This window comes from Paenibacillus antarcticus, assembly GCF_001637225.1.
GTDB classification, from domain to species: domain Bacteria; phylum Bacillota; class Bacilli; order Paenibacillales; family Paenibacillaceae; genus Paenibacillus_AQ; species Paenibacillus_AQ antarcticus.
Genome location: NZ_LVJI01000015.1, coordinates 1 through 57,671 on the forward strand (window position 1 = coordinate 1; position 57,671 = coordinate 57,671).

A 57,671-nucleotide genomic window follows, 5' to 3' on the forward strand; every position below is an offset into this window, starting at 1 on the left:
TCAGGATTTTTTGATGTGCTATTGAGCAATCTGTTCACGTATAAGCTGAAGGATTTTCTTTTCCAATCGAGATACTTGTACTTGAGAGATTCCAAGCCTACTAGCTACCTCAGACTGTGTCTGATCGCGATAATATCGTAGATAGACAATGAGTTTCTCACGTTCTGACAATCCTTCTATCGCTTCATTTAGTGCCAATTTATCGAACCATTTATCCTGAGATTCATCCGCGATCTGATCCATCAATGTAATGGGATCTCCATCATTCTCGTAGACGGTCTCATGAATCGAAGTTGGAGGTTTGTTTGCTTCCTGTGCAAATACAACTTCTTCTGGCGTGACTCCCAAATCATCCGCTACCTCTTTAATCGTCGGCAGTCGATTTAACACCTTCGAGAGCTCATCCTTTTTCTTACGAACTTTATTGGCCATTTCTTTCAATGAACGGCTCACTTTAAGTGTTCCATCATCGCGTAAGAAACGCTGGATTTCTCCAATGATCATAGGAACGGCATAGGTAGAGAATTTCACATCATAACTCAGATCAAATTTGTCAACGGATTTCAAGAGACCGATACAGCCGATTTGAAACAAGTCCTCTGGCTCATATCCTCGGTTCATGAACCGCTGTACAACCGACCAGACGAGACGAATATTACAGTGTACTAGTGTATCCCGGGCTCCGTAATCACCCGATTGACTAAGTGCAATAAGGCGTTTGACTTCTGAATCTTCCAAGTAGGTTTGCGAAGCTTTCTTCACATCAGCATCCATACGTCCAACCCCTAATTATATAAAGCTTTCTTGGATTCAATCCTCTTCTTCATCCTAATCGACGTGCCAACTCCGGGTTCGCTTACGACTTCACATTCGTCCATGAAGTTCTCCATAATCGTGAATCCCATTCCTGATCTTTCCAACTCAGGTTTAGATGTATATAACGGTTGTTTGGCAAGATCCAAGTCTTCTATCCCATGTCCACGATCTTCCACGGTCATGGTGACCGTGTCTCCTTCGATCTCTGCTGTAATGGTGACCGTTCCTGTGGAATCAGAATCATATCCATGAATAATGCAATTGGTAACCGCCTCCGATACGACCGTCTTCAGATCACTAAGCTCATCCATTGTTGGATCCAACTGCGAGATAAAAGCAGCCACGGCGACTCGAGCAAAAGATTCATTCTCCGATTTAGCTGCAAACGTAAGCGTCATGAAATTGTGAGCTAAGGCCTGTTCTTCACTCATGACACAACCTCCAGACTTGAGAGTGCATCGCTCTCACTTTCATAAATAGGCATAATCTTGAACAATCCCGACATCTCCAGTAGACGGAAGACTGGTTTAGTTGCATCGCATACAGCCATTTTACCGCCCTTACTCTTAATAAGCTTATACCTTCCAAGAATCACGCCTATACCTGAACTATCCATGAACTGCAGATCTTTCAGACTTAGAACAATATGATCGGTCTGCCGACTATGAATAGCATCATCTAGCTTCATACGAACATGATCTGCAGTATGATGGTCAAGCTCCCCAATAAAACGGACGATGAGTACTTGACGGTGATGCTCCATTTCCATTTGAAGATTCATATTTTGCTCACTCTCCTCCTTGTCATACACAAAGAGTTCTAGAAATGAAAATCATATTCCTGCATCACGACAAAACTAGAAGAAATCTGCTATCAATCAACAAAAAATAATTTAGCTGTCGTACGTTTGAACATCGTCCACCAACCAGCCTTATCCACTTTCGATGGGGACTTCAATTCAAACTTCTTAATGACTTGATCTCCTTGATATACGACTAGATTTCCTAGAACCTGCCCCTGCTCTATCGGAGCTTTTAGTTCTGGTTCTAACTGTAGTTCGTGCCTAACCTTTGAAGTATTACCGATTTTCTTCATCAAAACACTATATTGTTGTCCAGCGACAAGTTCAATCTCTTTGCTCTTCCCCTTATTAATCTCAACTTTCCCCATTACGTCACCTTCTTTAAAGATGGTTTGTTTCGTATATTGGGAGAACATGAAATCAAACATCTTAGATACTTCATTATTACGAGTCTTCGTATTGGGTTCTCCCAAAACGACAGATATTGCTCTTAAGTCACCACGCACTGCTGTAGCAGATAAACAAAACTTAGCCTCTGAAGTATACCCAGTCTTCAAACCATCTGCACCTGTATAGAATCTTACCAATTTATTCGTATTCACTAACCAGAAAGGACTCTTCGAATCTTTTCGTAAATAGTCCTGATACGCACCCGTATATTTAGTAACTTCTTTATGCTTCAGTAATTCACGACTAATGACTGCAATGTCATGGGCTGAAGAATAATGATTCTCCGCAGGAAGTCCATTACAATTGCTGAAATGCGTATCTTTAAGACCTAACTCAGCCACACGATTATTCATCATTTCTACAAAGGCTTCTTCTGATCCTGCAATGTGCTCTGCCATTGCTACAGAAGCGTCGTTACCAGATGCCATAGCTATGCCCTTCAGCATTTCATCTACAGACATCTCCTCACCAGGCTCAAGGAATATCTGTGATCCTCCCATAGAAGCTGCATACTCACTTGTTCTTACTTTGTCATTAAGTTTAAGTTTGCCTGAATCAAGTGCCTCCATAGTCAATAACATCGTCATAATTTTAGTGATACTAGCAGGTGGAAGCTTATCATGACTATTCTTTTCATAAATAATCGTACCCGTTTCCGCATCCATCAGCACCGCAGACAAAGCGCTTGGAGCAAGCTCGGTTTGGGTATGACTAGCATCCTTCTTCTTTTCCTCAGCGGCGTACCCATTCCCTGGAAAACTAAGAGAAACAAGACATAACACCGTTACAAAGATCAGTAACATTTTTTTCAAAATAAGTCCCCTCCTGACGTGAGATTGGTTATTACAAACAAATCTATCGTTGTAATAACGTACCTTCCCTTCAGTGTCGTCAGATTAGGTATAAAATATTCCATTAACATCCTATTTGGACATGAATATTTTTAACGATAACAAAAAATCCACAGGAAACATTCCCTGTGGATCTAGATCTTCAATAATATTTATTAGAATCGTTGCACACCATCTCGCGTAACAATGGCATAAATAAGTGGCGGTACTGGAACAACCTCTTCTGAAATCTGATAAGCCTGCAATACGTTATTCTCTATTTCTTGGATCTTAGCATCATTATCCATATTCGCATGAAGAACAGCTAATGTTTCACCTACTTCTATAACATCACCAATTTTCTTAAGTAACTTGATGCCTACGGCAAGATCAATAACGGAATCTTTCGTCTCACGACCCGCTCCGAGTAGCATAGCAGCAATACCTATGGATTCCGCTTGAATCTTGGAGATATAACCCGCTTGCACAGATTTCACTTCAATCACACGTTTGGCTGTTGGTAGTGTTTCTGGATGGTCAATCTGACCGATATCCCCATGCTGAGCTTGTACAAGTTCTCTCAGCTTCGCTAAGGCTGAACCATCTTCTAAATGTCCCTTTAGAATAACACGAGCTTCCTCTTCATTCTTTGCTTTACCACCAAGTACTAACATATGAGATCCTAGAATTAGACATACTTCGTGGAGATCCTTTGGGCCTTCTCCATTCAGTATTTCAATAGCTTCTTTAACTTCGAGTGCGTTACCTATTCCAAATCCAAGCGGTTGATCCATATCACTGATGACAGCAACTGTATGCCGCCCCAAATGACTTCCGATATCAACCATTGCCTGAGCGAGCGCAATAGAATCATCCAACGTCTTCATAAAAGCCCCACTACCCGTTTTTACATCAAGCACAATCGCATCAGCACCTGCGGCAATTTTCTTACTCATGATAGAACTTGCGATGAGAGGAATGGAATCAACCGTAGCTGTCACGTCACGTAATCCATATAACTTCTTATCCGCTGGGGTAATATTTCCACTTTGACCAATAACAGCAACTCCGACTTCATTTACTTGACTGAAGAATTGATCACGCTCCAATTCAACTGAAAATCCTGTAATTGATTCAAGCTTATCGATGGTTCCACCCGTATGGCCAAGACCACGCCCTGACATTTTGGCTACAGGTACTCCCGCAGCCGCTACCAAAGGAGCTAATACGATCGTTGTCTTGTCACCTACGCCCCCAGTAGAGTGTTTATCAACCTTAATTCCCTTAATAGGGCTCAAATCTATCTGATCACCAGATTGGGCCATTTCTAGCGTTAAATCGCCTGTCTCACGAGGTGTCATACCTTTATAATAAACAGCCATAGCCCATGCTGACATCTGATAGTCAGGAATATCACCATTCACGTAACCTTTCACTAGATAGGCTATCTCTTCACTGCTTAATTCATGCCCGTCTCTTTTCTTCTGGATAATATCTACAGCTCTCATTTTCATATCCCCCTATGAATTATATTTGTGGAATAATATCCAACACTAATCCTAGGAACTTCTCTCGAACTCGTTCCGTAGTCTCCATGACCTCATCATGAGATAACGGTTGATTCAGAATGCCCGCTGCCATATTACTAATACAAGAAATACCGAGTACTTCCATTCCGCAATGGCGTGCAACAATAACCTCAGATACAGTAGACATCCCTACGGCATCAGCACCCAATGTACGTAACATGATAATTTCAGCAGGCGTCTCATAAGTTGGACCTAGTAGACCAGCATATACACCTTTCTTCACTTTGAAACCTCTTGCCTTTGCTGTCTTCTTAGCTATTGTACGAAGCCGATGACTATACGCTTCCGACATATCTGGGAAACGTACGCCCAACGCCGCATCATTTGGACCTATTAAGGGATTACTACCCGTCATATTCAAATGATCAGAGATGATCATTAAATCTCCTGGCTCGAAATCTGTATTCACGCCACCAGCTGCATTCGTCACAAGCAGACTCTTTGCACCTAACTCTTTCATTACCCTTACAGGAAAAGCGGTTACCTCAGGTCCATACCCTTCATACATATGGAATCGCCCCTTCATCATGACAACAGGGCGTCCCTGAATGGTCCCCAACAACAGTTCTCCTTCATGTCCATCTACAGTGGATACAGGAAAGTATGGAATCTCTTGATAAGGTATTGCTACGCCGTCTTCAATTAGGTCTGCCAACACACCAAGCCCAGACCCTAGAATAAGTCCTATCTCTGGTTGAACACTACTTTTACTCGCAATATATCGTGCAGCCTCTTGAATGCTTTCTTGATTTAAATGGCTCATAAATCAACACTCCTCTACTTATATTAATTCGTGTAAGAAGCATGTCCCATACTTAGGTAACTGTGCCCCGAAATTATCAGTAATCGTTGCTCCTACATTCGGAGAATGTAGCACGAACTCCTAGGCTTGATGTTGCACTCAGACACGGACTTATACACAAGCAAAGGTACGTATTCACGTGTGTGATCCGTTCCACTATGAATGGGATCATTCCCATGATCTGCAGATATTATTAATAGATCATCCAATACCCACACTATCAAATACGATGAAACACACTCTTTCAAAAGCGTCATTCTTAGGATTACCCATTGATGTCAGTCCTTATTTTTAACACAAATCACAAATAGGATGGATCGTAGAGAACGCTACAGATTCAATCACTTTACAACGGTACTATCAGCGAAGACCGAGGATGGTGATCATCATATTGTTCCTTCAGATTCTTTTTCGTAAGAGAGCTGTACACTTGTGTGGTTGAGATATCTGAATGCCCCAACATCTCCTGAACAGATCTTAGATCAGCACCATTATCCAATAAGTGTGTTGCAAAAGAATGGCGTAACGTATACGGGGTAATATCCTTCTGTATACCTGTTTCCTTAGCATATTTCTTAAGGATTTTCCAGAATCCTTGGCGTGTCAATCGACTGCCTAGCGTATTTAGGAAAAGCGCGGTTTCTCCCATATTCTTCTTCAGAAGCTTCTCGCGGCTTTCTTTCATATATATATTTAAATAATTTGCAGATACCTTGTTCATCGGAAGAATTCTTTCTTTTCCAGAAGTCCCCATGCAATGTAGGTACCTTAACTCTGTATGAATATGTTGAGTATCTAGCGATACGATTTCAGAGACCTTCATTCCTGTCGCATACAAAAGCTCTAACATCGCCTTATCTCTCATCCCTTGCGTCCCTGAGGAATCTGGAGCTGATAACAAAAGCTCAACTTCTTCAACGCTAAGCACTTGAGGTACTGTCTTAACAATCTTAGGTGTTTCCATTTGAAGAGAGGGATCTTGTCCCACCAAAGATTCTCTTTGCAAGTATTGAAAAAAAGAACGAATGGACACCGTCTTTCGTGTGACGGTTGCCGCTGTACGGCCTTCTTGTTTGACAATTCCTAAGAAAAGAATGATGTGACTTCTATTAATCTGTTCGAGAGAGGTGATGCCTCGTTCCTCAATAAAGACCAGAAATTGAGCCAAATCACTTTCATAACTTTCCAACGTATTCTTTGATAATCCTTTTTCTTCATCCATATAGCGAATATAGGGTGCTAAATGGTGCTTCATGGGTCATTGCACTCCTTTTTTAGGTACATGAAGCTGACAACTGTCTTTGCCTTCATAAATGATTACTTTGTATTCGACAAAATTCCTCAAACTCCTGCTTCGTGCTATCCCTTACCACCTTTATTCACCATACCAGTAATAGAAGCGAAGCCGCTCTCCCATACTCGTATCCATGTTTCCTTGCCCATCTACAGCCTGAAATGCTTTGACAGCATACCCTTTGGGGATTCTATATTGGTCTACAGGTGTAATCCACTCACCAAAGATACCTAAAAAATGATAGACCAAGTACGTCAATGCTATAAATACAATAACAGATCGAATAAAAGCAAGGCATCTACGTAAAGAAATAACCATCGAACCCCTCCTCTTTACCTAGAACATATGAAAAAAGATCTATCATTATGACAGGTATTAGGTACGGATTGGAATTAACATGAAGTATAAGTATACAGCAAAAAGCTCCCCCCAAACAAATCTTGTGCTGGTGAGAGCTTGGTCTAGCTATTCATATATTTAGGAATACATACATTAAGAGTCTTTATTACCCAAGTTTTTATCGTTACAACGACTACAAATGCCATGGAAGTCAAGTCTATGATCTGATACAGTGAAATTATACTCCCTGTCCAGACGCTCCTCCAAAGGACCAAGCCAATCTTCACGAATCTCATCCATACGTCCACATTGGACACAAATCAGATGATGATGATGATGCTTAGCAGTATCAGTGCGCAAGTCATATCGAGCAACACCGTCACCAAAGTTGATTTTCTCCACAACATGAAGTTCACTCAACAGTTCAAGCGTACGATACACTGTAGCTAAACCAATCTCAGGGGCAATTCCCTTTACTAACATAAACACATCTTCCGCACTAAGGTGGTCTTCTTCGTTCTCTAAGAGAATTCTGACTGTAGCTTCCCGCTGGGGTGTCAGCTTATAGCCCTGGGATTGTAGCTGTTGTTTGATTTTATCTATCCGAGCCTGCATACTCTCCCCCCTAGGAAATACTGCCTTATTAATCACTTCTTTCATTATAGGATGAGTCTATAAATAATGTCAAACTCATTTCTAATATAAAAATGAGAGTTTTGTTGGATTTACTAGCATCGGCGTTACCCATCTCATCATCGCTGGAGTGACCCATGTTTCAAAGGACGCGATCCCTAGCATTAGTGCCCCCATGACCATGCTCAGCACGACATAATTAATAAAGGGACGTGTAAGACTACCGTGACCATGCATCAATACCCTATTCTTAATTATATGTAGAGAAAAGGAAATTGCTGCCACACTACAAAGTACTAAAACCGGAATAACAAATAGGTTGTGAGGAGCAACAGATACTAGAGCAAATAGAAGCCCTTTCCAAGAAAATTGTCCCACTAAATAACCAACTGTAAAACCGATCAGTACGCCTTTTAGAAAATCAAGAATTAATATACCGGGCAGACCAATGACAGATAACCCGCAAATCCAGATTAATCCTACCCACTTCAAATGCAATAAAGCAATGTTCCAGTACGTAACTTGTTCCGTTCCAGTACTTCCTTGGTCTAATATCACAAAATAATTACCTAAATATCTCGCCAGATCTTGTTGCTGTTCTAACGAAAGTGCATTAACCATCAAGGCTCCAAAAATGACCCCGACGAGGAATAATACACCTACAAAAATAAATAGCATCGTCTGGTCTTTAAAGGAATGGCGTATGGATTGCATCTTACAAAAGTCTCCCTTCCTATCACATATGTATAGGTTATGAGAGACTCTTATAAACTATGACTTTGTCTACCAATTAGGTCCGTTTAACTTTGCCGTATGTTCCCCCGCCACCTGACACTAGGTGAAGTTCACCCTTCCTCGCCATGATGATGTGTTGTGCCATTTCTATACCTACCACTTCAGCTATCGCTTGTTCATTCGCCTGATGAAGAATGTTCATTTCCGTTCCGAAAACATTTAGCAATGCTGCCATTTTGGCCTTACCAAGTCCTGGAATGAACTCTAATGGAATCTGGTAATAATAGGGTGGACGATGATCGGGTATATAGGGATCACTTCGATCTGAAATACTTTGTATCCGATCCAACACACCTTGAACTACTTTTGTACTTCCACAATTCATACAATTCTGCCCATTCGTTGTTACTCCATGTTCATCGATGATGACATGACAGCTATTGCAGTATGTTCGATGATATTTACCCAATCGTGGATTCAATCCATAGTTGGAACTCACACGGCGTCCATCTTCTCTTACCAAAGCTTTACGCAATTCTTCAAAAGAAGGTGTAGCTAAACTAATCTTATTGTACTCACGCCCTATTTTGCCAAGGGAATGCGCATCGGAATTACTCAAGAAAGTAAAATCATCTAACTCGCTCAAGGTACCCGCCATAGTAGAATCAGCACTTAAACCCAACTCAATGCCACTGATCAGGTTAAGATCTAGGACATCTTCCATCGAGTCTGTTACATTTCCATACATACCCTTATGAGGTGTGAACACATGCGCTGGAATCATAATTCCACCTCGATTTACCACTTCTTCCTGCAACAACCGTGCAGGCACATATATCCGTTGCGTACTTAAATTGATGTTGGTCATATGATGACTCATCCAAGCGCTAAATTGTTGCATAACGTCCAAGTTGGGGAAGTAAGTTAATAGATGAGCAGCACCTTTATCTGGTTCATTAAATTCAATTTCACATCCCAGGAGAATGGTTGTTCCCCGATACTCAATCCCCCCACCGATCACTTCATTCATTTCCCCAGAATATAAACAAGATAGGATATCACTTTGTACTGAAGGGGAATGACAATCAATAATTCCTATGAGGTCTATCCCTTTACGTTCGGCCGCTTCCTTAGCGATATTGGCAAATGTAAGATTTCGACTTCCCGTTATTTTTACCGCTTGTCCATTAGTTGCTCTACCTATATGAATATGTAAATCCGCATAATAATCTTGTAGCTTATCTTGATGTTGTAATGAGCTCAAGGTCATCCTCCAAACGTCCCTGATATTGTGTATAGATGCCAAGCATACACAGCCATAATTGTCTTCGCATCACTGATCCGTCCTTCTTGGATGTAACGATACGCTTCTTCAAGCGTAATTTCTGATACTTCTAGAAATTCATCTTCATCTGGAGCCATTTCACCGATTTCCAATTGCTCCGTCACATACAAATGAATAATCTCATCAGCAAATCCAGGTGATGTATAGAACGATTGTAATCGATTGATCTCACTACAACGATATCCGGTTTCTTCTTCTAATTCGCGAATTGCTGCTTCCATTGGATCTTCGCCTGGCTCGAGTTTACCTGCTGGTATCTCTATCTCACACCGACCTAAAGCTTGCCTAAATTGATCCACAACTAACATCTTGCCATCGTGCAAAGCAAGTACTGCAACAGCTCCAGGATGTCTAACCACTTCACGTGTTGCCGTCTTCCCATCGGGTAGACGCACGGTATCAACCTGTAAAGAAATGATTCTTCCTTCGAATATAGGCTGTGATGATAATGTAACCTCATCCAATGCAGATGATGGTTTAGATTTATTTTCTTTCAAGATAATACCCCCTAATTTATGCATGAAAGGACATGCTCTTACATATGGTGTTATTATAACAAACTTCATTTGAAAGAAGGTAATCGTATGAAGAGCTATCGATCAACAGATTCATTCCATATGGTAGGACAAGCTTGGCAGATTAAAATCATGCTTCAACAATGGCAAAAACAATGGGGACCTGACATCACCGTAGAGGAACTACTCAAAAAAATGAAATAAAAATGTTTTCTAACATATTTTGTTCAAGATTCGACATATTATGAATAATAATTAATTCATCCTATAAACTAATGACTTCCTGTTGCGTTATACATATGATGGAGGCGTTTCTATGAATAGAAAAGAACTAGAAGAACAACTACTTATTGAGCCATTCCCCTCTAAGCTTCAATATAACATGGGAATGTGGTACAAAACACGTGGTTTACATACTGAGGCAATAGATAGCTTTCAGAAATCATTACATAATAATAGTCGAGAATTCAAAAATGACCTATTTGAAGAAGGATTCGATAAATCATTAGTATGGCTTGAATACGGAAAAATCAACAAATGGGACGGCCATAAATCGGAAGCTATCTATGCATTCCAACAGTGTCTTAAGTACGGTAAATATAAGTTGGATGGGTTCATTGAATGGGGCGATCTTCTTCATTCGATGGGTAAGAAAGACAGTGAAATCATGGATATATTGTACCAGAAATGTCTTGAAAATAAGCTGAGTTCTACACTATTAGCCCATGCTTTGTTAATGCTAGGATGCTATAAAGAGTCTTATAACCTATACTCTTCTATTAGCCATTTGTCTAAGTGTGATTATCTCCTATTTATTCAGTGTTGTCTTCATACAGGTGAATTCTCCCAAGCTCTTCGTTTGCTGGAGAATAGATCAGAAGAACTTATAGATTCAGAACTACGCATAGGATCATTCACAACCTCCTCAGAAACCCTTCTGAACCTCTGTCTATGGTTAACGAGTGATCGTCGCTTTCCCAAGAGTCTAACACGTAGTCAACAATTAGATTTAGCTAAGCTTGCCATTTGTCACGGACTACCGGATGAATCGTTGTCAATTGTACCTGTTCCAGATGAGACTGAATTAAGTCAGTTAATATACCTGCTATATATTGAAGGTTATGTTGATAAATCCATAGATTCCATCACTACTCTATTACCTCTTCCTTTGCATATGAAAGAACAACATAGCCAGAATCTATGTTTTATTGCAGCTGAAATGATGTATGATGAAGGGCGATTACAATCCGCAGCTGAGCATTTCGAACAAATCTATATGAATGACATTACGCATACAAAGTCACAGTTTGCGACAGCAGCATGTTTTCTACAAATAACATTGGAATCCTTATTAAGTAGGAATGAACCTATCCCACAAGAAGATGATTCCATGCAACTAGCAGAACAATATATACATAATATTACCCAGTCTTTACACATCATACATCATACAAATTGGCATACTGTTTGGGGAACCGCTCAGAGACGACGCATGTCATCTAAACCACTTGAATTCCCTCTTCCTTTCAGTAAAGCTTAAGATAAGAAACATTCTTGGCCTAGGTATAAAAAAAAGACTCTGCTGTTTTCATAGCAGAGCCATTTTTTTATACAATATATTATTTAACTTTGCTTGCTGTCTCTTTACCAGATTCCTGAATGATCGCAACGACCATTTCGGATGCTTTTAGCATATCGACTGCTTTGATTCGCTCTTTGGTCGTATGAATGTTCTCATATCCTAGTGCAAGGTTTACGGTTGGAATACCGAATCCATTAAATATGTTAGCATCGCTTCCTCCACCAGAATGGAATACACGACTCGTTAATCCGAGGTTCGAAATGGCACGCTGAGCAAGCTTCACGACAGCATCATTCTCTGAGAAGTTAAAAGCAGGATATAGAATTTCGCTAAAGAATTCACATTCGGCGTTATATTCTCTAGCTGTTGTCTCTAACGCTTCTCTCATTTGTGCAATCTGCTTATCTACCTTATCTTGAACAATACTACGAGCTTCAGCATCTAGTTGAACTCGATCGCACACGATATTGGTTGGACCACCACCTGAAAATTTACCAATATTAGCTGTCGTCTCATGATCAATTCGGCCCAACTTCATACGTGAAATCGCTTTGGAAGCAACTTGAATAGCACTAATTCCATCTTCCGGATTCACACCAGCATGTGCTGATTTACCGATAATCGTCATTGTAATTTTGGCCTGAGTTGGCGCTGCAACAGCAATAGCACCAATTTCTCCGTTGGAATCAATGGCGTACCCGAATTCAGCATCCAAATGGACAGGATCAAATGCTCGTGCTCCACGCAGTCCTGATTCCTCACCAGCTGTAATAATGAATTGTACTTGTCCATGGGGAATCTTCTGCTCCTGAATGACACGAATAGCCTCGAGAATAGCAGCTATCCCCGCCTTATCATCCGCTCCTAGAATGGTCGTACCATCACTCGTAATCCAGCCATCTTCAGTAAGTGAAGGTTTAATACCCACACCAGGAGTTACCGTATCCATATGGCATGTGAAGAAGATATGCGGTGCGTCGATGAGTTGATCCGCTTCCCATGTTATAACCAAATTACCCGCGCCATGACCTGTAACTTCTTTACTATTATCTTCAAACACGGTTAATCCAAGATCACTGAATTTTTTCTTGAGTACGATGGATATTTCCTCTTCATGCATAGTCTCACTATCTACTTGTACCAATTCTATGAATTCCTGCACAATACGCTCTTGCGATGTCATTGGACTTCCCTCTCTCTCTTGGATACGTTACAATAAGTGAATAACAACATACCTAATCTAATTATTCCAACTAAACTTAAAATCAAAGGAGTTACTTTATGCAACGAAAAAAAGTATTTCGTGTATTCATTTATCTCATGCTTATAGCGATGGTTGGCTCTACATTGCTAATGGTCGTTGAACCTTTCGTGGCCCGCTAAATTCAGCGGGCTTCTTTTAATTCAACCGATAACGAACCTTCATAATCAAATAATGAGCTGAATAAGGGTGCAATCTCACTCGCAACTTGCATGATATCAAATTCTTTTCCCGTACAATCCTCAAGCGTTGTAACTCCAAATTCCTGGATTCCACACGGTACAATGCCTTGAAATCCCTCATTCTGAATTCCGGCTGTAATATTAAAGGCGAAGCCATGACTTGTCACAAACCCTCGATGATGCCGACATTTATTAAACTTCACACCAATCGCACAAATCTTATGTTCACCTACCCATACACCCGTATACTTGGGCTTACGAATCCCTTTAACACCATAAAGAGCCAAGTAATCAATGATCACCTGTTCAAGACTTCGTAAATAGCCATGTAAATCAATTCCACCCTCTTCACTTAATAATAGCAAGGGGTATCCTACCAGTTGTCCTGGCCCATGATAAGTAATATCTCCACCACGGTCAATTTCAAACAAAGCAATGCCACGTTCCTTTAACTGCTCTTTACTAAGAAGAAGATGTTCCGGATGTTTCTGAGATCCCATGGTATACGTGGGTGGATGCTGCAAGAGCAACAGGGTTTCCTGTTGCTCTCCAAGATCTATACGACGAACGAGTTCCTTTTGCATATCCCAAGCCTCAGCATAATCAATGAAAGGTATATAAGAAATATCAAGTGTTTTGCGCAAACGTCATATCCCGCCCTTCTCTGTAAGACAAAAAAGACCTAATTATCTACAGCCAACGTTTCTTAGTACAGCTTCGTATCTAACGTATAACCCTCTAGGTTTTCCTTCACGCGCTGAAGGAATCGTCCACAGATAACACCATCCAGAATTCGATGATCTAAAGATAAACATATATTAGCCATAGAACGAACAGCGATCATATCGTTAATTACAACTGGTCTTTTGACAATGGATTCGAACGTCAGAATAGCAGCTTGTGGATAATTAATAATTGGATATGATAGTACCGAGCCAAAGGAACCCGTATTATTCACAGTAAACGTACCACCCTGCATATCATCCAGCTTTAATTTCCCTTGGCGTGTTTTCGTCGCAAGTTCTTCAACTTCCTTAGCGAGACCTGCAATATTCTTCTGATCTGCTTTCTGAATAACAGGAACCATTACAGTATCGTCTGTTCCTACGGCCAGAGAAATATTAATGTCACGTTTGACAATAATTTTATCTGTAGCCCACACAGAATTCATAATAGGGTAGTCTTTAATTGCATTTACAACAGCTTTTAAAAGAAACGCTAAATAAGTTAAGTTAACTCCTTCATTGCGTTTGAACTCATCCTTGAGCTTGTTGCGTATCAATACTAAATTCGTTACATCTACTTCAATCATCGTCCAAGCATGAGGGATTTCGGATACACTTTGTCGCATACGTGTTGCAATCGTATTACGGACAGGTGTGATATCAATCAACGTCTCAGCTCTTCCTTGTTGTCCCTCTATAACATTATTCGGAATTTGTGGGTTTTCATTTAAATGAAGACCTGAGTTCCGAGTAGCAGGTGATTTATTCTCCACATATTGAGAAGGCGTCACCGCAGGATTCGTATGTGATAATCCTTGGAATGGTGAATTTGCTCCTCCCATGTCCGCAGAAGATGGCTTAGCTTGTTGTGAATGACCCTGTTCTACGTATGCCAGAACGTCTTTGCGAGTGATCCTTCCCGCCATGCCTGTTCCAGGAATGTCTGCAAGATTCAATCCATGTTCAGCTGCTAAACTTTGTACAGCAGGTGAATAACGACTACGCATCGACTGATCCGATGATATAGTAGATGAAGCCTCAGGAGTTGCTATGTTCGCTTGTGTATTTAGAGCAACGGATTCATTCGTAGAAATCACTGAAATTCGACAGATAACTTCACCTACACCAATCGTCTGACCTTCTTCAGCGATAAGTTCTCCCATAATTCCATCTACCGTAGATGGAATTTCAGCATTCACCTTATCTGTAATAACTTCACAGATCGGTTCATATTGTTCAATTCTATCTCCAGGTTGCTTAAGCCATTTGCCAACTGTCGCTGAGACGAGAGATTCGGCAAGTTGGGGCATAAACACATCAATTAATTGTTTATTATCAGACATATCATTCACTCCTAAACTTCTAGTAGTTCGCCAAATGGATCATGGCTTCTTTCACTTTATCCTTCGTAAGCATGTAGAATTTCTCCATCGGAGGGCTAATTGGCATAGCTGGAACATCCGGACTACATAATCTCATGATAGGCGCATCTAAATCATACAAACATTCTTCCGAAATGATGGCAGATACTTCTGCACCAATACCACCTGTTTTATTATCCTCATGAACAATAAGTACTTTGCCCGTCTTACGAACTGATTCAAGGATAGCATTCCGATCGAGCGGTTGTAACGTGCGTAAATCCAATACATGAGCTGTAATTCCCATTTCCTTCTCCAACTCTTCAGCAGCCTGCATACAGAAATGAAGCGGCATACTGTAGCCAATGACTGTAATATCATCGCCCTCGCGTAATACATTAGCTACGCCAAGCGGTACAATATAATCATCCAATGGTACATCTTCTTTAATGAGCTTATAACATTTCTTGTTTTCGAAAAAGAGCACCGGATCCGGGTCACGAATAGCCGCTTTTAATAATCCTTTGGCATCATATGCCGAGTAAGGTGCGACAATTTTCAGGCCTGGTGTACCAAAGAATATCGATTCAGGACACTGAGAATGGTACAACCCGCCAAATATCCCACCTCCAATAGGTGCCCGAACGACAATAGGACAATTCCAATCATTATTTGAACGATAGCGGATTTTGGCCGCTTCACTTATAATCTGATTCGTTGCAGGTAACATAAAGTCCGAGTATTGCATTTCAGCAATCGGCTTCATGCCATACATAGCTGCTCCGATCGCCACACCGGCGATAGCTGACTCAGCCAGTGGGGTATCCATCACGCGTTCTTCTCCGAACTGATCCATTAATCCCTTGGTCGTCGTAAATACGCCGCCCTTAACCCCAACATCTTCACCGAGAATAAATACATTCTCATCGCGTTCCATTTCTTCCTTCATCGCAAGACGAATCGCGTCGATATATTCCATTACTGCCATGACTTCTCCTCCTCAGCGCTAGCATAGACATGCAGAAGCGTATCTTCTGGTTTCGGGAACGGTGCACGATCAGCATATTCCGTAGCTTCTTTAATCTCCATATTTAACTGTACAACCAAGTCAGCATCCTTATCCTCATCCCAAATCCCTAGACTAATGAGATAAGATTTCATGCGAGCTACGCCATCTTTCTTCCAATTCTCATCCACTTCTTCTTGCGTACGGTACGCTAAATCATTATCCGAAGTAGAATGAGGTGAAAGTCGATACATCATAGCTTCAATGAGTGTTGGTCCTTCTCCTCGGATCGCACGTTCCCTTGCTTCCTTAACAACCCGATATACTTCTAGTGCATCGTTTCCATCAACTCGAATACCTGGAAATCCGTATCCAAGCGCACGATCACTAATATTTCCACTAATTTGTTTATGAATTGGAACAGAAATCGCATATTGATTGTTCTCACACATTAAGATGACAGGCAACTTGTGTACACCAGCAAAGTTACATCCCTCATGGAAGTCACCTTGATTACTTGATCCTTCTCCAAAAGTAACAAAAGAAACAAAATCCTGCTTCTTCATTTTGGCTGCTAACGCAAATCCAACCGCATGAGGAACTTGCGTTGTAACCGGACTTGATCCAGTAACAATTCGTAGTCGCTTGCTACCAAAGTGTCCTGGCATTTGGCGACCACCACTATTCGGGTCTTCTGCCTTAGCAAAAGCTGAGAGCATCAATTCTCTTGGCGTCATTCCTACGGCTAAGACAAATCCATAGTCCCGATAATACGGAAGGAAGTAGTCCTTCTCACGATCAAGGGCAAACGCCGCTGCAACTTGTGCAGTCTCTTGACCCACACCAGACACGTGGAAATTTATTTTACCTGCCCGCTGTAGTAATAAATTACGTTCATCAAATTTACGTGCCAACAGCATATATCTGTACATGTCGATCACTTGACCATCACTCAGTCCAAGTTGCTCATGCTGATTTTTCACATTAATAACATCTTTATCATTCATCGAAGGTCCTCCTTGTTCATAGAGCCAAATCCTTTTATCTGATCTCTATCTGATCTGATCTTAAAACCAGGTACTAAGACTAGGCTAAACCTATTATAATCCTTTTTCCTTTAAAAAGAAAAGATGATTTATCACACCTTTACATTCCGATCGCATTTCCATCAACAGCAAGCATGGCTTCCCCTAGTACTTCAGACAAAGTCGGGTGTGGATGAATGGTCTGACTCACTTCCCAAGGTGTTGCATTTAATACCTGTGCTAATGCGGCTTCACTGATTAAATCAGTCACATGTACCCCAATCATTTGTACGCCTAGAATATCATTGGTCTTAACATCGGCAACAACTTTGACGAATCCATCCTTGCTTCCATGTACTAAGGATTTCCCAATTGCCTGAAAAGGAAACTTCCCAACCTTTACATCCAATCCTCTTTCCTTAGACTCTTTCTCTGTGTAACCGACACTTGCTACTTCTGGACGGGTATACACACAACGTGGAATGAGTTGTGATTCATAAGGATGTACTGTCTCACCATGAATATGGTTTACCGCCGCAATGCCTTCATGACTAGCCGCATGCGCCAATTGCACGCCTCCAATCACATCTCCTATAGCATAGATGTGAGCTTCACCTGTCTGCATGAACTTATTAACAGCAATAAATCCTTTTTCTGTACGAACATCCGTATTCTCAATACCAATGTTCTCAATATTGGCTTGACGTCCAATGGATACCAGCAACTTCTCAGCCATGAGACTCACTGTTTGATCCCCTTGCTGGATATTCAACGTAAAGTTACCATCGTTTGCTTGATATGTATCCACTAGCACTTTGCTTCCTGTTAGTACTTTAATACCACGACGGACAAAAATTCGTGTTAGCTCTTTCGAAACATCGCCATCTTCTTGTGGAAGCAGTTGATTAGCCGCTTCTACGATCGTTACCTGAACGCCGAAATCATTCAGCATCGAAGCCCATTCCACACCAATAGCACCACCACCGATAATGATTATAGATTGTGGTAATTGTTCCATTAAGAGTGCTTCATCACTGCTAAGAATATGAATGCCATCTGGTTCAAGACCCGGCAATATCCGAGGACGGGAACCTGTAGCTATGATTAAATGTGCTGGAACAACGGTTTCCATTTCTCCGTCTGAAAGCTCTATAGCTACAGCTCCACTCTTAGGTGAGAATATGGAAGGTCCAGTCACCCGACCTTTACCGTGTAACACTTTTATTTTATTTTTACGCATTAAATATTGAACCCCTTGATGCAATTGTTCAACAATATCAGTCTTACGCTGCTGCACATTAGGGAATACGACCTTCACTCCACTCGTCTCAATACCGTAGCTTTCGCTTTCTTTAATATCTGCATAAACTTCAGCACTTCGTAATAAAGACTTACTTGGTATACAACCTCGATGGAGACAGGTTCCGCCAAGCTTGTCTTCTTCAATAATAACGACATCTTTGCCTAATTGAGCAGCACGGATTGCGGCCACATACCCACCAGTTCCGCCTCCTAATATTGCAATATCACATGTAATAGTCATATACATCCTCCATCTATTTCGTTTTTACCTAATGGAACGTCACACCTCTAGTTACGATATTAACATTCGAATACTCTCTTATATCTTACTCCTTTTCACTCGTATTACAAAGTTTAAAGGTTCAACACAAATAGACAACCCTGCACGAACACGGTATTATACATGGAGGTAAACATTCCAAGAAATAGGAAGGATTTAGCCATGAAATTACTGATCACCCGTTTTATTGCCATTCTAATTTTAGTTATTCCAGGCTTAATGGCTATGACTGGATTTCTGATGATGAAAGATTCCATATTTGATTTCATCTCATTACATGGTGACGATACCGTTACAGATCCATCCTTCCAATGGCTTCACTTTGGAGGAGGCCTAATTCTCTTTGTTGCAGGCATGGCTTTCCTAGGTGGCTGGATTCTAACCAGAGATCGCAAAAAAAATTACGTTGGTCCACGATTCAAAGAGAAACGTAAGCCTAAAGCAACTCAAACCCCTACTCAACCATAAGTTTAACGTGAGGACTATCGGAATAACTAGAAACTTCATCAATCTTATTTGAACAAATAAAGACTCTGTTGGCATATAGCAAACGGAGTCTTTTTGTATTATCTGGGATTATTTTGATTACTTGAAATGACATCAATTGCATTTAAAATATCTGATTGCTGTTGATTTGATGGGGGACCCAGTATGGGAAGTTCCGTTAACTTATCCGTGGTCAGTAAAACCTGTAATACATTATCACGAGTATATATCACAGAATCTATATTAAAGAACCCGGCCAATAGTGCACCAATTAAAGATATCTGTTGTGGAGTTAAATTCGGGGTAGATAAGTTCGTGCCTTGCCCCTTGTTGGAAATTAGAACTTTTTTTTTCATCTTTTTTTTCTTAGAGGGAACACTCACAATCACCCCACCCTTCACCACAAATTCTCCTTCCTATAACATATAGCAAGAATCTAGAATTGGTGATATGGATAAGCACATTTTTGCATATATAAAGTGTATATTCTTTTATTCGTATAAGGCATCCCGAAGCTTACTTGACATTCTTGACTCCTTAGAACTAGATTTCAGCACTGATTTTCTTAAGGATAAGTTCAACTGAACGCATTTCTCTAAATCCTCCACAAGTTGATTCAGGAGCATTTGCGTGTTCAAATCAAGCGCCCCTTCCGTTTCCAAAGCTGCAATTCGTTCTTTATATTGTTCTACCGTGTTGTTCATTTTATTTCCTCCTATTTGGGTACTATTTATGTGTTTGAAGTTTTGTTAATATGGATAAATGACTGGGAAATTGATAATCCCCACATAATACTTTGAGGCATAATGAAAGGAAGATGTACGGTTGGCACAATTATTTTTTAAATATGGCGCTATGAATAGCGGTAAATCCATTGAAATTCTTAAAGTTGCTCATAATTATGAGGAACAGAATAAACATGTTTTGATCTTCACATCAGCGATCGATGATCGAGATGAAGTTGGTTACGTATCTTCAAGAATTGGCTTACGTAAAGAAGCAATCCCCATTTATGAGGATACTGATATTTTTCGAATCGTACAAGAGCATCATCCTAAACCTTCATGTATTCTAATCGATGAATGCCAGTTCATGGCTGAGAATGGTATTCTTCAGCTTGTCCGAATCGTCGACGAACTTCAGGTTCCCGTCATGGCATTTGGACTGAAAAATGATTTTCAAAACAACCTCTTTGAAGGCAGTAAATTCATGCTGATTTATGCTGACAAAATTGAAGAATTAAAAACAATCTGCTGGTTCTGTGAACGGAAGGCAACCATGACCTTAAGAGTAGAGAATGGGAAACCTATCTATACAGGACAACAAATCCAGATCGGTGGAAATGAGACGTATTATCCAGTATGTCGTAAATGCCATGCCAACCCATCACTATAACAATACAACACAAAAAAAGCTCTTCCACACCCCATTTTCTAAAATGACGGATTGTAAATCCAGGTGAGACAAGGCTTGACGATTCATTCTTAGAGAGGAGTTTATCTATGGAAGCAGCTATCATTGGAAGCTTTATATCAGCTATGGCTACTGTACTCGGAGCTGTTCCTTTATTCTTCGTAAAAAGTCTTTCTGAGAAGTGGAAGGATATCCTAATCGCCTTTACAGCAGGAATCATGGTATCCGCCTGTACGTTTGGATTGATGCCTCAAGCAGTTAATGAATCAGGAATCATAGCACTAACTATTGGGTTGTTACTAGGTATTATTGTTCTTGACCTCATTGAGAAGAGCATTCCACATATCGATGTTGAGAATGATTCTGGTATTAGTACGTTCGATTCTAAATCTCTGCTTGTCATTATTGCACTCTTCATCCATAACATCCCTGAAGGCCTTAGTACAGGCTTTAGCTTTGCCAGTGATAACGACATCTTAGGACCCATGGTAGCCATCTCTATTGGTGCACAGAATATGCCAGAAGGGTTAATCCTAGCCATATTCTTAATGAATTCTAACGTAACGAAACTCAATGCATTTCTACTCGTTGCAGTCACAGGCTTTATAGAAGTTATTGCTGCTATTGTAGGTTACTTTGCCGCAAGTTACATAGAATCTTTAATCGGTTACGGTCTAGCTTTCGCCGCCGGAGCCATGATGTTTATCGTGTATAAAGAACTTATTCCTGAAAGTCATGGACATGGATATGAAAGACCTTCCACATACTCTTTTATCATTGGCCTACTTGCGATGGTATACATCAGTTACATGTTTAGTTAAACCCTGAATGAACAGAGGCTATTCTTCGTCTTGAGAAAAGGTAGCCTCTCCCACCTGAAAGATGCCATTCTTATAGCTATATTCAATCTCAAGCTCTCCGATAAATTCGCCTGGCGATATCTGTACCGCAGCCGATGCCTTTAGTATATTGTTCTCGATATGATAATGAATAATATTACCAATGAAAGGCTCATCGAACCAGTGTTCTCTCTCCGTATTTAACTTGTCATTTGTAAGTAGCGTCTGATGACCGTTGATATACATATCAATTCCTTTACTTGTAACAGCACCCGTAAATTGTTTCTTCATAGCAATCAAAGCATCTTCCACCTTAATTTCATTTCCTGAATCGCCTTCTCTTAAGCGCAGTTCACTGATATATACACCCGTACCATAACCCGTAGTAAGAATAACAGCAATCTCATTCTTTCCGTCCCCATTTAGATCTACCGATATAATTTCAGGAGCATACGTCGGGTTTGTTACATTATAACCATCTAACTTTCGACTGAATTGATCTGTGATCAGTTGCAAATTTTCATAGATCCCATCTTCACTTTCCTTGCCTGTGATTTCTATATTATCCAGTTGTGAGATCACTTTTTCTTTCGGCTCATGTATTTCAACTTCTTTTGTATTCGCATTATAAGATACTATTTTATTGAACGCTTCTGTAATGGTCGTTAAAGGTACCATAACTCGTCCATTTATAATTTGTGGAGGTGTCTCAGTATAACGTTCATTACCATTTATAATTAATTTGATTGGGTTAGAAGCGAAAGCTATAACAGAAGTTCCAAGTAATACACAGACAGCAGTGGATATAACAACCCACTTCCTAGATTTCAATGATAACCCACCTTTCATGCTGTACTAAATACTTATGTCTTTATCGTATGCTCATTTTAGCAAAATTTCCAGAAAAAAGATTGTAACTATTTCATTATGAGCAATTTAACGAATAAACACCCTTTATAAGGTGCTTATTCATGTTCATTATATAGAGAATCTAATCTCTTGTGGGTGTAGCACTTAAAGTTTCAATCTCAGAACTTCCAAATATAAATAACGCAACTAGTATAACGATTACTAAACTCTCCGCGAAAAAAGCACCATCAAATTTAAGATCACTCATGGATTCAACCTCTTCCCTTGTATGAATTCATCACCCTTCTGTATTTCCCCTAATCCCTTGGATAAGCTCATCTAATGTCAAATTCCCATTATTGTTAATGAAATCAATCAAATTATTCACATTGGAATTATCCATTTTTTTCAGCGTGTTATATTGACCCACTAAACTAACAATCATTGTTGCTTGTCTAAATAACTGCACAGCATCAACGCGTAATTTACCTGTTACAAGTAGCGCAGCCACAATGATTTCTAGATTATTTCCCTGCAGAGAATCCATAATAGACGGTTCGCTTTTTTTACTATTTTTCGACGATTTATTGGTCTTACTTTTTTTCCCAATGGAAGTCATTTATTCTTCCTCCCACCATATTTTGTCCTTGCTCAGCATGCTTGGTGTGAGGCGAGGACTAGAGATGCACTTGAATCCAATCTACGATATGATCTTTGTTTAATAATATATTCAACAATAATGCTCACGTTACTACTAAATTCCTTAAACATGACCCTATTTCAAATGATGACGTCACATTCCATACTTGTACTTCACTGATGAATAGGTAACTTAGCCGACACCAGCTAGTCAAATAACTCATAAAATGCTTTAAGAGTTGAAAGGAGGCTGACTAACAAATGGAGGCATATTATAACTGCGTGTGTTGTATGAATCGAAGAGTTCGTATCCTTACCGTAGACGGGAACAGACATGAAGGTGTTATAACTGGTGTAGATAACCAATATGTTTATTTAAGAACAGACTCACCTAGAAACCAGGTACACACATCTGCCTTTTACCCAGCTAATCAAATTTTAACCTTGAGTTTATTTACTTTATTAGCAATTGCATTGATATAGTAGCAAGATACTGATGGCTTCTGAAATTTGTCAGAAGTCATCTTTATTAATTACTTGATTAACAGTTATAATGACAATATATTTCTAATAGCACATCACATCATTAATATGAAAGGGAACCATCGATGAATCTCATAAAAGATTTACTGCTTCAACTTACACTTATCGTTCTTCCCATGTTTACATACCATACCTTCTTTGCAGAGAAATTATCAAAGGAGAAGATAGAGAAGTTAGTTATGACAGCATTATGGGGATTGTCTGTCATCTTTTGTATGTCCTTTCCTGCAACTTATGGTCCAGGTTACCAATTGGATTTAGAAATTATCCCTCTGTTATTAGGGACATTATACAGTGGAATTAGAAATGGTATATTCCTAGCGGCAGTTGCCATCGTATATCGACTACTTTATTTCGGGGTTGACATAGGATTGTATGTAACGATTCTCACGATGCTATGTACTGTACCACTATTCTTATATTGCCGAAAACCGTTTAATCAAGCACCAAGAGAAAAAAAACTTAAAATTGCCGTTTTACTTTCTCTTTACTTCTCCATTGCTGGCTTTTCCATGTTTTGTTTATTATTAGGATTTTCACTAGTATATTTAAGAATACTAATTATCCATACCTCGTTTATTGTAGTGTTCATTTGGTTTTTCACCATTCTAAATGAGTACATAAGAACCATTAGCCAAATGCGATTAGAGATTCAGGAATTGGGCAAGTTACAGGTAATGAGGGATATCACAAGCGTATTTGCACATGAAATTAGGAATCCTATGCAAGTGTCTCGGGGTTTCCTTCAACTTCTAAATGATCCTGATTTATCTGATAAAAAGAAAAGATATATTGAATTATCCATCGAAGAGTTAGATCGTGCAGACGAGATAATAAGTGATTTGTTAATATTCGCCAAACCATCTAATAACAGAATGAACAGAATAGATATTGGTGCTGAATTAAACCGTGTTTTAAACATTACAAAAGCTTATTCCATTTCCCTTAATGTTGAGATGAAATATCATATTTCTAATGACTGTTGGGCTTATGCTAACCCTCAAAAATTACGACAATGTCTAATAAATATTTTGAAAAATGCTATCGAGTCCATGCCAAATGGCGGATATGTTTGGGTGACTTGTATCCGAACTGGCGATGGAAATATAGAGATTATAATTCAAGATGAAGGAATAGGCATGTCGAAAGAGCAAGTTGACCGATTAGGAACACCGTTCTATTCTCTAAAAGAAAATGGAACCGGTTTAGGTATGATGGTAAGTTATCAAATTATTAGATCTTTCAAAGGTCAAATAAAAGTAACAAGTGAAAAGGAAGAAGGTACAGCCTTTTGTATCCTTTTACCTATTGTACGCTGATACATCTCCTTAGATTAACAACTCACAATAGAAATTCACGTCATTGTTGAATTGGGTAAGCCCACACAGCTCCAATATTAATTTTACAAACACATAAGCCTGGGAGAAACTATTCAACCGTTTCTCCCAGGCTTTTATTCTTTACGTGACATAACAAAGCTATTTAAGACTAACCTTTTATAGCCCCAACCATAATGCCTTTTTCAAAATACTTGGAAACAATTGGATAAAAGATTAGTACAGGAACACTCGATACGACAACGACCGCATATTTGATCGATTGCTTAAGTGCGTTGACTTCACCTTGATTGCTGTTCATGATCGCTTGGTTCGCCGCATCCCCCATTTGGTTCTGAACGAGGATTTCTCTCAAAATCAGTTGAAGCGGGAATAATTCGCGCTCAGATAGGTAAATCATCGCATCAAAATAACCGTTCCATCTACCAACACCGTAGAACATCATCATTACAGCGATAATCGGCGTGGAGAGCGGGAGAACAACTTTGATCAGCAATTGCATGTCGGTCGCTCCGTCAATGAATGCACTTTCCTCAAGCTCCAGTGGAATGTTCTGTTGGAAATAAGTACGCATAATAATCATGTTGTATACACTGACCGCACCCGGAAGTATCATAACCCACATCGTATTAACAATCCCGAGTTGCTGGTTAACCAGATACGACGGGATCAGGCCACCGGAGAAAAACATCGTGAAGGTAAACAACATCGTAATGACGTTACGCCCTCTAAAATCTCTACGGGATAACGGATACGCTGCCAGCGTAGTCATAATCACGTTGACAGCTGTCCCCAGCACAGTGTAGATAATGGCATTCTTGAAGCCCATCCATATATCTTGGTTATCGAACACCCGCTTATAACCTTCTAACGTAAAACCTCTAGGCCAAAGCAATAATATATTATCGAAGATTTGCCGGGGGTCACTGAGTGATGCAAATACAACAAATAATAATGGATACAAAATAATCAGCGTAAAGATCCCAACTAATACAATATTTAGCCAATTAAAGATTTTGTCACTTCTAGATAATTGTAAATGCATAATTGTCCCTCCTTACCACAGGCTTGTCTCACTAAATTTCTGAGCGAATTTATTCACTACGTACAGTACAATAAAATTAATCAAATTATTAAAGAGGCCAACAGCAGCAGAGAAGCTATATTCCGCGTTCACAATACCAGATTTATACATATATGTTGATAAAACCTCGGATGTAGCAAGGTTTGCATCATTCTGCATCAACAATACCTTTTCGAATCCTACAGACATTACAGAACCCGTTGCCAAGATGGTACAAATCATTATGGTCGGCATGATCGCCGGAATAGTGATGTTAAGAATGCATTGCATCCGGGATGCACCTTCAAGATAAGCCGCTTCATATTGGTCCTGTGGAATGCCGGACATCGCAGCCGTATAGATCAAGGTCCCCCATCCGACTGCTTGCCAGATACCAGACCAGACAAAGACGTGAGGGAACAACTTGGAATTTCCGATAAAATCAATCGGCGCACCTCCGAAATACTCAATTACAGAATTGATAACTCCGTCAACCGGAGACGTAAAGAACGTCACCATACCAACAATGATAACCACCGAAATAAAATTAGGAATATAAGAAATCGTTTGTACAATAGACTTATACTTCTTATTGCGAAGTTCGTTATACATGAGTGCCAATATGATCGGAAGAGGCACTCCAACCAGAAGGCTGTATAAACTGATTCGTAGCGTGTTAATGATTACGTCCCAGAAATAAAAGGCGTTAAAGAAACGCTCGAAGTGAGAGAATCCCGCCCAAGGACTACTCATAATCCCAAATGCTGGAGAGTAATCTTTAAAAGCAATAATAATCCCATACATCGGGATGTAATTCCATATTATTAAAGAGGTTAGCGGCAGTAGCATCATGATGTATAGCCACTTTTGCTTCAGAAAAGATTTACGTTTCGACTTAAGAAGATGCTTCTTGTGAACTGAAGATTCCATGGTTTTCCCCTCTCCTTTAAAATGCGGGGAGATTCCCAAAGAATCTCCCCCACAGTACCTTTAACTTTCTTTATAACGTTTGTATTGCGCTTGTTTTATCTCTAAGTATTTATCCGAACCCATTTTTTTCAACTGAGCAATGTAGTTATCCCATTCTTTGTCGATATCCTTACTGCCTTGAACAAACTCCACACGCATCTGACCGACATAATTACCTACATCTGCAATGATAGAAGAAGATTCATTCGCTTCCTTAATCGTTGCAGGTAGATCCGGCAACATCACACTCGGCAGCGTTTCTTCGGTCAAATCACTATATACTGGTGCTTCCTGGCGTCCAGCCGTGGATCTAACTTCTGGTGAGAGCTCAATATATGGGAAGTATCCACCATACACGTTATCTACATATTGAAATGCACCAAGCCCGATTCCATCTTTGTATTTCAAGATATCATCAATGTAGACCTTCTTACCGCCCTCCATATTGTAGGTGACGCCTTCTTTGCCAAGGTAACCGAATACACTTCCCTCTTCACTGTAGAAATAGTCCACCCATTTCAAAATTGCCGCTGGATCCTTCGCATCTTTCGTAATGACAAGACTTGAACCCCCTGCTACCTGCGAACTGGTCAACGAAGCCGTATCTCCATTAGGACCAGCAAGAACGTTAATCGCTACAAAGTCACCCTTCACGCTCTCCCCGATATAATCTGGAGCAGCCCAGTTCCATGCACCAACTGTGTCTTTAGCAGCATCAGCCGTCCATTTATCATAATCTACACCGCTGAATGCCTGCTTGTTGATCGCGCCATTCTTGTACAATCGGTTCTCATACTTCAGAATTTCCTTATACTGGTCAGATGTAATCGTAAGCTGAATCTCATCGTTGTCATCCACATGGATGAAATCACCTACTGCCTTGCGGCCACCGTTACCAATGCCGAAAGATCCCATCATCATTTGTTCGAAAGTCCATCCAAGCGAGCCGCTCGGCATATACCAACCCTGCTCATCATTAACACCATTACCATTCGGGTCTTTGGTGACAAATGCTGTAAGTGCTTTTTCGAGTTCGTCTGTCGTTCTCGGGACTTCCATGCCGAGGTTGTCTAGCCACTTCTTGTTAATAAACAACCGAATTGTACGGTTTCCTTCCGGATATGGATCTATGTAAGGGCTTGCATAAATATGTCCATCAGCACTCGTCAGCCCTTTTCGCACGTCCTCGTTCTCATCTAGATATTTTTGCAGATTTGGCGCATTCTCCTTAATCAACTCTTCCAAAGGAATAAACATTCCTTGCTGTCCGTATTTCAGTAGATCACCGTTACTCCAGTCGACTTGATAGAAAGCATCCGGTAGCGTTTTTCTAGTCAATATCACATTTTTCTTCTCTCCGATATCACTAAGCTCTTCCCAGTTCACTTTCACTCCTGACATCTTTTCGTATTCTTGCCACATCCATAAATCCTTTGACGCAGGTCTAAGGTTGGTCCAGCTTGGCCTTAAGAGTGAAATTTCATTCGTATTTGCTGATTCATCAGTACCGGCCCCTTTGGACTTCCCTGATTCTCCTCCACATGCTGTAACAAGCAGAGCCGAAACCAACAATAATGACATTACTGATATTCCTTTTTTAGAACGTAACACTCCATCAGCTCCTCAATATTTGATATATCAACTATGACTATGAAATCCATTCTATGACATACCAACTATTTTGTCTAGCGCTTACATTATTTATTTTTTACGTAATTTGGAAACGAATATACCTAAAAGGCCTTGAATCATTATTCATAGAGAGTTAGCAGACTTCACTAGTAATTTGGTATGAACAATTGATACAATACCCATTTAGCGCAATTCTCTTAATGTCTTGTTAGTTATTTCTTTTCTATTGCTCAAACGTCTATCCTATCGTATATTCAACATAAGAACCTTAATTTCAAACAAGAGACTATCATAAAAATTTGACATAAGCATCATAATAATGATATATCAAATTAGGCAGGGAGATATATAAATGGGACAAATTCCACTATACCAAAATATCGTAAATGATTTAAAAGCTAAAATTGAAACAGGAAAGTTGAAAAGTGGAGATCAACTTCCAACCGAGGCTGATCTTTCGAAGAAATATAACGTAAGCCGGATCACGTCCAAGCGGGCATTGTCGGAATTGGAAAATTCGAATCTAATCTATCGTGTACAAGGAAAAGGAAGCTTCGTAAATCCTAGCTATGTCTCCACACGCTCTTCGTCCAAAGAACACAAGGATATTTTATTAATTTTACCGTTCACTCACAATCCTGGGCTTGGGGATTACGAGAAAGGCATCAACGAATATCTCGCGAATACCGACTATACGTTAAACATCCAGTCCAATACCATTGTAGAAGAACGAAAGCTATTGAAGTCAGCTCTTCATAGTACCAACTCTGGCGTAATCTTCTACCCGGTAAGCAGCATTTGCGATCTTGGTATCTTATATCAATATTATCTGTCCAACTTCCCATTGGTGACGATAGATAAATGTATTGAAGGGATCCCTTTCCTGTCCGTTACCTCTGACAACAATGACGGTGGTTATCTGGCCTGTAAGCATCTGATAGAGAATAATCATAAGAAAATTGCCTTTTTCTCGTCGTTGAAAGTAGAGAATTCCTCATCGATTCGAGGGAGATATTTCGGTTACCTAAAAGCGCTACATGACAACAACTTGATCGATTACAGTGTGAATGACTTAAATGACCAGTATTTGACCCACGATAACAATAACGGGAAAGAATACTATATCAAATTCATACAATCCGTTATCGAGGAAGGAATCACAGGAATTGTTACAGAGAATGATCTAACAGCCATTGAAATCATTCAAATCTCCAAAGAGTTGGGTCTGTCAGTGCCAGATGATTTATCCATTGTCGGATTTGATAACATTAACCTTGCCAGCTTTATCGAGCCTAAGCTGACAACGATGTCGCAGGATTTTTGCCAGATGGGGTATCTGGCTGCTCAAAGCCTTATCCGTCTAATCGAAAGTCCTCAGGAACATTTACGAGATAACATTGTAGTCTCCGTTCAGCTTATTGAACGTCAGACTGTAAAGAAACTTTAGCACTTATTATTTCTGCATAGTAAAGGAGACTGACTCTGCATGTTGCATTACGTCGACACACGTCAAGGTACTAATAACAAACACTCTTATTCCAACGGGAATACACTTCCGTATACAGGGGTTCCCTTTGGTATGAATCACTTTGTTGTACAGACAAATGATGAGGGGAGCTGGTTCTTCAACCCGAATGACCGCATCTTTCAAGGAATCCGCCTGACACACCAACCGAGTCCGTGGATGGGAGATTTCGCCCACTTCCTCATGACACCTATTGCAGATGACAAAATCAGAGGATCTGTCTTTTCCTGCCAAAGCTCATACCGGCCAGAAGAAGCGATTTTTAAACCTCATTACGTTAAAGTGAAGCAACAACGTTACAACATTACAACCGAACTCGTTCCAAGCTGTTACGGAGCATCTCTGCGCATCAAATACAACGGGGCCCAGCAGGCAGGTTTCGTATTGAATGCCAAGAAGAAGAGCGAATTCCATCTGGATGCGCTAAATCGTACAATTACTGGATATGTCAGCAATTTCTCGGGGAGTCACGACGATGGACTCCGAATGTACGTAGCTATGACCTTCAACAAGGACATTGATCTTGCGCATTCGGGTCATTATAATGCTGAAGGTAATTTAATCAATGTAAGTACACTTCTTGGCGAGGATCAGCATGCGGTCATTCGATTTGCAGACTGTGAGAAGGGGACGCTTGAAGTTAAACTGGCTACATCATTTATCAGTATCGAGCAAGCGCAACTCAATCTGCAAAGGGATACGAGTACAACCTTCGATGAGTTGAAAGAACAAGCTGCTTATTCTTGGAATCATTATCTGAACAAAATTCAAGTCACACACTCGAACGAGGAATATTTACGGACATTCTATACTTGCTTGTATCGCATGTTTCTATTCCCGCAGAAATTCTACGAGCTGGATACTAATATGAATCCAGTCCATTACGATACGACAGCTAGATCCGTCAAGGAAGGTATTCTTTATACCAATAACGGATTCTGGGATACATACAAAACCGTCTATCCTCTGTACTCTATCATTGCACCTAAAGAGTATGAAGAGATGCTCGAGGGTTTTATGAATTCCTATCGAGAAACTGGATTCTTGCCAAAATGGCTATCCCCGGATGAACGCGGACTCATGCCAGGTACGCTCATTGACGCTGTTATTGCCGATGCTGCAACGAAAGGAATTGGACAACACCTGATGCCCGAACTCCTTGAAGCCATGTTGACAGCAGCCACGACGCAAAGTGAAAAGAGCTGTTATGGTCGTCAGGGAACGCTAGATTACATCAAACATGGCTATGTCCCGAGTAGCTATCACGAGAGTGTTAATCATACACTGGACTACGCCTACAGTGATTATTGCATCAGCCGCGTGGCTGAGGTGTTAGGAAACAAAGAGATCCAAGATCACTATAGACAAAGTGCCTTGAATTATCGGAACATTTTTGACCCTAAGACCGGATTCATGCGAGCGAAGGATCACAATGGACAGTTCCGTCCAGACTTCAACGATACGAGTTGGGGACTTGATTATGCTGAAGGCAGCGCATGGCAGACTAGTTTTGCTGTATTTCAGGATTTCGAAGGTTTAATCAAAGCTTATGGATCGAAGGAACAATTCTTTAATAAAATAACCGAATTATGCAACAAAGCACCAGATTTCGATGTTTTAGGCTACGGATTTGAAATTCATGAGATGAGCGAAATGGCAGCCGTGGACTTTGGCCAGGTTGCCATTTCAAACCAGCCAAGCTTCCACATTCCGTATTTATTCAATTATGTTGGACAGCCGGCATCATCCCAGGTCGTAATTAAGCAGATACTGACTAACCTGTTCAATAGTGGATTTGACGGATTCCCAGGCGACGAAGACAATGGCAGCATGTCGGGATGGTATGTATTCAGCTCCATGGGGTTCTACCCAGTGTCCCCCGGTAGCAAGGAATATGTGCTCGGCATCCCTCTGTTCGACAGTGTCTCGATTGAACTCCCAAATGGACAACATATGCAGATTCATACGGAGAACAATAACACGCAGTCCAATTTCGTTGCTAACGTCACATTAGAGAATGAGGAATATACCAAATTGTATATTACGCATGACGATATTATGGAAGGGAAGTCGTTGGATTTCCGTCTTGGACTAGCTCCAACGTACCGTACTTACGGACCGGAAGAGCTTCCTTTCTCAATATCGAAGAGTAACGGTTAATTCAACACCAGCTTTATTAGGTAAGGGGCATCCCTAGTGGCTAATTATGGCCTCTAGGGATGTCCCTCTTTTTGCTCTTAATAAACTCATCAAATCTGCCATTTCGAACTATTGCCAATACGTGATATCCTTGGATATATAGAGAGCATTGTAACTAATACATATTAAGGAGATTGATTATGAACTCAGACAAAATCACTGTCCAAGTCAAACCAGGTCTCTTTATCGGGGAAATGAAACTTGGAATGAGCAAGAGTGAAATTGATAAACTTACTGAGAATTCGCCTTTTTTCTTTAAGATTGAATATGAAGATGGTAAGTGTTCTTTTATAGATCTGTTCTCAAGTGCAGCGATCAAATTTGTTTGTCAATACGAAGAATTAGATTTTTTTAACACTAAGGCATCAGCATTAATTCCATTGATTGATAATATCTCACCTTATGATCGGGAAAAATCAGATGGCTACTCTTATTATTTCCCCGAAATTGGACTATCATTTTGGCGAGATATGAATTTAACTGAGAAAGACATGCAAGAACACTGGTTTAAAGATATGTCACCTGAAAATCAAGAGGACACGGCGAAACATTTATATTTTGGGGCTGTCGGAGTATATAAGCCTGAACAATAAAGGCTGAATCTAAAAATTTATCTGTCAGTAGCCATAATAAGCTATAAATAATTTTAGAGTCTACTCACAACTTGCTAATGTCTTATATGAAATTCTCGGATGAACAATATAGCATAAAATTGTCTTATTGTAATTCAATGTCTGTCATAACAAAATACCGCTATTTATTGGATTTCTTGAACCCAATAAATAGCGGTATTAGTTAATTTGTCATTTAGATGTTTATCGGTATAAAACTCTGATTCCAGATATTTAAAGCCATAATTGTTCTATCTGTAAACAGTTTCCAATTGATATAAACCCTTCCCCCTACCTTCCTCAGCTAACCTTGTGCTCAATTCTAAGCTGATAAGCTATCATCGCTATAAACTCCGAGTTGGTTAATGACCACCCAACCAGCTCGGAGATGCGAGAATGGTAAGACTGCAAAGGTTTCACAGTAGCTTGCTCCTTACAGTTTCTTAATGGTATATGTAGAACCTATTTCATTTATAATCACCCAGCCACTTGGTATTGGAGAACCAATCAGAATGGAGACCGTTGCGCCTGTTGGTGCTCCAATTAGGTTTTTGATCCACACCGTACTGTCCGTTCTGTTTATCGTGACCCAGCCGCTTGGGAGCGGCGAGATGGGTACGATAGTGTACGTTTCGCCATAACTTGCTCCGTTCGAATTTTTGAGTGTAAGCGAAGTACTTGTTTGATTGATGACCACCCAACCGCTCGGAATCGCAGAACCCAGCATAGCGACGGTCGTTACGCCTGTCGTTGCCCCGATCAAGCACTTGGCAGTTATTGTGCTGCCGATATTATTCGCAATGATCCAGCCAGCAGGCAGTGTCGTACCGACCGGTACCGAGGTGGTCACACCATAGCTAGTACAATTGAACGTCGCACTGGTTGAGGCAGCTTCTACGATAGGTGAGAACGCACCTACGTTTACCAATAGAGAAAAGTTCAACAGCATCGCGACTATCATCACCCTTGATATACCTTTTTTAATCATCCATCAGTCATTCCCTTCTATTATTTGTTTACACGATTGAATACTATGAGTTTATTCCATTAATTTCCACAAGTCAACGAAATAACTTTTATTATCACTATAAGAGTACTTCATTAAAAACACCTCTTATTTATTGGGTTAAATTAATACGAAGCTTAGAGATTCCAAAGTGTTTGCTTAACCCTATTGCACTAATAAGCTTCTCTTCACTGTCTTTTGTCAGATCAAGTACATCTTTGATTTTCTCATCCCAAGCAATAAAAGAGCCATGTTGAGGATGATTCTTGATAACACCTCCATTTGTCTTCCCTAGCTCTGTTAGAACCCAAGTATCATTTTCTCTACTTATTAACCCATTGTTCACCATAACTTCGAATAATCCTTTAGTTGGTAAACCTAGCTCTTTTGACAATGCAGTTGCCTATAAATATTTAACCTTTTCCGCCATGTTAATTAATCTCCTGTCACATAAACTTTAAATCATTTTATTTTGAACATACTTCTAAGTATCGTTTCATTACGTAACATTACGTAACATGCTTTTCTTTCATTATGTTCATTTCAAAACTTTGCGGTAATAGGACGCGTACGGTTGTTATACCCATTCTAGAATTGTAAAAGAACAAATCTTAACCTTAACTATTAATGGGAAGCCGTTGTATTCCCTTGTTGATCGCTGCGCGAGGAGATCATTCATTTCAATCAACTTAAATACATTCCCCAACAAAAAAACAGCCCAACTATTTTAGCGATAGTTGGGCTGTAACGATTTTACTATTAACTTATCAGATCAATCTATTATTTAGATTCACCGTGCAAGTATCTGAAGAAAGGCAGATCAACCCAGAATTTAACTGGCTTAATCGTTACATCAGGATCGATTGCTTTCAAACCAGCAATTACTTTTTCTGAATTTTCATTCAGTGAGTAAGGATTTACTGTGTAAGGGCTATCTGCATCTGTAATTTGGTTGTTAGTAATTTGCGCATAACCGTTCAATTCTGTTGCAGAATAATAAAGTGGCTGCCACCATGAGCTAGCGATCAAACTAGTTTGATCATCTTCATTTTTCTTTGCATACTTTTCAATTACTGCATCAAAAGCAGCTTTGTCAGCAACTGTAGCAAATTCAAATTTCAGATCGTATTCTTTTGCATAAGCAATATAATTTCCGTTAGCGATTTGAACTACGTTTGGACCTGGATTTCCCCACTCAGCCAAGTGCACGAAAGCAGAAGTTTTAGGCTCGAATTGAACTTTAGCATTCAGACCTTCACTGCGAAGTAAACCAATAAGCTGTACAGCATGATTATAGTTGGAATGGCCATAGCTTAGTTCAAGTGATGAGATAAAGTTAGGCTCAAAACGTGAATCTTTGATGCTGTAGCCTGTAATAAGCTCTTGCTCCAATGCTGTGTTAACGATCTTTTGCAATTTCGGAGCGTCAATGATATCGGAAGTTTTGTATGCGCTATTCAGCTTGTTATAAATATCTGCATCATTAACGTAACCGATATATTGCTTATAAAGACCTTTAGTAATAAGTACTTTTCCAGCAAGCGTGTTGATCAATTGCTCGCTTGCGATACCTTTAGGCTTGAAGTTAGCATAAAACTCTGCTGGCAATAGGCCTGTATCAACAGCAAGCGCTAATTCTTGAGCGACTTTAGTTCCTAGTGTGCTTCCGTTAACATTAATTGCGCTTAGCGCTTTGTTAACTTTCGCAGCAGGATATGTGTACGCAAGCTCTTTAAGGTCAGCCGCTCTTACTGCAATGGAGATTGCAACCACATTCGTAAGTGTTTCTTCTCCTTGAATTGCAGTACCTGTTAGAATACCTTCTTCATATAAAGCAGTAGCTGCCGGGAACAATGCATCCGTTTCTTTAACATCTGTAAATACAACTTCTTTACCAGAAGGCTTAACTTTTAGAACACTAGCTATTGCGTTGATGAATTGGCCTTTCGTAATTTCACCCGCAAGTTTTACATTGTACTTTTCTTGCAAGAACTGTTTATACTGCGGTACGCCGTCCTCTTGTGAAGCAGCAACTGCTACTGTTGCAACAGGTACAACAGATGCTGCGAAAGCAGCTGGCTGCGCAAAAATGATAGATGCGGATAAGAGGAGTGCTGTAAAAAGCTTGGCGTATGAAGCAATTGATTTTGTCATGAACAATACCTCCAGTTAATCCCGATATTTTTTATCGGATTTATGTAATGTCGATTATTATATCAACTCAAAAACTATTATGTCAACAAAAATATTTACAAAAATTTCATTTGATAGAATGCCCGAATAATTACTTCATAGCATGGTAGCTTTCATCGTCTGCAATGCTCTGTATGTCCTCTGAACTTATGTTAATACAACGATAACCGTCTACTTATTGTTTCTTCAATGCCTTTTCCTGTAAAAAAATAGTCATAGGAATGACCGACCAATGCGGGAGTGGTACATTAGCCGATTACGTTGGTTTAATTTCATTTATTTTCACGATATTCGTCTTTTTCTATATGAAAGCTATCAAGAAAAAAGTCAAAACCATTGATAGTTTTTATAATTTCACCGTTGATTTTTTTACTAATTTCTTCGTCTATAAAATCCAGATTGGCTCTCTGTGTCACTTCAACGGAACTATGCCCTAATATCCTACATAAACTAAACCAATCTCCGCTATTAAGAATGTAGTATTTCGCAAAATTATTTCTCCGAAGATGCGGATGAATATGGACACCGACCCTCTCCCCTGCTTGTTTAATGCCTTTTCATGATTCCTTATGTTCAATTGCATACCTTTTGTTGTGGGAAAGAAAAACGGACTGCTTGAATACCTATCTTTGTATTGCAAATGTCGTAGTTGAAATTTCCTTCTTGTAATCAGTACGATTTTCGGGATGGTTATTATTCTTAGTCAGCTCATTGTTTACTTAAGTATATTTACCTCTTTCAAGGAGGTACTTAATCTATTGCCGAATATGACCTGACTGGACTTTCTTAACTTCTTAACTTCCTCAATTTCGAAAGTATCTTTCAAATATTTAATGAACAGCTTTAAGGTCTTCTCATAGCTTGCTAAAGTCTTTCTGGTTAGATTCTTACTTGAACAGTAAAACATGAAATTGTCTAACTAAAAATCTAAATTAGTCATAAAAATACCGCCTATTTATTGGATTTTTCCAACCCAATAAATAGACGGTATAAGTCGGTTTAACAAACAGTAGTTTATCGGCATGAGTTCACCTAATTCTGATATTTATACGCAAAATGGTTTTATGTATAAATAACCAAAACCCTTACCTCTACCGTCCTCAGCTAACCTTATGCTCAATTCTAAGCTTGTCAGCTACCATCGCAATGAATTCCGAGTTGGTTGGCTTAGACTTGCTTATATTGATTGTGTAGCCGAATAGGTGGCTAATGGAGTCGATGTTACCACGTGTCCAGGCCACTTCAATAGCATGACGAATCGCACGTTCCACACGGGAAGGTGTTGTTTTGAACTTCTCAGCAATTGCAGGGTAAAGAGTCTTCGTAATTGCTCCTAATATTTCTATATTGTTATATACCATGGTGATACCTTCTCGCAGGTACTGATATCCTTTAATATGTGCAGGAACACCGATTTCATGAATGATCGATGTAATGTTAGCATCTAAATTTTTTCCTTTTCCTAAAGGAAGTACATTAGATCTGTGGTTAGACATGGACAAGCTTGATGAATTCAAGTTCTGCTGACCTACTAATTGACGAACACGATTCGCAAGAACCTCCATATCGAATGGTTTCAAAATGTAATAAGAGGCTCCTAGCTGCACTGCTCTTTGGGTGATGTTCTCTTGCCCAAATGCCGTCAGCATGACAACTTTAGGCTGTGGAGAGATGTTCATTTCACGTAGGCGTTCAAGTACCCCAAGGCCATCCAGATGCGGCATGATGATATCCAAGATGAGTACGTCTGGCGCCTTTCTAGATTCATTGATCATATTGAGCACTTCCTCGCCATTATAGGCGATTCCGGTAACAACCATGTCCTCTTGCTCTGAAATATATTCGGCAAGTAAATTTGTAAACTCTCTGTTATCATCCGCTAACAACACTTCAATTTTTTGCACTGTTGGTTCCTCCTTGGTTTATGTTGATAATTGGCACACTGTGATAATTTTTCTTCTCTAGACATAACTTTCGACATCCCTTTCTCAATTCCTTCTGTCGAAAATTATTTTTGTTTATTTTTTTATTAACTTGATTTATAATTAATTATTTATTTACAAAGTATGACTGCATTCGTTTATTTATGACAAAAAAACCTTAAGGCTAACTCGCCTTAAGGTTTTCACTGCGATCTGACTTCTGCATTACACCAGAATCTTGAAGCATCCATTCGATGAAACATCCATAACCGGATTTCGGATCATTTACAAATACATGTGTAACTGCACCGATGAGCTTACCGTTCTGAACGATGGGGCTTCCACTCATTCCTTGTACAATTCCACCTGTTTTACTTATAAGTTTCGGGTCAGTAATCTTTAATACAAGACCTTTCGTAGCTGGTGCATCTTGACGTGCAACATGCACAATTTCAACTTTAAATCGTTCAACTTGCTGTCCATCCACTACAGTTAATATTTCAGCAGGTCCTTCCTTAACCTCTTCAGCAAAAGCAACAGGAATAGGTTCCTTATATAAACTATGCTCGGGGTTTTGCGTCATTTTCCCAAAAATACCAAAGTGAGTATTACTTACAATATTACCTAGTATGTTACTTTCTTTGAGGAAATGTGCTCGTTTCTCACCTGGTTCACCGTCTTGGCTTTTAGAAATTGAAGTTACGTTTGACTGAACAATTTGACCACTACCCACAACGATAGGAGTCTGCGTATTCATGTCCGTGATCACATGCCCTAGTGCACCATAGACGCCTTGATCTGGAGCATAGAAGGTTAACGTTCCAACCCCTGCAGCAGAATCACGGATATAAAGACCTAACCGCCAAGCTTTGTCCTCTTCGTCATAGGCTGGGGTAAGTTTGGTCGATAAAGTTAATTCTCCTCTTTTAAAGGAAATATCAAGCTTTTTCTTCCCTATTCCAGCTTCTTCAACCATCGTAGCAACTTTGCTTATATCGGTTAGGGCGACGCCATCCATATGGGTCATCAAATCACCTAACTGAATGCCTGCATTCTCACCTGGAGAGACTCGCTGATCTTCTCTAACGTTAACTAAATGATGCCCAACTACAAGAATTCCCGCTGATTTCACCTTTACTCCGATTGTTTGTCCGCCAGGGATCACTTTCAGTCCAGGAACAACCTGAATCCGTACCGTTTTAATAGGAATGGTTCCGAATAATTTCAGGGTAAGACGCGCAGTACCACTCTGTTGTGAACTAAGTCGCAATGGATTGGGGGACACTTGTAACGTAGAACTTGTCACTCCGTTTAATTGAAGTACATCGGGCCTGTCCACAGATGCGTGGGTGTTTACAGGAACTGCTAATTGAAACGTGGATGAATCGCCAGTAAATAATCTTACATCATTCGGTAAAGCTGCATAACTGTGTACAGATTCACTTGTACATAGGAAACACAGAAAGAAGGCGGATAATAGACCTAGTAATTTCTTCCTGAGATTGGAGTTCAATGGCTGTCACACTCCCCTAATTTCTTTCGCTTGACGAAAGTGGTCGCCGTTGCGTACCTTTAAGATAACCCCGCCCTCAGGCTTTTATTACTGTCAATCATTACTCCGTTCCCTCATCTGACAGCTTTTCTCGCTTCAGCCAACTTCAACATCTCTTGGGCATGATGACGCGTTTTTTCAGTAATTTCGACGCCACCCAACATCCTTGCAAGTTCCTCAATCCGCCCTTGATCAGACAGATTTTCTACTTGTGTCATCGTTCGTCCATCCATAATGTTCTTCTCAATCAAATATTGATGATCTGCCATACAAGCGACTTGAGGCAAATGCGTAATGGAGAACACTTGACATGTCTCAGACAGCTTAAATAGCTTCTCTGCAATTGACTGAGCTGCTCTCCCGCTGACACCTGTATCCACTTCATCAAATATGAGTACAGGAATCTGATCATGACGTGCGAAGATAGTCTTCATGGCAAGCATAATTCTCGATAACTCTCCGCCTGAAGCAATTTTACCAAGAGGCCTTAGCGGCTCTCCGGGATTTGGGGATATCATAAATTCAACGTTATCCATCCCCTGCTTGGTTAATCGCACCTTGTGTCCTTCCACTTCATATCCACGTGGATCCTCAAGCAGATCAAGCTTAACTTGCAGAGATGTCCGCTCCATTTGAAGATCTTTCAGTTCACTTTCAACCTGTGAAGCCAACTCTTCAGAACAGTGTCGTCTAGCCTGACTTAATTTATATGCCGCTTGAAGTAGCCCATCAAGCATCCCATCGCGCAATTCACGTAGGCTCTCCAAGCGTTCATCTTTATTCTCCAACAAATCCGTTTCCTGCTTAATATTCTCATAATAAGCTAGAATTTGTTCTACGCTGTCACCATATTTTCGACGAAGCGTGGTAATCATATCTAGACGTTGTTCAATCTCCTCTAGACGTTCAGGATTGAATTCAATGTTCTCACGATAATCCCTCAACTGAAATGCAGCATCTTCAAATTGAAAATAGGCAGACTGAAGTTGGTCTAGTAAAGGTTTAAGTCCCAACTCATCATAATGAGTTACATCTTTTAAAAGGTTGATCGCTGTACTAATAGAACCGACACCTTTTTGCCCATACAGAATTTCATGCGCTCCCGTAACAGAGTCCATCATTTTTTCGCTATGTGATAGCTTAACCCTTTCATTGGTTAACCATTCATCTTCACCGGATTTTAATTGTGCGGCCGCAATCTCCTCTAATTGAAATCGGTATAAATCCAACATTTGATATGCTTTCTGGCTAGAATTCTGAAGTTCTCTAAGTTCTTTCTCCACTTTGATAAAGGCTGAATATTTCTCCTGATATCCTTGCTTCAAAGGACCAATAACTTGTTCGCCATATGTATCTAAAAGATGCAAATGCTTCTCTGGAAGCAGTAAGCTCTGATGCTCATGCTGGCCATGAATATTAACCAGTTGTTCACCTACTTCACGCAGCATTGTAAGATTTACAAGTTGTCCATTTATTCGAGAAGTGCTCTTACCTTGGGACGTAATTTCACGTCGAATAACTAAATGCTCTTCATGATCACCATCTATGCCAATCTTAACAAGCGTATCCCATACTGGATGCCCCTCTTGAAGTTCAAATAATGCTTCAATCTCAGCTTTATTACAGCCATACCGGATGAGATCAGCAGAACCTCTTCCCCCTGCCAAAAGACCAAGCGCATCAATGACAATGGATTTACCTGCACCTGTCTCTCCGGTAATCACATGGAAACCCGGATAAAAATGTACGTCAATTGCTTCAATAACTGCTAAATTTCGAATGGATAACGTTACCAGCATGAATAGAATCCCACCTTCGGCTCTTTACTGCCTTACTCATTAGCATTATTACTATGAAATAAAACCTAGCGTTTGTTTAATGACATACTCGCTGTCTTCCTCGGAACGACAAATCATAAGAATGGTATCATCCCCACAGATCGTACCCATAATCTGATTCCATTCCATATTGTCCAGCAAGACCGCAACGGAGTTGGCTGTTCCTGGAAGGCATTTCATTACAACGAGATTGCCAGTATGATCAATATGAACAAAATTATCTACAAGTGCTCGTTTTAATTTCTGTACAGGGTTATAACGTTGGTCCGTCGGTAGTGAATATTTATATCTTCCATCCTCTGTTGGTACTTTAATGAGAACTAATTCTTTAATGTCTCGAGATACTGTCGCTTGTGTCACCTGGAACCCCGACTCCCTTAACGCTTCTACCAGTTCATCCTGAGTTTCAATATCGCGATGCGTAATAATATCACGAATCCTAATATGTCGCTGTCCCTTCATAAATGCCTCCTAATTTGTGCTAATAATTAACTATCATATCCAATCCATTCTTCCTCATCCCACTCGAAATAGATATGCCGTATTTCCCGTTCATTTAGATCCATGTATATTACTCCGGCACAGTCTGGATACAGTAAAAAGTAAGGTAAGAGACGATCTCTTAGTGAACTACCTGTCCATTCCAAAGGCAATCGCTTCTTGGCTGTCTTGACCAGATACACAGCTCCAGCTTCATCGGATACGACATAATCAATAAACAACCTACTAAAGTAATCCTCATGATTGACCTCGAAATAAAGGGGGATCTTGACGCGTCCACCCATCACTTCATATCCTTTACTTTGCAAAAAATCCACGGCCGGATGCTCAGGGATGTAATCATTAAAGGGTATATTTAAGCTGCGATCACTAATCGGCTTCTGAAACCACCTCATCAATAAAGAGACAATACCTATAACAAGTAGAATTCCTATGATAGCCATCATGAATAGATCAGCTCGTCCTCCCATGCGAATCACCTCGTAGATGTATTCGTGAGACCTTAAAAAAAACCTTTTTTTCAATTAGAAATAGATATCTCTTTTTCAAGGACGACACCCATTTCAGCAATAATAAATAGGAAAGTTGAGTATCCAATGTAACTTATACTTTCTTATCTTTAAGCAAAGAAACCCATCTACTTAGATGAGTTCCCCTTAAACGTATGTGTCGCCTCGTTAATAACGCGATCAATGTGATCCTTCATGCTTACGTTATCCATTGGAAGTCCATCAAGATTAGACATATCTAGTCTCCAATGAGCTAGAAATTCAATATTACCTTCTCCACCTGTAATGGGTGAAAAAGTTAACCCTTGCAGACGATAACCCAACTCTTCGGCAAATGATAGAACTGTCTTTAGAACGTCCTTATGAACCGCAGTATCACGAATTACACCTGACTTACCCACTTTATCTCGACCAGCTTCGAACTGTGGCTTTATTAAAGCTACAACACTCGAGGGTTGGCTCAATAGTGCCATTAGAGGCGGTAATATAATTCGTAGTGAGATAAAGGACACATCAATACTAGCAAAATTCGGAATAGGACCTTTTAAATCTTCTGGAGTCATATATCGAAAATTAGTCTTTTCCATAACATATACCCGTTCATCGCTGCGAAGAGACCAATCCAATTGATTGGTTCCAACATCTATCGCATATACGTTCTTAGCACCATGCTTTAACGCACAGTCGGTAAAACCACCCGTTGAAGAGCCAATATCGAGCATCACAGCATCTTGAAGCTCAATGCCAAAACTATCGATAGCCTTCTTCAACTTCAATCCACCCCTGCTTACGTAAGGATGAACAGCACCTTTGACCCTGATCGCTGCGTCCCTTGGAATCTTCATTCCTGGTTTCTCAATCCGTTCTTCAGCAGCAAACACTAATCCAGCCATGATAGCAGCCTTGGCTTTCTCGCGACTATCATATAATCCCTGCTCAACAAGCAGTATATCTATACGTTCTTTTTCCATATATTCACCTGATTCTGTCTTCACGCCTTAAGACGGAAAGCTGCTTTTACCATATTCATAAGGATGAAGAGCTATAAGTTTACGAATTTCCTCGCATACTGCACTAGCCGTTAGTTCGGTTTCTGCACGTTGTTCCTTAATGCTTCCGTGTTCAATAAATCGATCAGGAACACCCATTAGGGACACGGTCGTATCAAACATATGTTGACTTGCATAAAATTCAAGGATAGCACTACCAAGACTTCCCGCTTCACTTGCTTCTTCCAATACGATCATATTCGTTCTTGATTTTGCAAGAGCGCGTAACATATCTTCATCCACAGGCTTAAGGAAACGTGCGTTCACAACCTGAAGTTGAATTCCTTCTCGCTTAAGTAGTTCGGAAGCTTCAAGCGCCACTTGAACCATAGGACCTACGGCAAGAACAGCGTACCCTTCTCCTTCACGAACCGTTTCCCATGTACCAATTGGAATTGACACAAGCGTCTCATCCATAGGCACACCAAGCCCATTAACACGTGGATAACGATAAGCAATAGGTCCGTCATTGTATTCTAGTGCAGTAAACATCATATGACGAAGTTCGTTCTCATCCTTAGGCATCATAAGAACCATATTCGGAATATGACGCATGAAAGCAATATCATAAACCCCTTGATGTGTCTCACCATCTGCTCCAACAAATCCTGCGCGATCAATTGCAAACGTTACGTTGGCATTATGTCGGCAAATATCATGAACAATCTGATCATACGAACGTTGCATAAAGGTAGAGTACACTGCGAATACAGGTTTCATACCCTCCATCGCCATTGCCGCACACATCGTTGCCGCATGTTGCTCTGCAATTCCAACATCAATCATACGATCCGGAAACCTTTTGCTGAAAGGAAATAGTCCTGAACCACCAGGCATTGCTGGTGTAACTGCTACAACTCTTGAATCACGTTCCCCAAGTTCAATTAATGTTTGTGCGAACACATCTGTATACATGGGGTTTCCTACAGATTTCAGTACTTGACCAGATTCAATCTTATAAGGTGTAATACCATGCCATTTATAGGAGTCCGCTTCCGCAGGTGTATAACCTTTACCCTTTGTTGTAAGAACATGAACAAACACAGGGCCGTCTACATTATCCGCTTGCTTAAACGTGTCGATTAATTTCTGAAGGTCATGTCCGTCTACGGGACCAAGATACGTGAAACCTAATTCCTCAAAAAGAATACCTGGTACAACCATATATTTAAGGCTATCCTTTAATTTCTCAACTGTCTTGGCTAATTTACCACCAATCGCCGGGATCTTCTTAAGCATGCCTTCTACTTCATCTTTCGCTCTTAAATAGTGACGATCTGAGCGTAACTTACTCAAATAATTATGCATAGCGCCTACATTTGGTGCAATGGACATCTCATTATCATTAAGAACGACCATTAACTTCTTCTGTGCATGACCGATATGATTTAGCGCTTCAAATGCCATACCACCGGTTAGTGCACCATCTCCAATAAACGCAACAACCTTGTTGTCTTCGCCTTTAAGATCTCTGGCAAGAGCCATACCCATGGCAGCGGAAAGAGATGTACTACTATGTCCAGCTTCCCAGACATCATGTTCACTTTCTGTTCTCTTCACAAACCCGCATAAACCATTATATTTACGTAATGTATCGAATCGATCCATACGTCCAGTAAGTATCTTATGAACATATGCTTGATGTCCTACATCAAATAAAAACTTATCTTTCGGGCTGTTATAACAATAATGAAGAGCAAGCGTGAGTTCCACCACTCCCAAATTCGATGCGAGATGCCCTCCTGTAACAGACAGCTTCTCAATTAGAAACTGTCGGATTTCAACCGCCAGAGAAGTTAGCTCGTCAACCGAAAGTGATTTCAATTGTTCTGGCTGTTTCAATTGTGGAAGTTTCACTTAAATCTCCCCACTTTTCTTCTATAGGATTTGTTAATGTTGTACTTCACGAATCTTCCGCTCATTATATCACAAATAAACCTCACTTATAAAATCTACAGACTTAATGATCTCTATTAACCAAATAATCTGCAATCTCCAGAAGACGTTCTGGATGAGGGAATCCGGCCTCTATAATCGTTTTCTTAGCATCCTGAGTCAGCCTTTCGACTTCCCTCTTCGATTCATCAAGACCAATAAAGTAAGGATAAGTTACTTTATCTTGTTTCACATCACTTTGAGTCTTCTTGCCAAGCTTAGCTTCGTCACCAATTAGATCTAGAATGTCATCTTGAATCTGGAAAGCAAGTCCAAGCTTGTGACCAAATGTACGAAGTGCTGTAACCTTAGCTTCATCAGCTCCTGCAATTCGTCCCCCTGCAATAAGTGAGAATATAATTAGATCACTTGTCTTGTGCGTATGGATATACTCAAGTTGGGATAGACCCGTGAGACCCTGTTCACCTTCCATGTCCGCAACCTGTCCCCCAACCATACCTCTAGGCCCAGCCATTTCGGCCAAATCTTCAACTATAGCAAGAACCCGATCGGAGGGTATACCATGCTTACGTGAAATCTGAGCTAAACTAAAAAATGCATGAGTAAGAAGCCCATCTCCCGCAAGGATAGCCATGGCTTCACCATAAACTTTATGATTCGTAAGCTTACCACGACGGTAATCATCGTTATCCATTGCTGGAAGATCATCATGAATGAGAGAATATGTATGAACCATTTCGACAGAGCAGGCTGCTTCTATCGCTACTTCACGTCGTCCCCCAAGAGCTTCGCAAGCCGCTATGACCAACAATGGACGTAAGCGTTTTCCTCCTGCTAGAAGGGAATATGTCATCGATTCCTTTAAATTAGAAGGAACATCCCAGTTGGATGGGAAAATCTCCAACAAGGATGATGTGATCAAATCCGATATGTCATCAATATAATCTTTCAAAGGAGGCTGATTATTCAATGGACTCACCACTTTCTGAATCTAGTGAAGCACCAAATGGCTTCTTCCGAAGCTCGCCATCTTCCTCCACAATCATTTCAATCTTGCGTTCGACCTGTTCCAGCTTCTGACTGCATAACTGAGAAAGACCCATTCCCTTTTGAAATAACTCAATCGCTTTTTCTAAAGGTACGTCCCCATGCTCAAGTTCGTCTACAATTTCTTCTAGCTGGCTCATTGCTTGTTCAAAATTAAGTTCAGTGACCTTCGCCATGACTTTGCTCATCCTCCTTGATTGCCCATACCTGACAATCGAATTGACCATCATTGACTCTTATCTTCACCAAATCTCCAAGCTGTACATCGCTTATCGATTTAATTAATCGTTTCTCCTGTTCGTCATAAACAAGACTGTAACCCCTAGACATTACCTTTAGCGGACTTAAAGCATCTAGTTGGCGTACCGCTGAACCAAGTTGTGTCTGACTTCCTTTCAGAATAGATAACATAGCCAATTGAAGCTGACGTTGGCTTCTCTCTCTATTCTTTTTAGCGGAAGACACTTGCTCTTGAGGATTGAATCGCAATAAGCTATGGTGAATTCGCGATTTCCTCTCCATGTTCAGCTTTAAATCCGAACGTATAGATCGTGTAAGCTGTAGCTGTAACCTATCAAGCCGCTCCGTATGCTGCTGTAATGTTCTACGAGGATGTACCAACACAGGTGAACGTTGTAACGCTGCAAGCCGCTCACGGCCATGTTGAACTCGTTGCTTCAGCGCCTGACGTAGCTGACGTTCTCTAAGCTGTAGAGTCGCTTTAATTTCTTCCACATTGGGTACTGCAAGTTCAGCTGCTGCAGTAGGAGTCGCAGCCCTGAGATCAGCAACGAAATCGGCAATCGTGAAATCCGTTTCATGTCCCACGGCAGATATAATTGGAATAGCTGATCGGTAAATAGCTCTAGCAACGATTTCCTCATTAAAAGCCCACAATTCCTCTAACGAGCCCCCACCTCTACCCGCAATAATCACATCGACTTCTGCCATAATATTCAAAGCCTCGATTGCTTTCACGATAGCTGGCGCAGCTCCTTTACCTTGCACAAGAACAGGATATAGGATGATGTTAACTTGGGGATATCGCCGCTTCAGCGTAATGATAATATCTCTTACCGCCGCTCCTGTTGGAGAAGTGATTACGCCAATTGTCTTAGGGTAGTCTGGTATTAGACGCTTTCGATCAGATGCAAATAACCCTTCGGACTCTAATTTCTTCTTTAACTGCTCATAAGCAAGGTATAAGCTTCCAATACCGTCAGGCTGCATATGTGTCGCGTAGAATTGATACTGACCGTCTCGTTCATAGACTGTAACATTCCCTCTAGCAATCACTCGCGATCCTTCTTTAGGTATGAAAGGTAGTTTTTGGTTGTGAGATCCAAACATTATTGCCTTTATACGGCTACTTTCATCTTTCAATGTGAAGTACATATGTCCGCTAGAATGGTGAGTGAAATTGGAAATTTCCCCACGAATCCATACATCAGACAACAATGAATCCGAATCCAACTTCATCCGGATGTATCGGTTCAGATCTTTAATGGATAAAACATTCTGCTGGTCCATAACAAACCCCTTTAAACCAATTTATGATGACGCTTAGCCGCAATCAACGTGTTCTGCATAAGCATAGTAATTGTCATTGGACCAACGCCTCCAGGAACGGGTGTAATAGGTCCTGACACTTCTTTAACACTTTCAAAATCAACATCACCAGCAAGCTTACCATTGGGAAGTCTGTTCATCCCAACGTCAATAACAACTGCCCCAGGTTTCACATAACTTGCATCTATAAAGTTAGCACGTCCAATAGCGACAACTAGAATATCAGCTTGTCTCGCGATCTCAGCCATATTAGCTGTACGAGAATGACACATCGTAACCGTAGCGTTTTCCCTTTGGAGTAACAACGATACAGGCTTACCTACAATATTACTTCTACCAATCACAACGGCATGTTTGCCTGACATTTCAATACCAGCACGCTTAATCAGTTCAATAACACCCGATGGTGTACATGGAAGAAGACTATCGTCACCGATTACCAAGTTACCCACATTAATGGGGTGAAAGCCATCCACGTCTTTTTCCACTGAAATAGCATTGATGACAGCTTTTTCTTCAATATGCCCAGGAAGTGGTAACTGTACAAGTATTCCATTAATATTATCTTGATGGTTAAGCTTATCCACTAATGATAACAATTCCTCTTGCGACGTTGTTTCAGTCAGACGGTGTACTTCAGAATAATAACCCAAATCATGGCAAGCCTTCTCTTTATTACGAACATAAACTTGAGATGCAGGATCTTCTCCTACCAATACGACAGCAAGTCCTGGAACAACGCCTTTATTTGAAAGTGCCTTTACTTCATTTGCTAATGAACCACGGATTTCATCTGATACCTGTTTCCCACTAATAATCGTTGCTGTCATTTCACTCTCTCCCCTTATGTTAAGTAAAATTAAGAATTCTAAGAACGTTTCTCTTTAAGTTCTTCCAAATCACCAATCATTTTCCCCAATACACCATTTACAAATTTACCAGAATCCTCTGTACCAAAGTGCTTGGCAAGATCGATTGCCTCATTGACAACAACTTTCGCAGGAACGTCTTCTTGATATACCATCTCATATGTCGCTAATCTCAGCACTTGACGATCTACTCTGGATAAACGACTCATTTGCCATCCAACTAAATAATGACCTAAAAGTTCGTCAATCGCGACTTTATTACTCCACGTTCCGTTTACAAGCTCTAGAACATACTCCTTTAGCTTGATCTCATCTTTGATTACTCTTTCGGTCTCGTTCTCTTCAGAAGCTTCTTCCAAAAGGATAGATACAGCCTCTTCACTCTCTACTAAGTTCATTTCCATTTGGTACAAGCTTTGTACCACGATTTCTCTTGCCACACGTCTTTTCATAATTATCTGTTCCTCCTGAATATCTTGTATTGCGTTCATTTTATTTCATAACAGAACCTACCATGTTGTCATTTCAGGTTTCACATGTGTTTCTTCGTGAAATATTAACAAAGTATAACGTGAACTTATACTTTCTTAATATTCACAAAAAAAACCCTGGTAAACTTTCTCCAAAAAATGGGCCTGGCGAGGCTGTAGCTCTTTTTCTTAGAGAAAGCATATCACAGGGTTCATTTAAAAGGACGCCACCGTTCCGATAACCATTGCATCGTTTCCTTCAAATGAAAAAAGGAACCTTCTTGCAAATCTTTTCTTTTACCGAAAGTGTATCCAATGAACACAACCAATGCAAAGAACAACACATCCCAAAAACCAGATATTAAATATATAACGCCGAATAAAACCCCACCCATAATACCGACAATGCGTCCTCTGTGACTCCCCCACATCTCTTTCCAAAGCATCGGGAAATCCACCTCTATTCCACTCTACTCTTAAAGCTTGGTGATTGCGCAACGTTAGCTATAAATACTGACACATCAGACACTGGAATTCCAGTAGTTTCTTGCAGATAATCATGGACTTGTTTCTGTATGTCAGCGGATAAGACAGGGATGGAGAACTCGCCATCCACAACAGCACGAATCTCAATCGTAATACCTGCCTGATTTACCTTGACACGAACTTTCAAATCTCTTACGCCTCGTACTTTAGAAGCCGCCTTGAGACATAAATTCTCAATCGTTTCTACAGAAATCTGAATATCTCCAAACTCCGTTCGCTGATCAATAGACGGAACACTATTCCGATCTTTACGAATAGAGATATAGAAGAAACGAATACTCAAAAGAAACAATACGACCAATACAACAATCGTAGATATGAATACACGGTAATCCGAGTCGTCAATCCAGTTAGAAGGTAGAACACCACTGAGTTTGAGAATGGCAGCTACAGAAAGAATAGCAATACTCAAGCTATATATAAACAGCAAAAGTCTATCAAGTATTTTAGCCACGAAACAACCCAACCTCCTAAAATTATAGTAAACCCTCGACATGAGATGTCGGGGGTTCGAATGCCTATCGTAGTCTATTATTTAACCCGTTGGCTATAATCAATCTCTTCGTTCTTTTCCACTGCTTTAAAAATAACATCGTGGATATGAACGTTCACTTCGATTACGGTAAGTCCAGTCATGTTCTCGATAGAGCGTTTCACGTTACTCTGAATCTGAGTAGCTACCTCAGGCAGACGATAACCGTATTCTACGATGACAGATACATCAATTGCAGCTTCACGTTGACCTACTTCAACTTTAACGCCTTTGGATTGATTCTTACGCCCTAGAAGTTCTGCAATTCCACCTGCAAATCCTCCACTCATTCCGGCTACACCTTTAATTTCAACTGTAGCTAATCCAGCAATTACTTCAATGACTTCAGGAGCAATCTGGATCTCACCGATATCCGTTCGTTCAAATTCATTCGGTATTGTACTCATACTGACCATATCACACCCTTCAAGTAAATTCTTTAGCATCAATAGATAATCGCATTACACTTACTAGGCATGCAAATTTTGTTATCCATACTATATCATTTAGGCATCATTTAGACAAACAAAGTTCAAGAAATTAAATCTCATTCTCCTCAAGAAACTTGATATCGAAATCGCCGTCGATGAACGTAGGATGCTTCAGTAATTTTTGATGAAAAGGGATTGTTGTATGAATTCCCTCCACCATAAATTCAGATAACGCACGCTTCATTTTGGCAATGGCTTCTTGACGTGTTGGCGCCCAAACGATCACCTTAGCAATCATAGAATCGTAATACGGTGGAATCGTATACCCTTGATAAGCAGCACTATCAATTCTCACACCAGGACCGCCGGGAGGGAGATAAAATAAAATTTTACCAGGTGCCGGCATAAAGTTTTTATCAGGATCTTCTGCGTTAATCCGACATTCGATAGCCCAACCATTTATTACAATATCTTCTTGGCTGAAGGAAAGAGCATGACCCTCTGCTACAGAGATCATTTCTTTAATGATATCCACACCAGTCACTAATTCTGTCACGGGATGTTCAACCTGAATACGAGTGTTCATTTCCATGAAATAAAATTGTCCGTCAGTCCCAAGTAGAAATTCAAGCGTTCCCGCTCCTGAGTACTGAACTGATTTTGCAGCTCGAATAGCCGCTTCACCCATTTGTGTACGAATTTCCGGAGAAAGTATAGGACAAGGCGCTTCTTCCAGCAACTTCTGTCTACGACGTTGTATAGAACAATCTCGTTCTCCTAGATGCACCACATGACCATAATTGTCAGCGATAATCTGGATTTCAACATGTTTCATACCCGTCAGATATTTCTCTAAATAAACCCCTGCATTGCCAAATGCCTTCTGGGCTTCTTGCTGAGCTGCAGTTATTTGTTTAATTAGATCGGTCTCATCCTCCGCAATACGTATCCCTTTACCTCCACCACCAGCAGTTGCTTTGATAATAAGTGGATAGCCAATATCACGGCCAAGAATAATCGCCTCATCTAGACTATCTACGATTCCATCAGAACCAGGTATTACAGGTACACCTGCTTCTTTCATAGTCAGTTTAGCAACAGATTTATCACCCATTCTTCTAATAGCAGATGCTGAAGGCCCGATAAAAGTAATGTTGCATGATTCACAAATCTCAGCAAAATCTGCGTTCTCAGCTAAAAATCCATATCCAGGATGAATCGCATCACACCCTGTAAGTGTGGCTACACTCATGATATTAGTAACATTTAGATAGCTATCTTTTGATAGAATAGGTCCAATACAATACGCTTCATCGGCTAGACGAACATGCAAAGAATCTTTGTCTGCCTCTGAATAGACCGCAACTGTTGATATGTTAAGTTCTCGACAAGCCCGGATAATACGAACCGCGATTTCTCCACGATTCGCAATGAGCACTTTATGAAATTTCATGCAGGTACCATCCTCCTCAAAGTTTTCCTACGGAAAACTTACATCGTAAGCATTCACTTAGTTTTCCGTAGAGAAACTCTCTTCACAAACATTATCTTATGTTTTCTACGGAAAATTTCCTTCGTAAGCACTCGCTTAGTTTTCCGTTCTAATCCGTTTTAACCAAGAATAAAGGCTGACCATATTCAACCAATTGGCCATTTTCAACCAATACCTCTACGATTTGACCCTTTATTTCGGCTTCCAATTCATTCATTAATTTCATAGCTTCTATGATACAGACCGTTGATTTCAAGTCTACTTTATCTCCACTGCTAACAAAGGGAGCATCATCAGGCGAAGCAGATCTGTAGAATGTTCCTACCATAGGTGAAACAATTTTATGTAATGTGGACGATAAATCTGTTGGTGTCGATTGATCAGTCACACTTCGATCAGTTCCCTGATCTATGGAGTGCATCATTGGCTGAACATGCAATGGTGCCGTTGGATATGCTTGTGGGATGGACTGTTGATACTGTATAACTTCCGTTTTCCCAGGTTTACGAATGGATAGACGCGTGCCTTCCATTTCAATCTCCAACTCATGAACAGATGTTTGGTCTACTAACTTGATCAATTCCTTAATCTCACTCAACTTAAACATTGTCAATTCACTCCTTTAACTTTCAGAACCGCCATACATATAACTTGCATATACATACCGATATGTATTATATCATAAACGAAAGAAATGGAAAGAGTCCAGACTGACCCGGACTCTTTCCTGAATTGTATGATTATGGCGAAATATAGGAATTCATTAAGGCGCTACATACTGTACACTAACCTTATCTTGAGATACATTTAGCTCTTTCATGACTAATTGTACAATGTTTACAGCTTGCTTCACATCTAGTTTATCACTTAGAACAAGCACTTGATATTTATCATTTTCTTCTTTAACAACGACCTCTTCATATTGCTGATGAAGTTCTTCTTCAATGCCCGTAATCTTAGATTCTTTCTCATCTAGACTTCTCAGTTCATCGTTTGCTTTAGCCACTTCTTCAGGTGTATTCGTTTCATTTAGCTTGACATACAAATCGCTTTGTTTCTTCATACTATTATCTTTACGTTCCAGTTGATACGAATCAAGAATACTTCTGCCTGACGTGGCTTGGGATGCAACTTCTTTAAGTACCTCATCATCATTTGTAGCCACGGTTGATTTCGTTGTATCTCCTTTTTCTGTCACCTTTGTTGTATCTTTAGTTACTGCTTTATCCGTTTCCTTAACAGCATCTGTAACTACAGTCGTATCATCCGTTTTCTTAGCTGTATCTGTCGTTTTTGCCGTTTCTGTAAGATCGATATTTTGTTCATCCACTACCACTTCCGTAATAAGCTCTTTGTTTTCAGTTAATTTCTGATCTACAACTTGTTGACTATCTGCAACCGGAATTTTAGATGTACCCGAATCTCCTGTGAAAAGGTAATATGCAGACAACACCACCATTAAACTCAACATAGATACTAACCAAATTGTTTGTCTTTTGTTATTCATTACCAATTTCCTCCTTTGTTTTCTCAAAAAATGGTTGGATTACTATTCCTGTTTGCGTGGAACAACTGAAATTCTATAACTTGGTACATTTAATCCTTTGCCTACTGCATCTATAACAAGGTTTCGAACCACTTTGTTCTCCGCCCCTTTAGCTACAATTAACACACCCCGAATTTGAGGTTTAACCCTTTTTGTAATAATCGGTGTCTCACTTCCAGATGATTCATATGTCACAATCTCACCATCTCGTGTATATTGGGTCGTATTTCTTTTACCACCGTTAGCATCATTTTCCTGTGACGTCTGTTGCGAATCTTTGATATTACGTTGAATGACAATTTCTTCAGTTGAATCTACAGTAACCAACACATCAACCGTACCTACACCCACTATTTTTTCCAATATCTCTTTAATATTGTTCTCGAACACCTCTTCAATAGTGCCAAACGAGTCCGTTTGCGAGTCTGCATTTTGAAATGTTTCTTGAGCAGGCGTTGAACTCGGTGGCTCCCGTCCAATATTCTCATTATCAACCTTCTTCACATTAACGAAGGAACTAAATAACACAATTGCAACTCCCACTAAGCCTAGAATAATGAGCCAACGAAAAACAGATATTTTTTTGGCTCCGCCACTTCCTCCACCTATCCATTGCTCTACCTTCTTAAACCAGTTCCCCAAGTTCACTCACCCCCTTATATCTTGCCGTTGCCTTCAATCTGTTTAATCTGGATTTGATCAGACTGTAGATTCCACTTCACTCTGAGTAACTTCTCAATTTCTTCTGCCTTACTCCCAATTCGACTCAACACCTCAGTAGATTTCTTATCCGCGACACCACCATTGGACGGGCTACTTCCTGGCTTAACAGGCTCCACTTTTACGTCCACCTCTACCGGAGCTATAGGTGCAATAGCAATTTGCTGTGTTGCGTTGTGATCATTTTGATTCGATGGTCCCTCTAGGTCTTCTGGTTCTTGCTGCAACACAACGTCTACGGATGTAATGGACGGTGAAGCTTGTTCATTCGCCTCTTTAGCAGGAACAAGTGCGAGAATCACCTTCACCTCTTGAACCAATGACCCTGTCTCATCTTGAATTTGTTGCTTCATTTGTTGTGCAACCTCTTCTCCAGCCCACTGGAGACTCTCTGTTTGTTGCTGATGTTTCATTTGCTCTGCCTGCGACAATATTTGTTGTAAGGTCGTCTCTTTACCATTCGTAAAATTAGTTGAATTCAGCTCTTGGATTTTAAATGCTGCACTCAACTTTTGTTCAGGTGAATCCTTAAACAAATTGATAATTGGCTGCAATAAGGTGAGAAGAATAAGTAGGCTAAGAACCAGCTTGACATAACGTTCCATAGAACGACTGGGTAGAATGAGATCTACAAAAGTTGCAAGAAGCACAACCATAATGACTTCCCTCATCCATTCATTTAACCAGCTCATAAATAACCTCCTTTTCACCTCATCATGACGGTTACATTTCCAGCCATTAACAGAATGGTTATAGCTAGAAAGAACATCAATCCAACAACCGCCATTGCCGCAAATGCGTAGATCATACTTTTACCGATCGTTTGTAAACATGTAACAATCGGTGTATCCCCTAGTGGTTGCATCACCGCTGCTGCTACATGATAAATAAGTGCAAGTGTTAATATTTTGATAGCCGGAAAGGCGCAGAGGAAGAGAATGATAATTACGCCTGCCAATCCGATCGAATTTTTCACTAATAGTGATGCCGATATAACCGTGTCTGTCGCGTCTGCGAACATCTTACCTACAACTGGAATGAAACTTCCCGATATAAATTTGGCTGTACGAATCGTCACACCATCTGTCACAGAACTAGTAATTCCCTGAACAGAAATAACTCCAAGAAAAATAGTCAAGAGTATTCCTAGCAGTCCTACGCTAATTTTTTGTAGCAGATTGGCCATTTGCGTTAACTTATATTTGTCTGACAAGGAGCTTACAATGTGTAATACGGCCGAGAAGAAAAGGAGTGGAAATACCGTTGTTCGAACAACCGTTCCCACAGTATGAATCATGAAAACGATCAACGGATGCGTGACGGATACGGTAACGATATTCCCCATAGATGCCAGGAGTGAGAACAGCAGTGGTACCATCGCCATCATGAAGTCAATCATGTTATCGATAGCCCCTTTGGCATACCCAATGGCTACTGAGAAACTATTAATCGCAATAACCATAACGATCATGTAACATAAGGAATAAGCGATCTTACTGACGTTATTTCGTTCAAATGCAGTCTGTAATGTCTCAAGGATCAGACTCATGATACTTAACATCACAATGCTGACGAGCAGTTTTCCATTGTAGAGCACTTCATGCCAGAAAAAAGTTGTTAGACCAGACATAACATTCTTAATTCCCAGCCCTTCACCGCCAGGGAGTAACATATCCATAAAGGAAGGTGTTTTCTGATCCGGAAAGAATCCACCGTAATCTTTCATCAATTTGTCCCAATAACCTTCCACCTGATCAGTGGGTAAATTTTTGGCCTGTTGTTGTATAAGTTGATCCGCGGGTGAATCAGCATATACACTGCTCCCCCACGTCAACAATAATAGAATTATGAATAAAAATTTATATAACACGCCTGGAGAACGTTGTCTTCCTAACATAGTCATATCTCACTTTCTTAGGCAGGAAGTAGCTTCATGACAGTTTCAATAATGATACCTATGATTGGGATAGCGAGCACCATAATCAACACTTTACCTGCTAATTCAATCTTGGATGCAATGCTTTCCTGTCCTGCATCCCTTACAATTTGGGACCCAAATTCCGCAATATAAGCAATACCGATAATTTTGAGAATCGTCTTTAAGTAAATCATCTGAACACCTGCTGATTCTGCCATTTTTTCTAATTCATTTATGACGCTACCAATCTTTCCAATCAGAAATAGAAAGATTAGAATGCTTGTTGAAGCCGCGATTAGAAAGGCAAACATCGGTTTTTGTTCTTTAATAATCAGAATTATTATGGTAGATATTAGTCCTAATCCAACAACTTGAATAATTTCCATAACGGCTCTCCTACTGGAACAGAAAGATAGATTTGATCTCTTGCAGCAGGTTGTCAAGCATACGAACGACCATAAACAACACCACGACGAAACCGATGAGCGTCACCCAATGAGCCATATCCTCTTTCCCCATTTGTTTGAGCACCGTATGAATCATGGCAATGATGATCCCGATCCCCGCGATCTGAAAGATAGCGTTCACGTCAATGTTCATTTCCTGCACCTCGCTAAAAGATCAAAATGACGACCAATATTCCCACCAGAAGCCCTAAATTTTTACTTAACCTTCCGTATTTGTCCAGTTCCTCTCTTGCCGCAACTTCTTCATGTTTTAACTGCTGTGCCGCCAAAGCAATATGCTTAATCTGATCTTGACGATCACTTGTACCTAAAGTAAAACTCAGTTGGTGAAGGACCTCTCTTTCGGTAGCTTTCATTGAGGTTCGTTTCCAATGTACAGATAATGCCTGCTGTATACTCTCTTGTGCGGTCAAACCATTGGTTGAATTCATGTCATTAGCAGCGCTTATAAAAAATGATTTCAAAGGTTCGCGAATCTGAGACCCCATCTTGTTAAGCGCCTCAGGTAGTGGCGTAAACCCATAAGAAATTTCTGTCTCTAGTCGCTGCATGACTAAGATGAGTTCGCGAATCTGCTGTGGCCTTCTTTCAAATTGCCTGGCTCTGTTAAATCCTGCTA

At 40.3% G+C, this 57,671-nt stretch carries 65 protein-coding genes and 2 pseudogenes (1 of these 67 running past the window's edge); 11 read left to right on the forward strand and 56 right to left on the reverse strand.

Annotation, left to right across the window (positions count from 1 at the left end):
- Window positions 1-18: 18 nt before the first annotated feature.
- The 13 genes and pseudogenes from sigF to PBAT_RS10025 all read right to left on the reverse strand — a co-directional run bounded on the left by sigF (window position 19) and on the right by PBAT_RS10025 (window position 10,132).
- Window positions 19-774, reverse strand: a complete 756-nt coding sequence (gene sigF, locus PBAT_RS09970; protein WP_068649095.1) for an RNA polymerase sporulation sigma factor SigF — start codon at window positions 772-774, stop codon at window positions 19-21.
- Window positions 775-785: 11 nt separating this feature from the next.
- Window positions 786-1,247, reverse strand: coding sequence for an anti-sigma F factor (gene spoIIAB / locus PBAT_RS09975; RefSeq protein WP_068649097.1), 462 nt, complete (start codon window positions 1,245-1,247; stop codon window positions 786-788).
- The gene (gene spoIIAA / locus PBAT_RS09980; RefSeq protein ID WP_068649099.1) at window positions 1,244-1,597 is read right to left on the reverse strand and encodes an anti-sigma F factor antagonist; all 354 of its coding nucleotides are present in this window, start codon (window positions 1,595-1,597) and stop codon (window positions 1,244-1,246) included. The genes spoIIAB and spoIIAA overlap by 4 nt, the downstream gene beginning before the upstream one ends.
- 92 nt (window positions 1,598-1,689) lie before the next feature.
- The gene (locus tag PBAT_RS09985; RefSeq protein ID WP_068649101.1) at window positions 1,690-2,880 is read right to left on the reverse strand and encodes a D-alanyl-D-alanine carboxypeptidase family protein; all 1,191 of its coding nucleotides are present in this window, start codon (window positions 2,878-2,880) and stop codon (window positions 1,690-1,692) included.
- A gap of 194 nt (window positions 2,881-3,074) precedes the next feature.
- On the reverse strand, window positions 3,075-4,406 hold the full coding sequence (locus PBAT_RS09990) for a pyrimidine-nucleoside phosphorylase (RefSeq protein WP_068649103.1): 1,332 nt from the start codon (window positions 4,404-4,406) through the stop codon (window positions 3,075-3,077).
- A 19-nt stretch (window positions 4,407-4,425) separates the two neighbouring features.
- Window positions 4,426-5,250: a purine-nucleoside phosphorylase gene (locus tag PBAT_RS09995; protein ID WP_068649105.1), complete on the reverse strand. Its 825-nt coding sequence runs from the start codon at window positions 5,248-5,250 to the stop codon at window positions 4,426-4,428.
- 18 nt (window positions 5,251-5,268) lie between these two features.
- Window positions 5,269-5,495 (reverse strand): annotated as a pseudogene (locus PBAT_RS24730) (phosphopentomutase); the annotation flags it as partial.
- A 140-nt stretch (window positions 5,496-5,635) separates the two neighbouring features.
- The gene (gene xerD, locus PBAT_RS10000) at window positions 5,636-6,544 is read right to left on the reverse strand and encodes a site-specific tyrosine recombinase XerD (protein ID WP_068649107.1); all 909 of its coding nucleotides are present in this window, start codon (window positions 6,542-6,544) and stop codon (window positions 5,636-5,638) included.
- 120 nt (window positions 6,545-6,664) lie between these two features.
- Window positions 6,665-6,901, reverse strand: coding sequence for a DUF4227 family protein (locus PBAT_RS10005; RefSeq protein WP_068649108.1), 237 nt, complete (start codon window positions 6,899-6,901; stop codon window positions 6,665-6,667).
- Window positions 6,902-7,075: 174 nt separating this feature from the next.
- Window positions 7,076-7,537 carry a ferric iron uptake transcriptional regulator gene (gene fur / locus PBAT_RS10010; RefSeq protein WP_068649111.1) on the reverse strand — a complete coding sequence of 154 codons (462 nt, stop codon included), beginning with the start codon at window positions 7,535-7,537 and terminating at the stop codon, window positions 7,076-7,078.
- An 81-nt stretch (window positions 7,538-7,618) separates the two neighbouring features.
- A complete protein-coding gene (spoIIM, locus tag PBAT_RS10015) occupies window positions 7,619-8,269 on the reverse strand; it encodes a stage II sporulation protein M (protein ID WP_068649112.1) in 651 nt (216 codons plus the stop codon).
- Between the two features lie 76 nt (window positions 8,270-8,345).
- Window positions 8,346-9,560, reverse strand: a complete 1,215-nt coding sequence (locus PBAT_RS10020; protein WP_068649114.1) for an endonuclease Q family protein — start codon at window positions 9,558-9,560, stop codon at window positions 8,346-8,348.
- A complete protein-coding gene (locus PBAT_RS10025; RefSeq protein WP_420848751.1) occupies window positions 9,557-10,132 on the reverse strand; it encodes an NUDIX domain-containing protein in 576 nt (191 codons plus the stop codon). Before PBAT_RS10025 ends, PBAT_RS10020 begins: the two co-directional genes overlap by 4 nt.
- 87 nt (window positions 10,133-10,219) lie before the next feature.
- Between PBAT_RS10025 and mciZ the strand changes: the two genes are divergently transcribed.
- Together mciZ and PBAT_RS10030 are read left to right on the forward strand one after the other, a co-directional pair.
- Window positions 10,220-10,354, forward strand: a complete 135-nt coding sequence (gene mciZ, locus PBAT_RS24735; RefSeq protein WP_084402949.1) for a Z-ring formation inhibitor MciZ — start codon at window positions 10,220-10,222, stop codon at window positions 10,352-10,354.
- A gap of 112 nt (window positions 10,355-10,466) precedes the next feature.
- Complete coding sequence (locus tag PBAT_RS10030; RefSeq protein WP_068649118.1) at window positions 10,467-11,690, forward strand: hypothetical protein; 1,224 nt, start codon at window positions 10,467-10,469, stop codon at window positions 11,688-11,690.
- Window positions 11,691-11,769: 79 nt separating this feature from the next.
- Here PBAT_RS10030 and PBAT_RS10035 read toward each other — a convergent pair whose 3' ends face one another.
- Window positions 11,770-12,915: a tripeptidase T gene (locus PBAT_RS10035; RefSeq protein WP_068649119.1), complete on the reverse strand. Its 1,146-nt coding sequence runs from the start codon at window positions 12,913-12,915 to the stop codon at window positions 11,770-11,772.
- 98 nt (window positions 12,916-13,013) lie between these two features.
- Here PBAT_RS10035 and prli42 point away from each other — a divergent pair, with 98 nt between their 5' ends.
- The gene (gene prli42 / locus PBAT_RS25250) at window positions 13,014-13,115 is read left to right on the forward strand and encodes a stressosome-associated protein Prli42 (RefSeq protein ID WP_149466365.1); all 102 of its coding nucleotides are present in this window, start codon (window positions 13,014-13,016) and stop codon (window positions 13,113-13,115) included.
- Window positions 13,116-13,117: 2 nt separating this feature from the next.
- On the opposite strand, the gene lipB is transcribed toward prli42, so the two are convergent.
- The 5 genes from lipB to lpdA all read right to left on the reverse strand — a co-directional run bounded on the left by lipB (window position 13,118) and on the right by lpdA (window position 18,835).
- Window positions 13,118-13,819, reverse strand: coding sequence for a lipoyl(octanoyl) transferase LipB (gene lipB / locus PBAT_RS10040; RefSeq protein ID WP_068649121.1), 702 nt, complete (start codon window positions 13,817-13,819; stop codon window positions 13,118-13,120).
- Between the two features lie 62 nt (window positions 13,820-13,881).
- Window positions 13,882-15,243, reverse strand: a complete 1,362-nt coding sequence (locus PBAT_RS10045; RefSeq protein ID WP_068649123.1) for a dihydrolipoamide acetyltransferase family protein — start codon at window positions 15,241-15,243, stop codon at window positions 13,882-13,884.
- A gap of 19 nt (window positions 15,244-15,262) precedes the next feature.
- Window positions 15,263-16,249 (reverse strand): alpha-ketoacid dehydrogenase subunit beta, encoded by a 987-nt coding sequence (locus PBAT_RS10050; RefSeq protein ID WP_068590052.1) that lies wholly within the window; start codon window positions 16,247-16,249, stop codon window positions 15,263-15,265.
- Window positions 16,240-17,274 (reverse strand): thiamine pyrophosphate-dependent dehydrogenase E1 component subunit alpha, encoded by a 1,035-nt coding sequence (locus PBAT_RS10055; protein ID WP_068649125.1) that lies wholly within the window; start codon window positions 17,272-17,274, stop codon window positions 16,240-16,242. Before PBAT_RS10055 ends, PBAT_RS10050 begins: the two co-directional genes overlap by 10 nt.
- 139 nt (window positions 17,275-17,413) lie before the next feature.
- Window positions 17,414-18,835, reverse strand: coding sequence for a dihydrolipoyl dehydrogenase (gene lpdA / locus PBAT_RS10060; RefSeq protein ID WP_068649128.1), 1,422 nt, complete (start codon window positions 18,833-18,835; stop codon window positions 17,414-17,416).
- Between the two features lie 201 nt (window positions 18,836-19,036).
- On the opposite strand from lpdA, the gene PBAT_RS10065 reads away from it, so the two are divergent.
- A complete protein-coding gene (locus tag PBAT_RS10065; protein WP_068649130.1) occupies window positions 19,037-19,342 on the forward strand; it encodes a DUF2627 domain-containing protein in 306 nt (101 codons plus the stop codon).
- A 98-nt stretch (window positions 19,343-19,440) separates the two neighbouring features.
- On the opposite strand, the gene PBAT_RS10070 is transcribed toward PBAT_RS10065, so the two are convergent.
- Together PBAT_RS10070 and PBAT_RS10075 are read right to left on the reverse strand one after the other, a co-directional pair.
- Window positions 19,441-19,761 carry a hypothetical protein gene (locus PBAT_RS10070; protein ID WP_068649132.1) on the reverse strand — a complete coding sequence of 107 codons (321 nt, stop codon included), beginning with the start codon at window positions 19,759-19,761 and terminating at the stop codon, window positions 19,441-19,443.
- A gap of 90 nt (window positions 19,762-19,851) precedes the next feature.
- Entirely contained in the window at window positions 19,852-20,064 is a 213-nt protein-coding gene (locus tag PBAT_RS10075) for a hypothetical protein (protein WP_068649134.1), read from the reverse strand.
- Window positions 20,065-20,185: 121 nt separating this feature from the next.
- On the opposite strand from PBAT_RS10075, the gene PBAT_RS10080 reads away from it, so the two are divergent.
- Both PBAT_RS10080 and PBAT_RS10085 read left to right on the forward strand, forming a co-directional pair.
- Window positions 20,186-20,755, forward strand: a complete 570-nt coding sequence (locus PBAT_RS10080) for a thymidine kinase (RefSeq protein WP_068649136.1) — start codon at window positions 20,186-20,188, stop codon at window positions 20,753-20,755.
- A 107-nt stretch (window positions 20,756-20,862) separates the two neighbouring features.
- The gene (locus PBAT_RS10085; RefSeq protein ID WP_068649138.1) at window positions 20,863-21,594 is read left to right on the forward strand and encodes a ZIP family metal transporter; all 732 of its coding nucleotides are present in this window, start codon (window positions 20,863-20,865) and stop codon (window positions 21,592-21,594) included.
- 18 nt (window positions 21,595-21,612) lie between these two features.
- On the opposite strand, the gene PBAT_RS10090 is transcribed toward PBAT_RS10085, so the two are convergent.
- From PBAT_RS10090 to PBAT_RS10095, 3 genes are all read right to left on the reverse strand, one after another.
- Window positions 21,613-22,443: a copper amine oxidase N-terminal domain-containing protein gene (locus tag PBAT_RS10090; RefSeq protein ID WP_068649140.1), complete on the reverse strand. Its 831-nt coding sequence runs from the start codon at window positions 22,441-22,443 to the stop codon at window positions 21,613-21,615.
- Between the two features lie 160 nt (window positions 22,444-22,603).
- Window positions 22,604-22,729 (reverse strand): hypothetical protein, encoded by a 126-nt coding sequence (locus PBAT_RS26225; RefSeq protein WP_276326548.1) that lies wholly within the window; start codon window positions 22,727-22,729, stop codon window positions 22,604-22,606.
- A 30-nt stretch (window positions 22,730-22,759) separates the two neighbouring features.
- The gene (locus tag PBAT_RS10095) at window positions 22,760-23,080 is read right to left on the reverse strand and encodes a hypothetical protein (RefSeq protein ID WP_068649142.1); all 321 of its coding nucleotides are present in this window, start codon (window positions 23,078-23,080) and stop codon (window positions 22,760-22,762) included.
- 281 nt (window positions 23,081-23,361) lie between these two features.
- Between PBAT_RS10095 and PBAT_RS25945 the strand changes: the two genes are divergently transcribed.
- Entirely contained in the window at window positions 23,362-23,583 is a 222-nt protein-coding gene (locus PBAT_RS25945) for a hypothetical protein (protein ID WP_068649144.1), read from the forward strand.
- A gap of 176 nt (window positions 23,584-23,759) precedes the next feature.
- On the forward strand, window positions 23,760-24,962 hold the full coding sequence (locus tag PBAT_RS10105; RefSeq protein WP_276326555.1) for a sensor histidine kinase: 1,203 nt from the start codon (window positions 23,760-23,762) through the stop codon (window positions 24,960-24,962).
- 169 nt (window positions 24,963-25,131) lie between these two features.
- On the opposite strand, the gene PBAT_RS10110 is transcribed toward PBAT_RS10105, so the two are convergent.
- From PBAT_RS10110 to PBAT_RS10120, 3 genes are read right to left on the reverse strand one after another with little or no spacing between them, the layout of a single operon-like run.
- Window positions 25,132-26,025, reverse strand: coding sequence for a carbohydrate ABC transporter permease (locus tag PBAT_RS10110; RefSeq protein ID WP_068649149.1), 894 nt, complete (start codon window positions 26,023-26,025; stop codon window positions 25,132-25,134).
- 12 nt (window positions 26,026-26,037) lie between these two features.
- Entirely contained in the window at window positions 26,038-26,973 is a 936-nt protein-coding gene (locus PBAT_RS10115) for an ABC transporter permease (RefSeq protein ID WP_068649604.1), read from the reverse strand.
- Between the two features lie 60 nt (window positions 26,974-27,033).
- On the reverse strand, window positions 27,034-28,623 hold the full coding sequence (locus tag PBAT_RS10120) for an extracellular solute-binding protein (protein WP_084402953.1): 1,590 nt from the start codon (window positions 28,621-28,623) through the stop codon (window positions 27,034-27,036).
- 373 nt (window positions 28,624-28,996) lie between these two features.
- Here PBAT_RS10120 and PBAT_RS10125 point away from each other — a divergent pair, with 373 nt between their 5' ends.
- The 3 genes from PBAT_RS10125 (at window position 28,997) to PBAT_RS10135 (ending at window position 32,961) form a co-directional block, all read left to right on the forward strand.
- A complete protein-coding gene (locus tag PBAT_RS10125; RefSeq protein ID WP_068649151.1) occupies window positions 28,997-30,091 on the forward strand; it encodes a GntR family transcriptional regulator in 1,095 nt (364 codons plus the stop codon).
- A gap of 39 nt (window positions 30,092-30,130) precedes the next feature.
- Entirely contained in the window at window positions 30,131-32,329 is a 2,199-nt protein-coding gene (locus tag PBAT_RS10130; protein WP_068649153.1) for a GH92 family glycosyl hydrolase, read from the forward strand.
- Window positions 32,330-32,508: 179 nt separating this feature from the next.
- Window positions 32,509-32,961, forward strand: coding sequence for a hypothetical protein (locus PBAT_RS10135; RefSeq protein ID WP_084402955.1), 453 nt, complete (start codon window positions 32,509-32,511; stop codon window positions 32,959-32,961).
- A gap of 318 nt (window positions 32,962-33,279) precedes the next feature.
- On the opposite strand, the pseudogene PBAT_RS26375 reads toward PBAT_RS10135, so the two are convergent.
- The 29 genes and pseudogenes from PBAT_RS26375 to spoIIIAB all read right to left on the reverse strand — a co-directional run.
- A pseudogene (locus tag PBAT_RS26375) lies at window positions 33,280-33,369 on the reverse strand (sporulation transcription factor Spo0A); the annotation flags it as partial.
- Between the two features lie 43 nt (window positions 33,370-33,412).
- Window positions 33,413-33,967, reverse strand: coding sequence for a hypothetical protein (locus tag PBAT_RS10140; RefSeq protein ID WP_068649155.1), 555 nt, complete (start codon window positions 33,965-33,967; stop codon window positions 33,413-33,415).
- A gap of 130 nt (window positions 33,968-34,097) precedes the next feature.
- Window positions 34,098-34,379 (reverse strand): hypothetical protein, encoded by a 282-nt coding sequence (locus PBAT_RS10145; RefSeq protein WP_149466366.1) that lies wholly within the window; start codon window positions 34,377-34,379, stop codon window positions 34,098-34,100.
- Window positions 34,380-34,765: 386 nt separating this feature from the next.
- On the reverse strand, window positions 34,766-36,139 hold the full coding sequence (locus PBAT_RS10150; RefSeq protein WP_068649160.1) for an S-layer homology domain-containing protein: 1,374 nt from the start codon (window positions 36,137-36,139) through the stop codon (window positions 34,766-34,768).
- Window positions 36,140-36,893: 754 nt separating this feature from the next.
- A complete protein-coding gene (locus PBAT_RS26380) occupies window positions 36,894-37,085 on the reverse strand; it encodes a hypothetical protein (RefSeq protein ID WP_420848752.1) in 192 nt (63 codons plus the stop codon).
- 193 nt (window positions 37,086-37,278) lie between these two features.
- On the reverse strand, window positions 37,279-38,082 hold the full coding sequence (spo0A, locus tag PBAT_RS10155; protein WP_068649162.1) for a sporulation transcription factor Spo0A: 804 nt from the start codon (window positions 38,080-38,082) through the stop codon (window positions 37,279-37,281).
- 202 nt (window positions 38,083-38,284) lie between these two features.
- The gene (gene spoIVB, locus PBAT_RS10160) at window positions 38,285-39,613 is read right to left on the reverse strand and encodes a SpoIVB peptidase (RefSeq protein ID WP_068649165.1); all 1,329 of its coding nucleotides are present in this window, start codon (window positions 39,611-39,613) and stop codon (window positions 38,285-38,287) included.
- A gap of 113 nt (window positions 39,614-39,726) precedes the next feature.
- Window positions 39,727-41,451 carry a DNA repair protein RecN gene (recN, locus tag PBAT_RS10165; RefSeq protein ID WP_068649167.1) on the reverse strand — a complete coding sequence of 575 codons (1,725 nt, stop codon included), beginning with the start codon at window positions 41,449-41,451 and terminating at the stop codon, window positions 39,727-39,729.
- 51 nt (window positions 41,452-41,502) lie between these two features.
- Complete coding sequence (ahrC, locus tag PBAT_RS10170) at window positions 41,503-41,952, reverse strand: transcriptional regulator AhrC/ArgR (protein WP_068589844.1); 450 nt, start codon at window positions 41,950-41,952, stop codon at window positions 41,503-41,505.
- 26 nt (window positions 41,953-41,978) lie between these two features.
- Window positions 41,979-42,461, reverse strand: a complete 483-nt coding sequence (locus PBAT_RS10175) for a hypothetical protein (RefSeq protein ID WP_068649169.1) — start codon at window positions 42,459-42,461, stop codon at window positions 41,979-41,981.
- A 167-nt stretch (window positions 42,462-42,628) separates the two neighbouring features.
- A complete protein-coding gene (locus PBAT_RS10180) occupies window positions 42,629-43,471 on the reverse strand; it encodes a TlyA family RNA methyltransferase (protein WP_068649171.1) in 843 nt (280 codons plus the stop codon).
- Between the two features lie 27 nt (window positions 43,472-43,498).
- The gene (dxs, locus tag PBAT_RS10185) at window positions 43,499-45,406 is read right to left on the reverse strand and encodes a 1-deoxy-D-xylulose-5-phosphate synthase (RefSeq protein ID WP_068649173.1); all 1,908 of its coding nucleotides are present in this window, start codon (window positions 45,404-45,406) and stop codon (window positions 43,499-43,501) included.
- 103 nt (window positions 45,407-45,509) lie between these two features.
- Window positions 45,510-46,415 carry a polyprenyl synthetase family protein gene (locus PBAT_RS10190; RefSeq protein ID WP_068649175.1) on the reverse strand — a complete coding sequence of 302 codons (906 nt, stop codon included), beginning with the start codon at window positions 46,413-46,415 and terminating at the stop codon, window positions 45,510-45,512.
- Complete coding sequence (gene xseB, locus PBAT_RS10195) at window positions 46,408-46,668, reverse strand: exodeoxyribonuclease VII small subunit (RefSeq protein WP_068530037.1); 261 nt, start codon at window positions 46,666-46,668, stop codon at window positions 46,408-46,410. Before xseB ends, PBAT_RS10190 begins: the two co-directional genes overlap by 8 nt.
- Window positions 46,652-48,022, reverse strand: a complete 1,371-nt coding sequence (xseA, locus tag PBAT_RS10200) for an exodeoxyribonuclease VII large subunit (protein ID WP_068649177.1) — start codon at window positions 48,020-48,022, stop codon at window positions 46,652-46,654. Before xseA ends, xseB begins: the two co-directional genes overlap by 17 nt.
- 11 nt (window positions 48,023-48,033) lie before the next feature.
- Window positions 48,034-48,891 carry a bifunctional methylenetetrahydrofolate dehydrogenase/methenyltetrahydrofolate cyclohydrolase FolD gene (gene folD / locus PBAT_RS10205; RefSeq protein WP_068649179.1) on the reverse strand — a complete coding sequence of 286 codons (858 nt, stop codon included), beginning with the start codon at window positions 48,889-48,891 and terminating at the stop codon, window positions 48,034-48,036.
- 38 nt (window positions 48,892-48,929) lie between these two features.
- Window positions 48,930-49,382, reverse strand: coding sequence for a transcription antitermination factor NusB (gene nusB / locus PBAT_RS10210; protein WP_068649181.1), 453 nt, complete (start codon window positions 49,380-49,382; stop codon window positions 48,930-48,932).
- 230 nt (window positions 49,383-49,612) lie between these two features.
- A complete protein-coding gene (locus tag PBAT_RS10215) occupies window positions 49,613-49,846 on the reverse strand; it encodes a DUF2273 domain-containing protein (RefSeq protein ID WP_068649183.1) in 234 nt (77 codons plus the stop codon).
- 14 nt (window positions 49,847-49,860) lie between these two features.
- Window positions 49,861-50,400 carry an alkaline shock response membrane anchor protein AmaP gene (gene amaP / locus PBAT_RS10220; RefSeq protein ID WP_068649185.1) on the reverse strand — a complete coding sequence of 180 codons (540 nt, stop codon included), beginning with the start codon at window positions 50,398-50,400 and terminating at the stop codon, window positions 49,861-49,863.
- A gap of 77 nt (window positions 50,401-50,477) precedes the next feature.
- Window positions 50,478-50,885 carry an Asp23/Gls24 family envelope stress response protein gene (locus tag PBAT_RS10225; RefSeq protein WP_068649610.1) on the reverse strand — a complete coding sequence of 136 codons (408 nt, stop codon included), beginning with the start codon at window positions 50,883-50,885 and terminating at the stop codon, window positions 50,478-50,480.
- Window positions 50,886-51,018: 133 nt separating this feature from the next.
- Window positions 51,019-52,362, reverse strand: coding sequence for an acetyl-CoA carboxylase biotin carboxylase subunit (gene accC / locus PBAT_RS10230; RefSeq protein WP_068649187.1), 1,344 nt, complete (start codon window positions 52,360-52,362; stop codon window positions 51,019-51,021).
- A 148-nt stretch (window positions 52,363-52,510) separates the two neighbouring features.
- A complete protein-coding gene (gene accB / locus PBAT_RS10235; protein WP_068649189.1) occupies window positions 52,511-53,008 on the reverse strand; it encodes an acetyl-CoA carboxylase biotin carboxyl carrier protein in 498 nt (165 codons plus the stop codon).
- A 156-nt stretch (window positions 53,009-53,164) separates the two neighbouring features.
- Window positions 53,165-53,908, reverse strand: coding sequence for a SpoIIIAH-like family protein (locus PBAT_RS10240; protein WP_068649191.1), 744 nt, complete (start codon window positions 53,906-53,908; stop codon window positions 53,165-53,167).
- Between the two features lie 42 nt (window positions 53,909-53,950).
- Window positions 53,951-54,589: a stage III sporulation protein AG gene (spoIIIAG, locus tag PBAT_RS10245; RefSeq protein WP_068649193.1), complete on the reverse strand. Its 639-nt coding sequence runs from the start codon at window positions 54,587-54,589 to the stop codon at window positions 53,951-53,953.
- A 14-nt stretch (window positions 54,590-54,603) separates the two neighbouring features.
- Window positions 54,604-55,359 carry a stage III sporulation protein AF gene (gene spoIIIAF / locus PBAT_RS10250; protein ID WP_068649195.1) on the reverse strand — a complete coding sequence of 252 codons (756 nt, stop codon included), beginning with the start codon at window positions 55,357-55,359 and terminating at the stop codon, window positions 54,604-54,606.
- 14 nt (window positions 55,360-55,373) lie between these two features.
- Window positions 55,374-56,570: a stage III sporulation protein AE gene (gene spoIIIAE, locus PBAT_RS10255; protein ID WP_068649197.1), complete on the reverse strand. Its 1,197-nt coding sequence runs from the start codon at window positions 56,568-56,570 to the stop codon at window positions 55,374-55,376.
- An 11-nt stretch (window positions 56,571-56,581) separates the two neighbouring features.
- A complete protein-coding gene (gene spoIIIAD / locus PBAT_RS10260) occupies window positions 56,582-56,971 on the reverse strand; it encodes a stage III sporulation protein AD (protein ID WP_068649199.1) in 390 nt (129 codons plus the stop codon).
- Between the two features lie 10 nt (window positions 56,972-56,981).
- A complete protein-coding gene (gene spoIIIAC / locus PBAT_RS10265; RefSeq protein WP_068598646.1) occupies window positions 56,982-57,185 on the reverse strand; it encodes a stage III sporulation protein AC in 204 nt (67 codons plus the stop codon).
- Between the two features lie 13 nt (window positions 57,186-57,198).
- A protein-coding gene (gene spoIIIAB / locus PBAT_RS10270) for a stage III sporulation protein SpoIIIAB (protein WP_068649612.1) crosses the window boundary here: on the reverse strand, window positions 57,199-57,671 show its 3' portion. 46 nt of this gene lie beyond the right edge of the window; the window shows 473 of its 519 coding nt (coding positions 47-519); the start codon falls outside the window, past its right edge; it ends in the stop codon at window positions 57,199-57,201.

Excerpts from the sequence above, each read along its gene's own strand:
- sigF (WP_068649095.1), bottom strand. The coding sequence starts at position 774 with ATGGATGCTGATGTGAAGAAAGCTTCGCAAACCTACTTGGAAGATTCA.
- spoIIAB (WP_068649097.1), bottom strand. The coding sequence starts at position 1,247 with ATGAGTGAAGAACAGGCCTTAGCTCACAATTTCATGACGCTTACGTTT.
- spoIIAA (WP_068649099.1), bottom strand. The coding sequence starts at position 1,597 with ATGAATCTTCAAATGGAAATGGAGCATCACCGTCAAGTACTCATCGTC.
- PBAT_RS09990 (WP_068649103.1), bottom strand. The coding sequence starts at position 4,406 with ATGAGAGCTGTAGATATTATCCAGAAGAAAAGAGACGGGCATGAATTA.
- PBAT_RS09995 (WP_068649105.1), bottom strand. The coding sequence starts at position 5,250 with ATGAGCCATTTAAATCAAGAAAGCATTCAAGAGGCTGCACGATATATT.
- xerD (WP_068649107.1), bottom strand. The coding sequence starts at position 6,544 with ATGAAGCACCATTTAGCACCCTATATTCGCTATATGGATGAAGAAAAA.
- PBAT_RS10005 (WP_068649108.1), bottom strand. The coding sequence starts at position 6,901 with ATGGTTATTTCTTTACGTAGATGCCTTGCTTTTATTCGATCTGTTATT.
- fur (WP_068649111.1), bottom strand. The coding sequence starts at position 7,537 with ATGCAGGCTCGGATAGATAAAATCAAACAACAGCTACAATCCCAGGGC.
- spoIIM (WP_068649112.1), bottom strand. The coding sequence starts at position 8,269 with ATGCAATCCATACGCCATTCCTTTAAAGACCAGACGATGCTATTTATT.
- PBAT_RS10020 (WP_068649114.1), bottom strand. The coding sequence starts at position 9,560 with ATGACCTTGAGCTCATTACAACATCAAGATAAGCTACAAGATTATTAT.
- mciZ (WP_084402949.1), top strand. The coding sequence starts at position 10,220 with ATGAAGAGCTATCGATCAACAGATTCATTCCATATGGTAGGACAAGCT.
- PBAT_RS10030 (WP_068649118.1), top strand. The coding sequence starts at position 10,467 with ATGAATAGAAAAGAACTAGAAGAACAACTACTTATTGAGCCATTCCCC.
- PBAT_RS10035 (WP_068649119.1), bottom strand. The coding sequence starts at position 12,915 with ATGACATCGCAAGAGCGTATTGTGCAGGAATTCATAGAATTGGTACAA.
- prli42 (WP_149466365.1), top strand. The coding sequence starts at position 13,014 with ATGCAACGAAAAAAAGTATTTCGTGTATTCATTTATCTCATGCTTATA.
- PBAT_RS10045 (WP_068649123.1), bottom strand. The coding sequence starts at position 15,243 with ATGTCTGATAATAAACAATTAATTGATGTGTTTATGCCCCAACTTGCC.
- PBAT_RS10050 (WP_068590052.1), bottom strand. The coding sequence starts at position 16,249 with ATGGCAGTAATGGAATATATCGACGCGATTCGTCTTGCGATGAAGGAA.
- PBAT_RS10055 (WP_068649125.1), bottom strand. The coding sequence starts at position 17,274 with ATGAATGATAAAGATGTTATTAATGTGAAAAATCAGCATGAGCAACTT.
- lpdA (WP_068649128.1), bottom strand. The coding sequence starts at position 18,835 with ATGACTATTACATGTGATATTGCAATATTAGGAGGCGGAACTGGTGGG.
- PBAT_RS10065 (WP_068649130.1), top strand. The coding sequence starts at position 19,037 with ATGAAATTACTGATCACCCGTTTTATTGCCATTCTAATTTTAGTTATT.
- PBAT_RS10075 (WP_068649134.1), bottom strand. The coding sequence starts at position 20,064 with ATGAACAACACGGTAGAACAATATAAAGAACGAATTGCAGCTTTGGAA.
- PBAT_RS10085 (WP_068649138.1), top strand. The coding sequence starts at position 20,863 with ATGGAAGCAGCTATCATTGGAAGCTTTATATCAGCTATGGCTACTGTA.
- PBAT_RS26225 (WP_276326548.1), bottom strand. The coding sequence starts at position 22,729 with ATGAGTGATCTTAAATTTGATGGTGCTTTTTTCGCGGAGAGTTTAGTA.
- PBAT_RS10095 (WP_068649142.1), bottom strand. The coding sequence starts at position 23,080 with ATGACTTCCATTGGGAAAAAAAGTAAGACCAATAAATCGTCGAAAAAT.
- PBAT_RS25945 (WP_068649144.1), top strand. The coding sequence starts at position 23,362 with ATGGAGGCATATTATAACTGCGTGTGTTGTATGAATCGAAGAGTTCGT.
- PBAT_RS10105 (WP_276326555.1), top strand. The coding sequence starts at position 23,760 with ATGTTTACATACCATACCTTCTTTGCAGAGAAATTATCAAAGGAGAAG.
- PBAT_RS10110 (WP_068649149.1), bottom strand. The coding sequence starts at position 26,025 with ATGCATTTACAATTATCTAGAAGTGACAAAATCTTTAATTGGCTAAAT.
- PBAT_RS10115 (WP_068649604.1), bottom strand. The coding sequence starts at position 26,973 with ATGGAATCTTCAGTTCACAAGAAGCATCTTCTTAAGTCGAAACGTAAA.
- PBAT_RS10125 (WP_068649151.1), top strand. The coding sequence starts at position 28,997 with ATGGGACAAATTCCACTATACCAAAATATCGTAAATGATTTAAAAGCT.
- PBAT_RS10130 (WP_068649153.1), top strand. The coding sequence starts at position 30,131 with ATGTTGCATTACGTCGACACACGTCAAGGTACTAATAACAAACACTCT.
- PBAT_RS10135 (WP_084402955.1), top strand. The coding sequence starts at position 32,509 with ATGAACTCAGACAAAATCACTGTCCAAGTCAAACCAGGTCTCTTTATC.
- PBAT_RS10140 (WP_068649155.1), bottom strand. The coding sequence starts at position 33,967 with ATGATTAAAAAAGGTATATCAAGGGTGATGATAGTCGCGATGCTGTTG.
- PBAT_RS10150 (WP_068649160.1), bottom strand. The coding sequence starts at position 36,139 with ATGACAAAATCAATTGCTTCATACGCCAAGCTTTTTACAGCACTCCTC.
- PBAT_RS26380 (WP_420848752.1), bottom strand. The coding sequence starts at position 37,085 with ATGTTTTACTGTTCAAGTAAGAATCTAACCAGAAAGACTTTAGCAAGC.
- recN (WP_068649167.1), bottom strand. The coding sequence starts at position 41,451 with ATGCTGGTAACGTTATCCATTCGAAATTTAGCAGTTATTGAAGCAATT.
- ahrC (WP_068589844.1), bottom strand. The coding sequence starts at position 41,952 with ATGAAGGGACAGCGACATATTAGGATTCGTGATATTATTACGCATCGC.
- PBAT_RS10175 (WP_068649169.1), bottom strand. The coding sequence starts at position 42,461 with ATGGGAGGACGAGCTGATCTATTCATGATGGCTATCATAGGAATTCTA.
- PBAT_RS10180 (WP_068649171.1), bottom strand. The coding sequence starts at position 43,471 with ATGGAAAAAGAACGTATAGATATACTGCTTGTTGAGCAGGGATTATAT.
- xseB (WP_068530037.1), bottom strand. The coding sequence starts at position 46,668 with ATGGCGAAGGTCACTGAACTTAATTTTGAACAAGCAATGAGCCAGCTA.
- xseA (WP_068649177.1), bottom strand. The coding sequence starts at position 48,022 with ATGGACCAGCAGAATGTTTTATCCATTAAAGATCTGAACCGATACATC.
- folD (WP_068649179.1), bottom strand. The coding sequence starts at position 48,891 with ATGACAGCAACGATTATTAGTGGGAAACAGGTATCAGATGAAATCCGT.
- nusB (WP_068649181.1), bottom strand. The coding sequence starts at position 49,382 with ATGAAAAGACGTGTGGCAAGAGAAATCGTGGTACAAAGCTTGTACCAA.
- PBAT_RS10215 (WP_068649183.1), bottom strand. The coding sequence starts at position 49,846 with ATGCTTTGGAAAGAGATGTGGGGGAGTCACAGAGGACGCATTGTCGGT.
- PBAT_RS10225 (WP_068649610.1), bottom strand. The coding sequence starts at position 50,885 with ATGAGTACAATACCGAATGAATTTGAACGAACGGATATCGGTGAGATC.
- accC (WP_068649187.1), bottom strand. The coding sequence starts at position 52,362 with ATGAAATTTCATAAAGTGCTCATTGCGAATCGTGGAGAAATCGCGGTT.
- accB (WP_068649189.1), bottom strand. The coding sequence starts at position 53,008 with ATGTTTAAGTTGAGTGAGATTAAGGAATTGATCAAGTTAGTAGACCAA.
- PBAT_RS10240 (WP_068649191.1), bottom strand. The coding sequence starts at position 53,908 with ATGAATAACAAAAGACAAACAATTTGGTTAGTATCTATGTTGAGTTTA.
- spoIIIAF (WP_068649195.1), bottom strand. The coding sequence starts at position 55,359 with ATGAGCTGGTTAAATGAATGGATGAGGGAAGTCATTATGGTTGTGCTT.
- spoIIIAE (WP_068649197.1), bottom strand. The coding sequence starts at position 56,570 with ATGACTATGTTAGGAAGACAACGTTCTCCAGGCGTGTTATATAAATTT.
- spoIIIAD (WP_068649199.1), bottom strand. The coding sequence starts at position 56,971 with ATGGAAATTATTCAAGTTGTTGGATTAGGACTAATATCTACCATAATA.
- spoIIIAC (WP_068598646.1), bottom strand. The coding sequence starts at position 57,185 with ATGAACATTGACGTGAACGCTATCTTTCAGATCGCGGGGATCGGGATC.